The following is a 56,975-nucleotide window of genomic DNA, read 5'->3' as shown; positions in this document are numbered from 1 at the left end:
GGGCGCGAAGCTGCTGATCGTCGCTTCGGTGGACGGTTCCGCGCTGAGCGAGCCTCTGCAGCGGGCCGCGGACGCCAGGATCCCGGTGATCGCGTACGACCGGCTCCTGCGCGGCAGCCCGTACGTCGACTACTACGCGACGTTCGAGAACTTCCGCGTCGGCGTGTACCAGGCCGAGTCGCTGCTGACCGGCCTGGGACTGCGCACCGACGAAGGGCAGTCCGTCTCCGCGAAGGGGCCGTTCAACGTCGAGCTGTTCGCAGGCTCGCCGGACGACAACAACTCGGTGTTCTTCTTCAACGGCGCCATGTCCGTGCTCAAGCCGTACCTCGACGCGGGCGTGCTGGTGGTGCGCAGCGGTCAGAAGGACTTCCAGACGGTCACGACCCAGCGGTGGGACGGTGAGATCGCGGGCAAGCGCATGGAGGAGATCCTCGCCGCGACCTACCGCCGTTCGAAGGTCGACGGCGTGCTCTCGCCCTACGACGGCATGTCCCTCGGCATCCTCACGGCGCTGAAGAACGACGGCTACGGCCCGGTCTTCCCGATCGTGACCGGCCAGGACGCCGAGCTCGGTTCGGTGAAGTCGATCATCGCCGACCAGCAGTACTCGACGATCTACAAGGACACCCGTGAACTGGCGACCGTCACGGCGCTGATGGCGGACGCGGTGCTGAAGGGCCGGACGCCGCCGCAGCTGAACAACCTCAACGACTACAACAACGGCGTCAAGGTCGTGCCGGCGTTCCTGCTGAACCCCGTGAGCGTCAACAAGGCGAACTATCACAGGGTTCTGGTGGAGTCCGGGTACTACACGGAGGACCAGCTCCGTTAGCGAACCTGCTAGGGCGTGTATCGAAAGCGCCGGTCACAGTCACCCGTTGCTTTGAGGCAGGGGTAAACCGCTACTTCAGCGGTGGATGTGGCGGGTACGGTGCCGGCTGTGGTCGGCGATCGCGTGCAGCGGCGGCTTACGGAGACAGATGCGCGGACACGAAGGAGCGAATGGTGCCAGGCGCTGTACTGCGAGGGGTGACTTTGGACTGTGCCGACCCGCAGGTGCTGGCGGGCTTCTACGGTGCACTGACCGGGATGCACGAGCTCTTCAGTACGGACGAGTTCGTCGCTCTGACGGACGACTCCGGCTGTGATCTGGGATTCCAGAGGGTTGACGGATACCGGGCTCCGCAGTGGCCGGGTCAGGACGTGCCACAACAGTTCCACCTGGATTTCCGCGCTGACGACCTCAATGCGATGGAAGAGCTGGCGCTGGAACTCGGCGCGGCCAAACCGGCCCATCAGCCCGGCGACGGACGCTGGCGGGTACTCCTGGATCCGGCTGGCCACCCCTTCTGCCTGACGTCTTCCTGACATCCCCGGCGTTGACAGGTATCCCCCGTCAGACGCCGTAGCGCTCCGGCGTGGTCGGGCGGTTCATCAGCTGCTGGCCGCCTCGGAGAGGGCATGGCGTCGGCTGTGCTGGTCACAGCCACTCGTTTATGGCCGCGACGAGGACGGTCGCCTCGTAGCGGACCGCGAGCTTGTCGTACCTCGTGGCCACAGCCCGGTTGCCTCTTGAGGCGGTTGATGCCGCACTCGACCGCGTGCCGAGCCTTGTAGTCCTGCGGGTCGAACTTCGGCGGCCGTCCGCCGTGGGAGCCGCGTTTCTTGCGGCTGCGGGCCTGGTCGGCCTTGTCCGGGATGGTGCAGCGGATCCCGCGCCGCCGCAGGTGAGCGCGGTTCTTCCGGGAGGCATACGCCTTGTCGGCGCGCACGCGATCCGGCCGGGTGCCCGGCCCAAGACGCGGGACACGGACCTTGTTCAGAATAGGCTCGAACTGCGGCGAATCGCCCCGCTGCCCGGCCGTGATCACGATGGACATGGGCTTCTGGCCCTGTTCGACAGCCAGGTGCAGCTTGGTAGTCAGGCCGCCGCGCGAGCGCCCGAGCCCGTGGTCGTCCGGCTCGACGGTGACGCCGCCGGGCGGCTCCTTCTGCAGCTCCCCTTTTTTCCTCGCCCCGGCGGCGTGCTGGTAGGCCCGGCACACCGTGGAGTCGACGTTGATGTCCCAGGTGATCAGATCCTTCGCGTCAGCCCGGGTCTGGAGCGCGGTGAAGATCTGATGCCAGGTGCCGTTGCGCTGCCACCGGCGGAACAGGTCGTACACCCGGCCCCACGGCCCGTACTCGGCGGGGATGTCCCGCCACGGGATGCCGGTGCGGACCCGGAACCGTATGCCGTCGATCAGCTGCCGCCGGGTCCACGTCGACGGCCGGCCGGGCTTCTTGCCCTTCGGCAACAACGGCTCCAACACTGCCCATTGCGCGTCCGTCAGATCTCCACGTGCCACGAATCAAGATCATCTCAGGTCCAAGATCCACTTTCGACACACGCCCTAGTCGTCGTCGCTCAGCATGAGCTCCATCTGGTCCCGCAGCGCAGTGCCGTCGAGCGCGGCCAGAATGGCGGGACGCCCGGCGGCCCAGTGCTCCGGCGGCAGCGCGTGGGCGAGCAGGTAGGCGCCTGCCCTGCTCGGGTGCGCGGCGAACTGGTCGAGGAGCTCGGTGAAATCGCAGGTCTGGTAGGACCGGCGGAACTGGGTGAAGCACAGCAGCGCCAGCGCCCTGGCGAAGTTCAGAACGGCAGGGCTGAGCTCCGGATCGTGGTGTGACCACAGGTCGAGCGCGGCGGCGAAGACGTCGCACACGCCGCCGCCAGGCAGGGAGAGCTGTGCTGAGACCAGGTCCTCCAGCGCTTTGCTCGACCAGACCGGCTCGTCGGTGTCGATGGCGAACCGCAGGAGCATGAGGGCGGCGATGCGGCGCCGGGTCGCGGGATCCACCGGCGCGGGGGAGCCGTCGGGGGTCGCGTCCTGGTGGCCCAGGAAAGCGGCCACCGGGCGCAGCGCCTGCCGCGTACCGGGATCCAGCTCCTCGTAGGCCGCCCAGCTCTCGGCGCCGACCTTCCTGGTCGCCGCCACGTCGCCGGTGGCGTGGTCGAGGAAGGCCGAGAGGTCAGTCATGGACGAGGATCCTCACAATCGTGTTGGGATCGAGGGTTCCGGAGGTGACGCGCTGGATGATATCGGCGGTGCGGTGATGGCCGCCGGTGAGCGCGAGACCGTCCGCGCCCCGCGTGGCGCTGATCGGGTCCTCCGGCCGCCACCTGACCAGATCGTCGCTGTGCAGCTGGGAGACCGAGGAGACCTGCTCGTCGTAGAGGCCGTGCATGCGCGAGTTGATGTGGGACTCGAGGTCGCCTGCCCGGATGTCCTCGAACCTCGGGTTGAAGGTCTCGATCGACGGCGGGTTGGGATTTCCTGGGCTGCCGAACGGTCTGCCCTTCTTGTCGACGGCGTTGGTGCGGTAGAGGATTTTCTCGCGGGCCTCGTCGTCGAGCTTCTTCAACGCCCCGGTCGCGCAGTCCTCGCTGCCGGCCAGGCCGAGCACGTCGACCCGGTGCAGCGGGTTGAACACGTACGCGAGGTTGTCCGGACCGCCGCCCAGGCCCAGCGGGTCGCTGCTGGCGAACCTGCCGGTGGTCGGGTCGTAGTAGCGGAAGACGCTGTAGTTCAACCCGCTCTCGGGGTCGTGGTACTGCCCGGGGAAGCGCAACGGGGTGTGCGCCGGGCCGGACATCGCCATGCCCCACAACGTGGTGCGGGCGTGCCACACGACGTCGCCCCTGGTGTCGACCAGTTCCGTCGGGGTGCCGGCGAGGTCCGTGACGATCGCGTAGAACCGCCGGTCGAACCACTCCTGCCTGCCGTCGCGCGCGGGTTCGCGTTCGACCTGGCTGATCGGCCGGACGTGGCCCGGTTCCCACTCCCAGGTGGTGCCGTGCGTGCCGCTCGCGTCGGTGACGACCTGCTCGGCGAGGACCACACCGTCCCAGACGAACCGCACCCGCTGGACGACCGTGTGCCCGTCGGCCGCGAGCTGCTCCTTCGCAACGCGCCGGCCGAGCGGGTCGTAGCGGTACCGCCAGCGCACGCCGTCCGGGGTCACCACGGCGGCGAGCCGGTCGGCGCCGTCCCACAGATAACGCCACGTGTCCGGCTTGGCGGACGGCCGCTTCCGTTGGCGCAGAACGAGACGGCCGCGCGCGTCGTGTTCGAAGCGGACGTTGCCCGCGCGTCGCAGCAGAGTGCCGGTGAACTCGCGGGCGCCCGCCGTGTCGGGCTCGTCGTGGGCGGGCCACCCGGCCGCAGCGAGGTTGCCTGCCGCGTCGTAGGCGTACCGCTCGGTCCACCCGGACGCGTGCACCGCGGTGACCCTGCCGACCGGATCGAGCTCGTACCGCCGCGCTCCGGAGATGCGGTCGGTGATCGCGTCCACGATGCCGTCTGGCCGATAGCCGTAGTCGCGGCGTTGTGCGAGCGAACCGCCGCCGGACGTCAGCGTCTGCGACCGGAGTCGTTCGTTGTCGTCCCACTCGTGCGTCAGCCGCACACCGGAGCCGAACCGCCGTTCGACCTCCCGGCCCGCGAGGTCGTGGTCGAACCGCACGGTCTGTCCCGCCGTGCGCATGGCCGCGAGACGATGACCGGCGAACTCCCAGGTGCTGATCGACCCTGACGGCGTGCGCCTCTGCGTGCGCCGGCCCAGCACGTCGTACTCCGACGACACCGTTGCGCCGTCACAGGTTTCCGCGACCACGCGGCCGAGCGGGTCGAGCTCGATGCGCAGTTCGGAGTCACCGTTGTCCGCGGCGACGAGCCGTCCGTTCGCGTCGCGCACGAACCGCGTGACGACATCGTTCGTGCGCTGCGTGACGACGTTGCCGAGCGCGTCCCGTTCGAACCGGGTGCCCGCGCCGTCGCCCTCCAGCCGTGCGACGAGCCGGCCCGCGGCGTCGTGCTCGTAGGTGAGAACGCGGCCGTTGAAGTCGGTCTCGCGGACCAGGCGTCCTGCGGCGTCGTATTCGTAGGTCCACGCCGCCCCGAGCGGGTTGGTCACCGCGACCAGCCGCAGTTCGGTGTCGTAGCGGAACGTCGTGCGGGCGCCGTCCTGCCCGGTCCGGCTCACCGGCCGGGAGAACGCGCCGACCTCGGTGCGCACCGCCAGCCCCGCGGCGTCGACCCGTTCGACGAGGTTGCCCATCGCGTCGTAGGACCACCGCTCGACCGTGCCGTCGGGCAGGGTTCTGGTCAGCGGCTTGCCTTCGACGGTCCAGGTGAAGGAGGTGACCGCGCCGGTGGGGCCGGTGACGGTGGTGAGCCTGCCGAACAGGTCGCGGGCGTACCGGGTCACCGCTCCGGACGGATCGGTCATGGCGACGGGCAGTCCGGCCGCGTTGTAGTCGACCCTGGTGACGTTGCCGAGCGCGTCGGTCGTGGCGATCCGGTTGCCGCGCGCGTCGTACTCGTAGCTGGTGCGCCCGCCCATCGGATCGGTGGTGGCGGCGAGGTGGCCGGCCGCGTCGTACTCGTGGCGCCACACCGCACCCGTCGGCTCGACCACGACGAGCGGGCGGCCGCGGTCGTCGTACTCGCTGCGCGCGACCGTCCCGTCCGGACGGACGAGCTCGACGAGGTTGCCCGCCCGGTCGTGGACGTACCGGGTGGTGCGGCCGAGCGCGTCGGTCCTGGCCAGCAGCCGGTGGTGCAGGTCCCATTCGAACGTGACCGCCTGGCCGAGTGGATTGGTCTCGCTGATGACCTGGAAACGCTCGTTGAGGTGGAAGACGGTGGTGTTGCCGAGTGAGTCGGTCGCGCGCGTGAGACGGTTCACCGAGTCGTAGTCGAAGGTGTAGTTCAGCATGCCGTCGCGGCCCTCGCCGCGCACGCAACGTCCGTCCGCGTCGTAGACATAGCGGTACCACATGCCGTTGCGGTCCTGTTTGCGCGTGATGCGGCCGTCGTCGTCGTACTCGAACAACATCGGCAGGTGCGAGGAGTTGACCACCTCCACCAGACGGCGCCGATCGTCGTAGCGGTAGCGCATCAGCGGAACGGCGTTCGCGCTCGCCGGGTCGCGCAGGGTCAGCGCGGTCACGAGACCGTCGCTGGTTACCACGTCGACGTGGTAACCGCCGGAGTGGCGGATCGCGACCAGCACGCCGGAGTCGTGGTCGAAGTCGATGCGGTTGCCGTGGCGGTCGGTGATCGCGCTGAGCGGACGGCGATCACCTGCGACCGCAGCGAAGTGCAGGGTCCGCTCGCCCTGTTGATCGGTGATCCGGTAGCAGCCGTCCTCGTCGACGGCGAGTGGCCACGGGGCGCCTTCCACCGGCAGGACGGGTGCGCCCGGCGCGGGGTGCGGGTACCGCAGCAGCATGCCGTCCGCGGCGGCGAAGTGCACCGCGTGGTCGTCGACCTCAATGCGCTGGTCCACAGTGGACGCCCAGGTCGGCCCGAACCAGCGGCCGGAACGGTAGGACGACTTGTGGGTTCGGGTGATCACGAGCGCGAGCGCCGCCGCCAGTTCGACGTCGGTCTCCGTCTGGATCATCACGCCGGTCGACACGTCGATCGGGTCGCCGCACTTCGGCGTGCCTTCCTCCGGCTTGGAGTTCGCGCCGGGTTCCTTGTTGTTGCCGCTGATGCTGTCGTCGGCGCCGGATGTCCTGGTGTCGCCGCCGTGCTCGGAGCCGGACGGTTCGGTGTGAGATCCCCCTGCGACGTCGTCCGCTTGGGAGACATGGGTTTCGCCGCCGGTGGTCTCTTTCGGTGGCGGGGCGTGCTCACCGGCCGAGGTGTGCGGTTCGGCGGAGGAGACGTGCGTGCCGCCGCCCTCGCCGTGCGGGACGTGCGGCTCGCCGCCACCGTGCCCGTGCAGCTCGGACATGATCTTCTGAACGCCGCGCCAGATCTCCTCGAGCTTGCTCATGAGCGGCCGCAGCTTCTCGACCGAGTTGATCAGCTTCTTGATCGTGGCGCCGATCTTCTCCGTCCACGCCGCGACCTGCTCCACGACCTGGGCGACCACGACCGGCGTGCCGAGACCGAGGGTGAACACCTCCTCCAGCGCGTCCTGGATGAAGTCGCCGACGGCCTGGGTGACCATGTCGCGGACCAGGCCGCGCACCACGCCGGTGATCACGCCGACCACCTTGACCACGGTGCTGATCGCGTTCGCGCACGTCACCGCGGTGGACAGACCGTTGATCTTGCCGCCGACGTGCTGCCGGTACGCATCCGCGGCCGGACCGGTCCAGTTCGCGGTGTCGCGGGTGGACGCGTCGGTCAGGTTCTTCGCGGCTTCGGCCACCGCTTTGCCGATGTTGGCCCACGTCTGCGAGTAGGCGGCGATCTGGTCGGCGTCGCCGGCGAGCTGGTCGAGCGCGTCCTTGAGCGGCTTGACGTGCTCGATCAACCAGTTGAGGCCGTAGGAGATCAGCGTGCCGACCGGGTTCATCGCCACGGTCAGCAGGTCCATGCCCGCGCCGAGTGCGGAGATGCCGCCCTCGATCCAGCTGCCCGACTCGACGGCGTCGTACACGCCCGCCGCGTCGTCGATCAGGTTGATGCCGGTGTGCCAGGTGGTGGAGTCCTGCTTCTGCGCCAGCAGGGGATTGGTCATGACAATCTCCCGTGGATCTCGGTGAAGCTGCGCGCGGTGGCCTGCTCGACGGACGCGTAGTGCTCCGCGGTGGCCTTCACCTCGTCGGCGATCTTGCCCACGGCCTCCTGCGCGAGCTTCAACGTGATCAGCCCAGGAACGCTGACGGCCATGACGATCGGCACGAACAGCGGGCCGCAGATCATTCCGTAGGCCTGCACGCCCATCGTCACGGACTGGGCGGCGTCGAGCGCCTGGCCCAGCGTCTCGCCCACCCGCTGCACCGAGGCGACGTGGTCGTGCAGTTCGGTGGTCACCACCTCGTACCCGCCGCCGGCCATCGCGGTCACGACTCGCTCAGGACGGACTCGCCGCCGAAGTCGTCGTCATCGCGCGGAGGCGACGGCGGCCTGGCGGGCGGGGCGGGCTCGTCGGACGGCGGTTCGGGGAACTTCGCGCGGTAGTTGCCGACGATCGTCTCGGCGGTGCCGGGGTCGTCGCCGATGGTCGCGGCCATCACCTCGGCGAGCTTCTCCGGCAGCTTCGCCTGGGCGCGGCGCATGGTCAGCAGGACCTCCGCCGCCACCTCGGCGCCGGACAGCTCGCGCACCCGGTCGGTGATCCGCAGGTCGGTCACGTTGCCGCTGGAGTCGATCGACACGGTGACCATGCCGTCCTTCGAGGCCTCGGTCACCGACACGTGACCGGCCTGCGCGCGCATCTCCTGGTACCGCTCGGCTTTCGCCCTCGCCTGGGCGACCCACCGGTCGATCCCCGCGCTCGAGCTGAGGCTCCCGTTCGGTGTCGGACTGCTCAAGGCGAGCCTCCAATGTCGCGCTGCACGTGACAGATGCGACGAAGGCTCTCAGGCGCCAGTTCCCGTTCCGGAGGAAATAGCTTCGGAACATCCGAATGGCCGATTGTCAGACCGCGATAATTCTTCCAAAAACGGCATTTCGCGGCGCCGGCGTCAACGGTCGTGGAGCGGGCTTTTCCGATTGTGCTGGGAAAGCCCGAATTCGGCGGTTCATCCCGGTGACGTCGAGGTGGCCGGCTGCGCGCCGGCGTAGTGCACCAGAATGTGTTCCAACGCCCTCAGCTCGTACCTGCTGGAGGCGCACACCACTGAGGGGCGACGTTGAGCGGCGAGCAGTTCACCAGAAGTCACGTGATCACCCTGATGATCACCTCGTTGATCGGTACCGGGTTCGGCGCCGGGTGGTGGTTCTCCGGCGCCACCGCGGTGTCCGGTGGCACGGCGCTCGTGGTGCTGGGTGCGGTGATCACCGTGTTCCTGTCGGGCTGGGCGCTCCGCTTCGGACGGTCCGGCGGGCAGCTGCCCGCCGGCGGTGGGCGGGAGAGCAGTCCGTTCGGGAAGAATTACGGCATCGCGGTGTTGTTGATGGTCGTCGGGATCTTCGCGGGATCACGCCTGCTGACCGTGCTCGAACTCCCGCAGGCGATTCCGGCCTGGGTGCTGTTCATGGTCGGCTTGCACTTCGTCCCGTTCGTGAAGATCTTCGGCTCGGTCAGATATCTGTCTCTCGCCGCGTTGCTGTGCGGTGCCGGCGTGCTCGCGGTCGTGCTGGGTGCGGCCGGTCTTGAATGGGCGTGGCGGCTGGTGCCCGGATTCGGTGGCGCGGCGGTGTTGTGGGGAACGGTCGTGGCAGGGCTGCTCGACGGGCAGAAGCTCGTCGAACGGCAGTCCGCCTAGGTTTTGTGCGGGAAAAAGGCACGGGCATTGATCGGTTTCCTGCGGTTGATCAATGCCCGTGCGTTCACCGTGAAATGTCAGCACCGACGTCGTGAGCAACGCCGGGCACTTCGTCCAGGTATGCCTGCGCCTGCAGCGTGAACAGCTCGGCGTAGCCGGCCTTGGCCCTCATCAGCTCCTCGTGCGTCCCGTATTCGGCGACCTTCCCGTGCTCCAGCAACAGGATCCGCTCCGCCTGCCGGACGGTGGAGAACCGGTGCGAGATGTACAGCGTCGTCCGGCCCTCCGACAGCTCCCGCAGTCGCGAGAACAGGTCGTGCTCGGCCCGTGCGTCCAGCGCCGACGTCGGCTCGTCGAGCACCAGGATCGGCGCCTCCCGCTGGAACGCCCTGGCCAGCGCGATCTTCTGCCACTCGCCGCCGGACAGGCTGACACCCTGGTCGAACCAGCGGCCGAGCGGGCTGTCGTAACCCTGGGGCAGCCGTTCGATCCGCTCGTCCGCGCCGGCGCGGCGTGCCGAGTCCTCGATGTGCGGCCGGTCCTCGAGCCGCGTCAGGTCGCCGAGGCCGATGTTCTCCGCGGCCGTGCCCTGGTACGTCACGTAGTCCTGGAACATCGCGCTGATCCGCGTGCGCAGCTCGACGGGGTCGTACTCGCGGATGTCGACGCCGTCGAGCAGGATGCGGCCGCCGGTCGGGTCGTAGAGCCGGCAGAGCAGCTTGAACAACGTCGACTTGCCCGCGCCGTTGCGGCCCACCACCGCCACCGTCTGGCCGGGCTGGATCTCGAAGCTGACGTCGTCCAGCGCGGGCTCCTCGGCACCGGGGTAGCTGAAGGTCACCGAGTCGAACTCGATGTGACCCTCCACTGTGGACGGCATCGGGCGCGGTGACGCCGGTGCCGTGATCTCCGGCCTCGTGTCCAGGAACTTGTACAGCGTGTCGAGGTAGAGGTTGTTCTCGTACATCCCCGAAAACGCCGTGAACAGCCCGGACACCGACGTCTGCACGGACGCCGCCGCGGCCGTGTACAGCGCCAGGTCTCCCAGCGTGAGCCGCCCGCCGACGGCTTCGATCGCGATGTACAGCGTGATCGCCGAGCCCGCGAACGTGCTCAGCAGCCCCCAGGACGTCGAGCTGATGTTGCGGTTGACCGTCAGCTTCCGCTGCCGCTCGTAGGAGACGGTGCCGAGCCGGCGGAACCGGTCGACGAAGTACGGGCCGAGCCCGAAGAGCTTCGTCTCCTTGGCGTAGGTGTCCGTCGTGACCAAAGAGGACAGGTAGTCCATCCGGCGCTTGATCGGCGACATCATGAAGGTCAGCCAGAACGCGCGTGAGCCGTACTTCGACTGCGAGATGAACGCCGGGATGGGCGCCACCAGCGCGACCAGTGCCAGCAGCGGGTTGATCGAGACGAGCAGCGCGACCATGCTGCCGAACGTGATCAGCGTCCGCAGCAGCCCCAGCGCGGAGTTCATCATCGACAGCGGTCGCGTCGGCGCTTCCTGCGCGGCCTGGCGCAGCATGTCGTAGGACGTCGAGCCCTCGAAGTACGCGAGGTGCAGATCGCTCGCGTGCCCCATCACCTGGTGGCGGATGGTCAGCGTCATGCGTTCCTGCAGCAGCGACTGCGCGATCGACGTCAGCGCGCTGCTGACCGCGGTCGCGGCGAGCACGCCGAACTGGAGCAACGCGACGTTGACGATGTCACCCGTGGTGCCGGTGTGCTGGATCGCCGCGACGACCGAGTCCAGCAGCAGCTTCGCGATGTACGCGGTCACGGTCGGCAGGAGCCCCGACAGGAGCGTGATCAGCGCCAGGACGATGGTCAGGATCGGGCTGGCCTGCCACGTCAGCTTCGCGACCTTCGGCAGACCGCGGACGGTGCCCGCCACGGACGTCTTCGCGCGCTTGAGCCGGGAGCGCAGATCCTTCGGTTCGTCGTCCGGCTTCGGTTCGGGAATGTCGACCGGTCCGGTGAGCCCGCTCTCCGGCACCGTCGTGGCGCGCCGCCGGCGCCCGCGCCTGCTCAGCATGAACTCCATGCCGCCCCCACCGCCCGGCATCATTCAGCCTCCACGGCGCCGTGGAGGAAGAAGTCGACCACCTGGCGCGTGGTGGGCGCGTCGTCCTGCGCCATCCGGCGGCCGCCGAACAACAAGGTCAGGAACAGGGCGGCGAGCTGCTCGGGCGGCAGCCGGAGCCGGTCCTTCTCCGGTGTGAACAGCTCGACCATCGCCCCTCGGATGGCGGCCATCGACTCGCGGCGCCCGCCCCTGCCGGAGCCGCCCTTGTGGCGCTGTTCGGGATCGCGGTGCTTGACCCGGCCGGACGCGTGCAGCGCGCCCATCAGCGCGCCCATCCGCTCGAGGTGCGCGCCGAGTGCTTCGGCGGCTTCGACGAGCCGGTCTTCCAGGGGCTGGTCAACAGGGATCTCGGCGATCGCGTCCAGCACGTGGTCGGGCCTGAGCGCCTCGGCCGTGCAGGCGTCGAACAGCTCGTCCTTGTCCTTGAACGCGCGGAAGATGGTGCCCTCGCCGATGCCGGCGGCGCGGGCGATCTGGCTGCTGGTGACGTTGGCGCCGTGCTCGATGAGGAGCGGCAGCACGGCGTGCACGATCATCGCCCGCCGGTCTTCCGCGCTCATGCTCGGCGCTCTTCGCCGTATTTCAGATGCTGGTGTCATGCACCCATAGTGCGGAGTGAGTGCTCACTCCGTCAAGTGAGTTCTCATCTGCTCAGGCCCGTCCTCGCGGCGAGCCACGGCAAGGAGTCGTAGAGGCCTGGTCGCCACACGTTCCAGTCGTGCCCTCCCGGCAGGTCCTTCAGCACGACGTCCATGCCGGCGTTGCGGCTGGCTTCGAACACCTCGGTGCCGGCCCGGCGGTAGAGCGCGTCGCCCTGGGCGGTGACGATCACGCCGGCGGTCTGCGGGAACCGCTGGCGGGCGAGGATGTCCATCGGGTTGACCCGCGTGAACGCCGCTTCGTCGCCGCCGAACGCGGCCTTGACCGTGTCGGCGCGAGTTCCCAGCGTGGGCTCGCGCTGCCCGGTCAGGTCGATGAAGTTCCCGAACACGTCCGGTGCGCGCACGGCGAGTTGGATCGCACACGTTCCACCCTGGGAGAAGCCCGCGATCGTCCATGCTTCGCGGCGTTCGTCGACGGTCAGCCGTTGTTTGATCCACGCGGGCACGTCACGGGCCAGATAGGTCTCCGACTGACCCAGGTTCGAGTCGAGGCACAGCGGGTTCGCCATCCGGGCGCCGAGCTGGTCCGCCACCACCACGATCGGCGCGAGTCCGTCGTGCTCCCGTGCGAACGCGTCCAGGCGCTCGGTGAGCCGGCCCGCGTCGAACCAGTCCCGCGGCGAACCCGGCTGTCCCGGGAGCAGCACCACGACCGGCAGCCGCGGGCGAGGCGTCGCCGCGTACGCGGGTGGCAGGTAGATCCAGGCCGGACGTGCTTTGAACGCACCGGGGATGGGCGCCTCCGACACGGTGCCGGTGTCCGGAAGATCCGCGGGCCTCTGCCACACGTCGGCGAGCCTGCCGCCCGCGGGCACCTCGACCAGGCGCGTCGCCGGTTTCGCGGCCTCGTCGAGGTCAACCCTGTTGTTGGTGAACAACTCGAGCACCGCGCGTGAGGTGGGGTAGAAGCCGAAGTACGCGTTCGCCGTCACGAGCGCGCTCGTGGTCACGACCAGCACCAGCACCACGCTCGCGATCCGCCAGTACCACCGTCCGGCACGAAACCGCGCGATAGCCAGGCATACCGCGAGCAGCGCCGCGCCCGCCCAGATCACCAGGATCACGGGAAGCGGCTCCGGGAACGGCTTCCACACGTGTTCGACCAGGAAGTTCAACCCGGCGACGACCGCCGCACACGCCAGCACGACGGCCGGCAGGACTCGGGTCCACCACGTCCGGGTCCGCCGGATCGCCAGCGCGACCAGCGCGACCACACCGCTGACGGTGGCGGCGGCGGGAATGGGCCCGTTGATCAGCGACAGGTCCAGTGGGCTGAGCATGTGTGGTCCGCCTAGTGCTCCTTGCGGCCGTGGATTCCGGCCACCAGGCTCACGCCACCGGCGGCGAGGGCGATCTGGAGGAGCAGTTCGACCCAGTCGACGCCGCGGGTGTCGGCGACACCGAGCTTGGTGGCCACGAATGTACCGGCCAGCGCGGCGACGACGCCGATGAGGATGGTCAGCCAGATCGGGATGCGTTGCCTGCCAGGCACGACCAGCCTGCCCAGTGCGCCGATGACCAGGCCGATGACGAGAGCGCTGACGATTCCGGAGACGGCCACGGCAGATCCTTTGTGCTCGGTGGGGAGGGGGAGGTCATTCGTCGTCGCCGAAGAACTCGTCAGCGACCTCGCCGAGGACCATGCCGCCGACTGCTCCGGCCGCTCCGGCGGCGAGCACGCCGCCCATGCCCGGCCCGCCCATGCCCGGCCCGCCCATGCCCGCCCCGCCCGTGCCCATCCCGCCCATACCTGAACCGCCCATGCCCATTCCGCTCATGCCCAGCCCGCGCTGCTGTTCGTGGTGGCCTTGGAGTTGACCGGGTTGCGCTGCGAAGGCCAGGTTCGCGGAGCCCTGCCCGGCCACCTGCGTGAGCCAGCCGCTGATCGCCGCGGCCCAGTCGGTGCCCTGTGCCTCCTCGTGCGACAGCTGGAGGTGACCGGACGTGCCAGGAGCCGCGTGGGCGCCGGGCCTGAGCACCACGTGGAGCCGGTCGGGCTTGGCCACGAAGGTCAGCCGGACCCGGTGGACCCTGCTCGCGTACTGGGCGGGCGGGAAGAACTCGAGCTCCTGGTGGAAGCCGAGCTCGTGCGGCACCCCTGGCAGACGCCCGGCCTCGATCTCCGTGCCGCAGAACGAGAACCCGAGCTGACCGAACGCGTCCAGCACCCCGTCCTGCGACGGCAGCGGGCCGACCAGCACGGTGTCGAGGTCGCCCTTGTCCGGCGCGCCCGAGATCACCAGCTCGGTCCGCACACCCACGCCGATTCCGGGCAGTGCCGTCCCGCCGACCGCGGTGATCGGTGTCTCGTGCGGCAGGGTCAGCTGGAACGGGATCGAGACCAGCCGGCCCGCGGACACCCGCACGCCCTGCTGCACGACCAGCCGCAAGAGGTCCTGGTCGTTTTCGTCCTCGGCGCGGACGACGAGGGACAGCACGACCTGGCCGACCTCGGTGTCCGAGCTGCCGCCCTGGACGCGCACCTGGCCGGTGATCGCCTGGCCGGGCACGGCGTGCGGTGAGTCCAGCACGGTGTCGACGGACGGGCCGCCGATTCCGAACGCGCTCAGCATCCGCTTGAACATGAAGAGTCTCCTTCTACAAAGGACAGAGGTGGAATCAGTTCTGGCGCAACAGCCGCTGAGCGGGCGCCGTGGCCCGGTGCAGCAGGAACTCGAGCGGGCCGCGCCGGAAGAACCGCGACCACACCAGGGCGAACACGACCACCCCGGCGATGAACCCGAGCAGCACGCCCACCGGTTCTGACTGCTGTGCGCCGAGGCCCATGACCCCGATGGCGATCACGTGCAGCACGTAGGAGGTCAGCGACATCGACCCGACCGCGGTCACCGGACGCCAGAGCCACGGCCGCGCCACCTCGTCGGTGAGAGCGAGCGCGGCGACGAGGATCGTGATGGCCACGCCGATGTTGCCGGCGATCTCGAACGGGGTGCCGCTGTGCGGTGTGGCCGCCAGCAGCGACGAAGGTGAGCCGGTGCTCACCGCGCCCGAGACGAGGTCCTCGGGCCCGACGTCGAGGGTTTTGTACGAGAACCCGTCCTCGATGCCGAACAGGCTCATCGCGAACGCCGATCCGCCGTAGCCGACGACGGTCAGCACCGGTCCGGTGATCGCCAACCGGATCCTGGTCGTGGTGCTCGCGAGGTCCATCCGCCCGAGCGCCATGCCCGCGAACACGAACGGCATCCAGGTGGCGACGGGGTAGCTGCCGGTGAACAGCAGCCGCAGGAAGCCTTCGCCGCCGATCGCCTGGATCGGGTCGTTCGCGGTGATCAGCTGGTCCCAGCCGCTCTCGCCGAGCGCCCAGCGCACGCCGAACGACAGCAACGGCCCGACGACCGCCGTGACGGCGGCGATCGCGATGAGCACCGGTGCCCGCAGTCGGGTGAAGGGCAGCGCCAGCAGGAAGTACACGCCGTAGTAGGCGAGGATCACCTGGACCGAGGTGCCGGTCATGGTCAACGCGGTGCCGAACAGCAGGAGCATCACGCCGCGGATCGCGATCCGGCCCGCCGCCACCCGCCACGCCGAGCCGCTCAGGGGTTCCCGCCGGCCGGACATGATCGCGAGCGACAGGCCCGCCAGGAGCGCGAACAACGCGGACGAACGGCCTTGCACGAACTCCATCAGCACGCCGGTGACGCCGCCGACCGACGGTTCCGGGCCGACGTGCGCGGCGAACATGCCGAAGACGGCGAGCCCGCGCGCCAGGTCGATGCCGGCCAGCCGGGCGGTGCCCAGCGTCGTTGAGCGTTCAAGAACCGTCATGCGATCAGCGTCGCCGAGCGTCCTCGCCGCCGGCATCGGTCGGCGAGCGGTGCGCACCCCGCCATCCGGCTGGTGGTCTCCAGCCGGGTGGGGGCCGAGTAGTCGCCGCATCCCGGATGGAGGTCCCCGGTGGTTGCGCTGAGACTGGGCGCATGGTGCGCGTAGTCGTCGTCGACGACGAGGAGCTGGTGCGTTCGGGCTTGAGTCTGATCCTGGAGGCGTCGGGCGACATCGAGGTGGTGGCGGCGGTGTCCGGCGCGCAGGCGGTGAAGGAGGTCGGTCTGCACCGGCCCGACCTGGTGCTGCTGGACATCCGGATGCCCGACGTCGACGGCTTGACGGTGCTGCGGCAACTGCGCGGCTTCCAGCATCCGCCGGTGGTGGCGATGCTGACGACGTTCGACTCGGACGAGTACATCGCGACGGCACTGCGTTCGGGCGCGGCCGGGTTCATCCTGAAGGACACGGCACCCGATCAGCTCGCCCAGCTCGTCCGGACCCTCGCCGCGGGAGGCGTGGTGCTCTCGCCGAAGGTCATCCGCACGGTGGTGGACGGGTATCTGGGCGCGGGTGCGGGTTCCCCCGCAGCGGCTCAGGTCGACCAGTTGACGGAGCGGGAACGCACGGTGCTCGTGCTCATCGCGCACGGTCTGTCCAACACGGACATCGCGGCACGGGTGCACCTCAGCGTCGGGACGGTGAAGGACCACGTGTCGGCGATCCTGACCAAGCTCCGGGTGGGCAGCCGGGTGCAGGCGGCGCTGGTGGCCCAGCGCGCGGGGCTGCTCGGGGACGGACGAGCGTGACCACGGCGCGAAGGCGTCTTCTGGCCGACCTCGGGTTGGTCGCGGTCGCCGCCGTCGAGCTGGCCTCCAACGAACCCCGGCATCCGCTGCCCATCGCCGTCGCGGTGCTGGCGGTGGCCGCGCTGACCGTGCGGCGCCGCTGGCCCGTGGCCGTCTTCCTGGTCACGTTGCCCGCGCTGGCGTTGGTGGGCGGGGTGCTGCCGACGGTGATCGCGCTCTACGCCGTCGCGCTGGTGAACTCCAACCGGCACCTGCTCATCGGGTGCGGGGTGCTCGCGACCGCCGGGTACCTCGTCGCCGGAGGGGAGGCCGAGCTCACGCGCGTCGACGCCGTGCTGGTCCTCATCTACGCCGTGATGGCCGCGGCCGCGCCGATCTTCCTGGGCTGGTTGATGCGCGCGCTGGCGGATGTCCGGCAGGCGCGGGAGCACGAGCGGGAGCTGGACGCGCGGGCCGTGCTGGCCAAGGAACGCAACCAGCTGGCGCGGGAGATGCACGACGTGGTGTCGCACCAGGTGAGCCTGATCGCCGTGCAGGCGGGCGCGCTCAGCGTCTCGGCGCCCGATCCGGGCGTCAAGGCGGTGGCGGAGAACGTCCGCAAGCTGTCCGTGGACACGCTCGACGAGCTGCGGCACATGGTGAACCTGCTTCGTGCGTCGGGAAGTTCCGCCACCGAGCTGACACCGCAGCCCACACTGTCCGATCTGGACAGACTGGTCGCCGGCAGCGGGATCGAGACGACGCTCGTCGGTACCGCGCCCGAGGGCGTCGACGCCGCGTTCCAGCGCACGGTCTACCGCACCATCCAGGAAGCTCTCACCAACGTCCGCAAACACGCGCCCGGCAGCACGGCCCGGGTCGAGATCGCCCACGAGGACACGGATCTCACGGTGACGGTGACCAACACCGCGCCGACCCGTCCCACGCTGGCCTTGCCGAGCGCGCGGCACGGACTCGTCGGTCTGCACGAGCGAGCCGCACTGCTGGGAGGCACCATCACGACCGCCCCGACGTTCGAGGGCGGGTTCCGGCTCCAGCTCCAGCTGCCTCTCTCGCGCACCAGCTGAGGCGGTCAGTCAGTGGTTCGCTGCTGCGACACCCACGTCGCGACCTGAACTCTGGACCTGAACCCGAGTTTGGTCAGGATGTGCTCGGTGTGGGTCTCCGCGGTGCGCACCGAGATCACCAGCCGGTCCGCGATCTCCTTGCTGGTCAGGCCCTCGGCGATCAGGCCGGCGATCTCCCGTTCACGCCGGGTCAGCACGCTCGGCGACTCGGCCGGCGCCGCGGCCGGCGGTTTCTCGTCCAGGGCGAACGCGATGGCCTCGTCGACGTTCATCGCCTGGCCACGCGCGAACGCCGCCTCGAACCCCTTGGCGCCCAGTCGTTCCCGGCCGGCCCGCTCGGTCTCCTCGTGGTACGGGTACAGGTGCTGGTAGGTGCGCAGTGGGCGGCCCATGATCTCCCAAATCCGGTCCGCCACGCCGAGCAGCGTCGCCGCGAGCGTCACGTGCCCCAGCGCGGACTCGACCCACGACAGGGACTCCACCGACCAGCCGATCCCGGTGAGGTCGCGGATGTCGCGGCGCAGCCGGATGCTCTCGCGGTACAGCTGCGCGGCCCGGTCGTTCTCGGCCTGGGCCATCGCGAACAGACCTATGCTCCAGAGCGCGTACGACCGGTGGAAGCACTCGCCCGCGGGCTCCGTGATCCGCAGCCACTCCTCGTGGCAGGCGGTCGCGCGGGCCACGTCACCGGCGAGTCCCACCGCGCTCGAGTAGCTCAGCATGAGGTCGAGGCGTCGCGGCACGTCGACCTCCGGCGGCAGCAGCGCGATGCCCCGCTCGAAGACCTCGATCGCGGCCGGCAGGTCACCGCTGTACAGGTCGACGCTGCCCTCCACCCAGCAGGCGAAGGCCGCGATGGCGGGGTCGGCCAGGATCTCGTCGTCGGCCCTGGCGTCGGCCAGGCGCCGCAGGCTGACGTCGAACTGCCCGTCCGCGGACGCCAGGCTGCCGTCGGTGAGCAGCGCCTGGGCACGCACGGCGGACGGCGGGCTCGGCCGGTCGAGCGCCCGCGCGAGCCACAGGCGCCCCTCCCTGGCCCACCCGCGGCCCCACCAGTAGAAGTGGAACAGCCCCGCCAGCATCCGGAACGCGGCGTCCAGGCCGCCCGGTTCCCTGATGGAGTGGTCCACGGCCGCCTGGACGTTCGCGTGCTCGCGGTCCAGCCGTGAGAACCAGAACACCTGCCGTGCGCTCACCCAGTCGTCGTTGGCCCGCTCGATCAGATCGACGTAGAAGTCGCGGTGCGCGTGGAGGAGCTCGGCGTGCTCACCGGTGCGCTCGAGCTGTTCCACGCCGAACTCGCGGATGGTCTCGAGCATCCGGTAGCGCATCACGTCGCCGTGCTGGTCCGCGACCAGGATCGACTTGTCCAGCAACGACGTCACGGTGTTCAGCACGTCCTCGGCGGCGCAGTCCGCAGCGGAGCACACCGCCTCCGCGGCGTCGAGCTCGAACCCGCCCGCGAACACCGACAGCCGCGCCCACAGCAGCTTCTCCTGCTCCGAGCACAGGCCGTGGCTCCACTCGATGCACGACCGCAGCGTCTGCTGCCGGGCGGGGAGGTGGCGCAGCCGTGTGGTGAGCAGCCGGGGCTGGTCGGGCAGCCTCGCGAGGATGTCCTTCTCCGACAGCGCTCGCACCCGTGCCGCGGCCAGCTCGATCGCCAGTGGCAGGCCGTCCAGGCGTTGGCAGATCTCGGCGACCGTGTCCCCGTTGGCGGCGTTGACGGTGAAACCGAGCCGCACGGTCGCCGCCCGTTCCGCGAACAGCGCCACCGCCTCGGACCGGCTCAGGTCCTGCTCGGTGACCGGCCGCCCCGGAGCCGGGAGGGTGAGCGGTGGCACGGGCATGACGACCTCGCCGGCGACGCCCAGCGACTCCCTGCTCGTGGCCAGGATCCGCAGCTCCTGACAGTGCCGCAGCAAGGCGCGCGACAGCTCGGCGACCGCGTCGACCAGATGCTCGGAGTTGTCCAGCACGAGGAGCAGCCGCCGCGTCGCCAGGTAGGCGGTCAGCATCTCCAGTGACGTGCCGCCCGTCTCGCGCATGCCGACCGCGAGCGCCACGGCGTTCGCCACGAGTTCCGCGTCGCGCAGCTCGTCCAGCTCGACCAGCACCACCCCGTCCGGGAAGGCCCGGTGCACGGCGCCGCCCACCTCCAGGGCGAGACGTGTCTTGCCGACTCCGCCCGGTCCGGTGAGGGTCACGATGCGTGACGCCGAGAGCAGGCGCCTGGCCTCGTCGACCTCGTGCCGGCGGCCGACGAAACTGCTCAGCTCCAGGGGGAGTCCTGACGACCCCCTCCGGACGACCGTGCTCATACACGCACCGTAGTGCTGTGCAACCCGGCGCGCCAAAGCCGGAAGTCCGCATCAATCTACGTAGTTCTCCCGACGCGTGCGTGCCGTGTGCCCAGCAGACTTTCTCCCACGTGGCCCGGAACACGCAGACCGGTCAGACACCGGTCGCCGGACCACCAGGAGCGCCAGCCATGTGCCAGCACGAGCCACAGTGCCCCGTCGCGGCGGACCCGCGGGCCGTGGGCCGAGATCGCCGTCTCCCACCCCGAGCAGGGCTGGTACCTGCTGTGCAACGGGATCGTGCTGTTCGACGACGGCGGGCTGATGCTGCCCGGCCACAGGGTCGTCGCTCCCGCCGCCTGATCTCGCTCGGGGCAGCCTGTCGACCCGGCTGCCTTCAGCGTGCCCGGTGGTCCCCGATGACGGTGTCACCTCCCCCCTCTGACACCGACGCGCACCGGGCGGGCGGGGTGGACGGTCTGCTCGCCGCAGCGCGCCTCTGCGGTCGGACCGTCCGCCCCGCAGTCCACCCTCACGAGACTCCGGAGAAACACGCCGATGACCATCGACTCGCCACCGCAGCCGTGCCCGCGCTGCCTGCGGCCGACGGTGCTGGTGACCCACCGCCGCGGCCGCGAGTGGCTGCACGTCGGCACCTGGCTCGCCAGGTGCGGCCGTGTCGTGGGGCCGGTCAGTTCTGGGCTCGGGTAGGAGCACCTTCGTAGCGAGTGTGCGGTAGCAGGTGTTCGTGTTTCATCACCACGCTGTGGGCCGCGGCGTACGTTCCCTCACCGATCTGCGCGCCGTACAGCGGAACCGTGCCGTGCGCCAAGGTCGAGTTCGGGCCCACCACGACCTGGCCGATCTTCAGGACGCGGTCTTCGAAGGTGTGCGCCTGGAACATCGCGTTCACGCACGCGCCGTCCTCGAACCGAAGCATGTCCGGGTCGACGACCTGCGCGAAACCGTCGCCGAGCACGACGCGCTTGCCGATCTCCATCCCCATCCGGCGCAGGTAGACCGCCAGCAGCAGGGTGCCCTCGAGGGTGGCGAGCGTGCCACTGGCGATGACGCCCCAGGCGACGTACAGGAAGTCCCACCGGCTGCACCAGCACGACCACAGCGGATGGATGCCGGGCCGGACCTTGCCCAGCAGCAGCCACTTCATCGCCAGCACGATCAGACCGGGCAGCACCGCGACGCCCAGCGTCACCGCGGCGATGCCGACGGTCAGGAACACCGTCGACGGCAGGGTTCGAGCGGCGAGTCCGATGCCCCAGAACCAGGCGGTCGCGACGGCCAGCGGGGCGACGGGCAGGGTGAACCGCAGCCATTCCCAGAACAGCCGGTTGATCCGCCGGATCAGCGAAGGTTCGTGGGTCAGCGCGCGGTCCACCTCCACGACTTCCCGTTGCGGCAGCTCGAACGCCGGGTGCCCGAACCACGAGCTGCCCGGCCGCACGACGCGGTCGTCGGCCACGGTGCTGATGCCGATCAGGATGTCGGCGGGCAGCCGTTGCCCGCCCGCGATGACCGCGTGGTTGCCCAGGAAGGTCCGCTCGCTGATCCGGACCGCTGCAGGCGTGACCGTGTTCTGGTGGATTCTGGGGCCGCCCAGGTAGATGCCGTCGGCGAAGAAAGTGTCGGGTCCGATGTGGACGAGTTCGGGGACGACATCGATGATCGTGCTGATCTCGCAGCCGCGGCCGACGTCCATCCCGGCCCAGCGCAGCCAGGTCGGCCAGTAGAGGCCTCCGGACAGCCACCTGTTGGCGGAGTCGACCAGCCCGGTCTTCAGCCAGATCCGGATGTACGCGGGACTCCAGCGGCTGATGACCTTCTCCGTCACCCGGCCCAGCGCCCGCGCGACGAAAGCCTCCAGGGCGACCGTGAGCATCAGGGTCAGACAGGTCAGTGCCGCGACCACACCGAGGAAAGACAGGTACGACAACGGGTTCGTGAGCACGACGAGCAGCGAGTCGAACGTGAGCCGGTAGTAGAGGACGACGCCGGCCGCCAGTGCGGTGGCGGGCAGGGCCAGCACCCAGGCGAGCAGCGTCCTGGACACCATCATGGCGAGGCCGTGCAGGGTGGGGGAGAACAGGCTTCCCTCCTGCACGGGTACCGGCGGCCGCGGTGCCGGGCCCACGAGCCGGGCAGGCACGCCGTCCCACATCTCACTGTCCGGAATGGACTTTCCGGCCGGCAGTGACGACAGCGCGGCGAGCCACGAGTCACGTCCCATCCGGGAGCCGGGGCCGACGCTCGCTCGGGTGTCGAGGGTGGCGCCGTCACCGATCCTGACCGGTCCGACGATGAGCTGTCCGTGCTCGAACTGGACGAGCCCGACGTGCGCGTCCTGGCCAAGCGTGACGTCGTCGCCGATGTCCAGCAGGTCCCAGCCGCCCTGGGTGAGGTTCACGCCGCGGTGGATGTGCACGCGCTGGCCGATCCTGGCACCGAGCGCGCGCAAAGCCATGCACTGGAACTCCGTCCCGGCGATGCTGCGCCACGGGATGATGCGCACGACGTGCTGCACGATCCACATGCGCACGCGGAGGTCTCCCCACGCCGGAGCGCGCACGGGCTGATAACGGCCGATCAGCATGCGTTTCATCCGCACGGCGATGAAGATGGCGATCGGTGTCCAGGCCAGGCGCAGCGGGGCGAGCACGAACGGCACGATCACCACGAGCGACAACAACCCGATCAGGCCCGCCAGCCACGGCAGGAGCTCGAAGGTCACCAGGTAGGCCACGGGCGCGAGGACGAGCAGCTCCAGCACCAGCCACCACGACTGCTCGGCGGTCACCGAGGCCGCGTCACGCGCGGAGGCCACGGTGGGCTCCGGTGCCGGCTCCTGCTGCGACTTGGTCCCAGGGCTGACCCGCTGCGCCAGCCCGATGACCGTGCGCGCCTCGTAGACGTCCCGGACCGTCACGGCCTCGGTGATCGGGTTGGCCCGCAGCTTCGAGATGAGGATCGCGGCCTGCAGCGAGGTGCCGCCGAGGTCTTCGAAGAAGTCGTCCTGCGTTGACACGCCACCGGTGGCCAGACCGAACACCTCGCAGATCGCGATGGCGATCACCATCTCGACCGGGTTCATGCTGCCGGTGTCACCGCGGGAATGGCGGCGGCGTTCGGGCAGGGTGAGCGACGGCAGGTCCGCGCGCTTCAGCTTGCCGCCCGCGCTGCGGGGCAGGACGTCGATCAGGCCGAACAGCGCGGGCACCATGTAGGACGGGAGCTCCGCCCGCAGCCTGCTCTTGAGCCGTTCCACGTGAGGCGGACGCATCCGGTCCGCCACGACGAGATGGGCGGCGATCGCCTGCGTCGCGCCTTCGCCCTGCACCCGGCACGCCGCCTCCAGCACGCCGTCGCAGCGGGCCAGAACGGTCTCGATCGCCTCCAGCTCGATCCGGTACCCGCGGACCTTGACCTGGGAGTCGATGCGGCCGTGGTAGTACAGCGTCCCGTCGGGCTCGGCGTGCACGAGGTCGCCGGTCCGGTAGATCCGGCCGGCCACCGGGTGCTCGGGGAACTTCTCGGCGGTCAGCTCCGGCAGGTTGAGGTAGCCGAACGCCAGCCCGGGGCCGGACATGCACAGCTCGCCCTGCTGCCCCTGGGCGACGGGCCTGAGCTGGTCGTCGAGCACCCACGCGCGCGCTCCGGGCACCGGACGGCCGATGGCGACCGGTTGTCCCGCAACGATGTCCGCGCGCAGACAGGTGACCGTGCACTCGGTCGGGCCGTAGCCGTTGACCATCCGCCGGCCGCACGACCACAGTTCGGCGACGTCGTCGGGCAACGCCTCACCGCCGACGTACAGCAGCCGCAGATCGGGCAGCGCCGTCTGCGGATCGGAGCAGGCGGCGGCCCGCAACAGGGTCGGCGGCGGGCAGAACACCGTGACCCGCTCGTTCTGCAGCCACGGCACCAGGTCCGGGCCGAGCCGGGCCGTCTCGTCGTCCATCACGACCACGGTCGCGCCGGACGCCAGGGCCATCCACGTCTCCTCGACCGACGAGTCGTAGGCGGCCGACGAGCCCTGGACCACGCGGTCACCGGGACCGAGGCCGAACTCCATGACGTCGGAGCTGATCAGGCTGGCGATGCCGGCGTGCCCGACCATCACGCCCTTGGGCCGGCCCGTGGTGCCGGAGGTGTAGATCAGGTACGCCAGCCCCTCCGGTGCCGCAGGGGGGTCGACGACAGCGACCTTCGCGTGCGGGTCGTCGAGCCTGACCACAGCCCCCTGGAAGTCGGCGCGCGCCGCCCGTTCGGCCCCCTGCGCGTCGGTGACCAGCACCTGGGCACCGGAGTCGGTCAGGATGTGGCGCACCTGGTCGTCGGGGAACGCGGGATCGAGGCACACGTGCGCGGACCCGGACTTCAGCACCGCGAGCTGGGCCGTGTAGAGCAGAACGGACGTGCGGGGCAGCATGATCGAGATGACGCGCCCGCGACCGGCCAGGTGCTCGAAGAACTGCGCCAGGCCGGTGGACATGCGCAGCAGGTCCGCGTACGTGACCCGGCTGCGGTTCGGGCGCCCGGTCGCGGGAGGGATGTCCACGGCGATCGCGTCCGGCCACTGGCGGGCCGCCTGGTCGAAGAAGTCGACGACCGTGACCCCCGGGGACCGGACGGTCGAGGTCATCGCGCACCCGTGGGCGACAGGTGGGCCGCCAGCCACGGCCGCAGCCGCTGACGTTCCTCATCGGACAGGTGCAGGAACCCCTGGACCATGCCCGTGCACCGGACGCTGCCGCATCGGCAGCCGAACGGCTCCGCCATGTCGAATTCGGTGGTGTTGTAGTTGAACGTGATGTCCTGTCCGAATTTGACCGGTTTCAGGCTGATCACCGAACGACCGCGAATGAACACCGTCGGGTCGCAGCTGTGGTTCATGAAGCGCCAGTAGAACCGATCGAGGATCGCTTCGAAGTCGTATTCTCCGGGGACGTCGACGTGCGTGCCGTGGCCGATCTGCACCGTGTACCGCGTCGGGGTGGCTGTCAGCTCGCCGTCGATCGTGAACAGCAGCTCTCCCTTCGCCACCGGGCGATTCGCCACCAGGCGGTACTCGCCGTCGGCGCGGACGACGGCTACTGCGCTCATGACACCGACGTGCTCTTCTACAATCACGTGAACTCCCCGGTTCGCCTATTTCCGACTGCGCTCTGCCGGGGAGTACGAGTCGGAGTGCGAAATGGTTCACCGTCGTTGAAACATTGACAATCCGGTGAGAGATCATCGTCGAATGGACACTTTGTCAGGGTGGTGCGATTGCGTCGTGGGCGGAGAGGGCGGCGTGCAATGACGCCCGGACTCGGGGCGAGTCCAGGTCCGCGTCCAGGAGCTGACCGACTCGCTTGAGCCGGTCGTACAGCGCCTGTCTGGACAGGTTCGTGGCCGCGGCGGCGTCGGTCTTGTTGCCGCCACTGTCCACATAGGCCCGCAAGGTGGCCACGAGGTCGGCGTGGCCGGGGGAGAGCAGCGGGCCCAGCTCCCGTTCGACGTGAGCCTGCACGCGCGGGTCGTCGCGCAGGAGGTACATCAACCCGTGCAGTCCGAGATCGCACAGTTTCACGTACGGCACGCCCCAGCGACCGCGACCTGCGGCCTCCGCCACCTGGTGTGCCTCCGCGAGGGCCTTGCGCACCTCCTGCGCCGACGTCACCGGCTCGCTCGCCGCGATGATCACCGGTGCCCGTTGCCGCACTGCCGTGGCCAGCCGGGCCAGGCAGGAGTGCACGTCGTCGTCCGGCCGGAGAGCCAGCAGGATGCCGAGCGAGACGTCGTCGAGGGCTGCCTGCAGGCCGGTCAGCTCCCGCAGGATGTCGCTGATCCTGCCCGCCAGGTCACGAGGAGACCGGCCGCGGAGGACCACGGCGACCATGACCGACCGATCCAGCGGAACCCCCAGTGCCCGCGCGCGAGAGGCGAACTCCGCGGCGAGAAGGTCACCGGTCAGCAACGACGTCAACAGCGTGTGCTGGGCCCGCAGCCGGACGTCCTCGTCCTTGTGCGCCAGCAGATCCAGAGCGATCACGCCGGCTGCCCGTTCGGCGAGAACCACGAGCGTCGTGGCCGGTTCGGAGCATTTGACGAGCAGCCGCCCCCACTGCACCGTGCCGGTGCCGACACTGGTGACGAGCCATCCCGTCCTGGTGTCGTAGCCGGTCTGTCCACTTGCGACGATCTGCCTGGACAGCGACTCCCAGCCGTTGACGACTTCCGGATCCGCGTCCGCCGGTTCGAACGCGATGACCTGGCGCGCGGTGTTCTCCAGCACCACCGGGCACCGGGCCAGGGCCGCCGCCTGGGACACCACGGCCGCGGCGCCGGCATCTGCCCGCGCGAGCTCGGTGAAACGCTGGTGGATCTCCTCGAGCAGGCGCGACTCGGCGAGCTGCCCGGCGGCCACGAGTGCGAGGGCCGCCTCGGTCACCTCAGCCACCTGAACGTAATGCAACTGCACCAGCGGTAGCCCCAGCCGTTGTGCCGCGTGCACCATCGCGTCCGGAAGCGCGTCGGTGCACTGGTCGAGCTGGACCACGACGCCCGCAACGCCACGCGCGGCCATGCTTTCGAGCCATCGCGCACTGTCCTGCGGCACAGCGGAGTTCAGGACGAGAAGGAGCTCCCCGGACCGCGGTTCGCCCGCCACGTGCACCCACCGCACGGTCCGGCCGAGGTTCTCCACGCCGGCGAGAACTGCGGGCTTGCCCCGGCGCACGCCGTCCAGGTCGAGGATCTGCTGGACGGTGGGTAGCGAGATCAAGCCGGATCTCCCGTGCTGGCCGGGGCAAGAATGATCACCCTGGCCGGTGCGCGCCCCCGCGCGCCATCCGTCGACCGGCTGGGTCGTCCCCGCCACCTGACGGCCGGGTTGAGCCGATGTGCTCGACCGTCGCCTCGATCGGCTCGATTCGGCGGCTCGTTGTTTCTCGAAGATAAGGTGTCCGCCTGGCGAGGTGCAGCGAAAGGCCGGCATGGCACTGACCGACGAGGCGATCACGAAGATCCGGGCGATGATCCGGTCCGGCGAGCTGCCGCCCGGTGCGCGCCTGCCACCCGAACCCCAGCTGGCCGCTCAGATCGGGCTGTCCCGCAGCGGCGTTCGCGAAGCGGTCAAGGTGCTGGAGGCGGCACGCGTGCTCGACGTGCGCCGGGGTGACGGCACGTACGTCACGAGTCTCGGACCACGCCTGCTGCTCGAAGGGCTCGGCCTCGCGGTGGAACTGCTGCGCGACGACACGCTGCTGGAGGTCATGGAGATCCGCCGCCTGCTGGAACCGATGGCCACCGGTCTGGCGGCGGTCCGCATGTCCTCGGACGACCTCGACGCCCTTGCCAAGATCCTCGACGACATGCGGGAAGCCCAGGACGACGCCGAACTGCTGATCCAGTACGACACGGCCTTCCACCGGACCGTCGTCGCCGCGACCGGCAACGAGACGCTCGCCTCCGTACTGGAAGGGTTGTCCACCCGGACCGTCCGGGCACGGGTGTGGCGCGGCCTCATCGAGGGCAACGCCTCGCACATCACGCTCGCCGAGCACGAGGCGATCTACCGCGCACTGCTCGCGCGCGACCAGCTGCTCGCGCAGTCCACCGCCATGGTCCACGTCAACACCTCGGAAGCATGGCTGCGCGCGATTCTCTCGAGCACCTGAGCCTCGATACATCAGATGAATCCTGGTCGATGTCAGTCGATCGGCTCAAAGATCCAGTCGTCGAACGGTGAAGGTCAGCCCGTCGATGCGTGATCACTAACGGCGATAAATCTTGTGGCTGAACGAGATCTGCGCGCAGATTTCGGCTCACGTCCCTGGGCGTCGACGCGGCTCGGCGGTGAAGAGCTGAGCGTTGACCTCCGAGGTTTCCTGGCTTTAACGTCTGATGTCTCGCGTGTTGCGGTTACCGCGCCGATCGAGAGGAACCTCATGACGTCAGCCCCGCACAACCGCCGTACCTTCCTCAGCGCGTTAGGGGCTGCCGGAGCGGCGACCGCTCTCTGCGGCACCTTCGACGTGCTGCGGTCCCACCCGGCCGGTGCCGCGATTCCGGGACCGACCAGTTACTCGCCGACCTGGGCATCGGTGGACCAGCACCCACCGGCGCCGGAGTGGTTCCAGGACGCGAAGTTCGGCATCTACTTCCACTGGGGTGTCTTCAGCGTCCCGGCGTACGACAACGAGTGGTACCCGCGCAACATGCACATCGACGGCTCCGCGGCGAACACCCACCACAAGAGCGTGTTCGGCGAGCCGTCTTCCTGGCCGTACCACAACTTCATCGACGGAGCGCGGGACAGGAACGGCAACTACGTCCAGTTCGCCCCGAAGCTCAAGTCGGCGGGCGGCAACTTCGACCCGAACGAGTGGGCGCAGCTGTTCGCCGACGCCGGCGCGAAGTACGCGGGGCCGGTCGCCGAGCACCACGACGGGTTCTCGATGTGGAACAGCTCCGTCAACGAGTGGAACTCCGCCGCGAGGGGACCTCGGCTGGATCTCGTGCGGTTGCACGCCGACGCGATCCGGGCCAAGGGCATGAAGCTGTTGGTGGCAATGCATCACGCGTACAACTTCACCGGCTTCTACGACCACGTGCCCACGCAGTCCACCGCCACGGTGAAGAAGCTCTACGGACAGCTCGGCCCGGCCGCGGAGAACCAACTCTGGTACGACAAGCTCAAGGAGATCGTCGACGGCTTCCAGCCCGACATCCTGTGGCAGGACTTCAACCTGTCCGCTGTGGACGAAGCGCAGCGGCTGAAGTTCCTGGCGTACTACTACAACAAGGCCGTGGCGTGGGACAAGGAAGTCGTCGCCACCTACAAGGACGGCTTCAACAACAGGGGCGAGGTCTTCGACTTCGAACGCGGCGGCCCCGCCGACATCCAAAACCCGTACTGGCTGACCGACGACAGCATCTCCAGCTCCAGCTGGTGCTACACCGTCGGCATCGGCTACTACTCGCTCGAGGCCATGCTGCACTCGCTGATCGACCGGGTGAGCAAGAACGGCAACATGGTTCTCAACATCGCACCGATGGCCGACGGGACGATCCCGAGCGGACAACGCACGATCCTGCTCGGCATGGGCGACTACCTCAAGCGCTTCGGTGAGTCGATCTACGCCACCCGCGCCTGGGCCGCGTACGGGGAGGGGCCGACCAAGATGGGCGGCGGGTCCTTCACCACGCCCCGCGCCGGGACGAACACCGACATCCGCTTCACCCGCAACAAGGCGGGCACGGTCCTCTACGCCACCGTGCTCGGCTGGCCCGGCAGCACCCTGAACATCACCACGCTGTCGTCCACGCGGATCAACCTCGGCACGCTGACCTCGGTGCAGCTGCTCGGATCCAGCGCCGGCACCTACATCAACCTGCCCGGCCGCACCCAGGACGGCTCCGGCCTGCACATCGCCATGCCGTCGTCCGGCGCGCCGTTCAGCGCGCCCGCGTTCGTGGTGAAACTGACCTTCTCCGGCCAGATCCCCGCACTGGGCGCGGCCCCGCTGCCCACCGGCTGGGCCAGGATCTCCAACGTCACCAGCAACCTCGCCCTCGACGGGGGCGGCAGCGTCCCGGCGGGCTCGATCGTCAAGCAGTGGACCTGGGACGGCAGCCCGAACCTCCAGTGGCAGCTGGTCGACGCGGGTGGCGGCTACCACCGGCTCGTCAACCGCACCAACGGGATGGTGGCCGACAGCAACGGAGCCACCGCCAACGGCGCCGGCGCGGTGCAGAACACCTGGAACGGCGGCGTCAACCAGCAGTGGCGCCTCACCCACGTCGGCAACGGCCGCTACCAGATCATCAACCGCGGCACCGGAACCGCGCTGGACGGCGCCGGCAACGCCACCTCCGGTTCCACGGTGATCCTCTGGACTCCCAACGGCAGCACCAACAACCAGTGGACGATCTCGGCGGTCTGACCGTCGGCGATCAGCGACCGGAACCGTCGGCACGAGCCGGCGGTCCCGGCCGTCGTGAGACATCTCGGGTCCACTGTGGATAGCACTTCCTGTCAGCTTGACATGAAGTAGTCTGTCGGGGTGTCCAAGATTCGACTTCGTCTCACGATGACCGCTGACCTGGTCATTCTCACGATCAGGGGCGGCGTGCTGCACGTGTTGCTGGTCGAGCGCGCCAACGAGCCGTTCCGCGGCAAGCTCGCCCTGCCCGGCGGGTTCGTGCGCGGACGTGAGTCGCTGGACGAAACGGCGGCGCGCGAGCTGGCCGAAGAGACCGGAGTGGATCCTGCGACGCTGCACCTGGAGCAGGTCGGCGTCTACTCGGAGCCGGACCGCGACCCGCGCACGCCTCGGGTGGTCACCTGCGCCTATCTGGCGATCGCGCCGGACCTGCCGGTGCCGGTCGCGGGCGGTGACGCGCGGGCCGCCCGGTGGGTGCCCGTCGACGAGGCCGCCGGACTGGCCTTCGACCACGACGTGATCCTGCGCGACGCGGTGGAGCAGGCGCGGGACAAGCTGCAGAGCACCACGGTCGCGACCGCGTTCTGCGGCACCGAGTTCACCATCGCCGAGCTGCGCGCGGTCTACGAGGCGGTGTGGGGTTTCGCGCTCGACAAGCCGAACTTCCACCGCAAGGTCACCGACGCGGACGGGTTCATCGAGCCGACCGGGGAGAAGCGGTCGACGGGCAACGGCCGCCCGGCCGCGCTCTACCGCGCGGGCGAGGCCGAGCTGTTGCTTCCCCCGATGTCTCGCCCCCGGTAATCCGTTCGGCCGGTTGTTGTCACTTCGACAATAAGTTACTGTTCCTCGGCATGGTCGTGATACTCACCGCGCTGGAGCTGGAGTACACCGCTGTCCGGGAACACCTGACGGACGTGCGCAGGCACGTGCACCCCGCGGGCACGTGGTTCGAAGTCGGGACCATCAACGGCAGGCGGGTGGCGATCGCCCTGATCGGCAAGGGCAACACGATGGCCGCCACCATCACCGAACGCGCGATCGCCGAGTTCGAGCCGGACCTCGTGCTGTTCGTCGGCGTCGCGGGAGCCCTGAAGGCGTCGCTGGGCCTCGGCGACATCGTGGTGGCCACCAAGGTCTACGCCTACCACGGCGGATACGACGGCCCGGACGGCTTCAACGCGCGGCCGCGTGCCTTCGAGGCACCGCACCACATCGAGCAGATCGCGCGGCACGTCGCGATGACGGGGACGTGGCCGCCGGTGCACTTCTACCCGATCGCGGCGGGCGAGATCGTCAAGGACGCCGAGAAGTCCGTGCTCGCGGACATGCTGCGCACGCACTACAACGACGCGGTCGCGATCGAGATGGAGAGCGCCGGTGTCGCGCACGCGGCACACCTGAACAGGGCGCCCACCATGACGATCCGGGCCATCAGCGACCACTCCGACGGACGCAAGCAGATCGCCGACCGCGCCGGCTCGCAGCGGACCGCGGCCCGCAACGCCGCCGGGTTCGCCGCGGCCGTCATCGCCGAGCTGGAGGACACCGGCGACCCTCCGCCCCGCGGGCTGCGGGTCGAGAACGTCTTCACCGGAACAGCACACAATGTCATCCAGGGCGGCGTGGTGAACGGCGACGTTCACTTAGGCAGGGACGCCTGACCCGACCGACCCGAGAGGGAGGCCGTGATGGCCCGGCAGGGGGAGCGCAACGAGTTCAGCGGCAACGCCAAGAACGTGATCCAGGGCGGTGTCGTCCAGGGCGACGCGGTGTTCCACAACCACGAGACGATCTACCAGGTCATCGGCGAGGACACCCCGAAGAACCGCTACCAGGTCGCGCTCAACCACCTCGACGGCGGCTCACCGCGGATCGCCGAGGACATGATCGGTCAGGTGTTGCGCGACGGCCTGGAGTCGACCGAGATCGCGTACTACTACGCGCTTTCCGTGTTCAGCGAACGTTCGGTGAACCAGCTGGGCAGCAAGGAGCTCGACCACTTCGACCTGGCGGTGAAGATCACCCAGCGGCACGAGCGCGACCAGTGGCACGACGCACTGGTCGTGATCGGCGAGCTGGTCAGGTCCGTCGGCGTGCAGGAGCAGGGGGCGAGCGGGTCGAAGGCGGTGTTCGCCTCGCTGCAGACGTTGTCGCTGCCCCGGCGCATCGAGATCACCCGGCACCTCGCCACGTTGCTCAACGGCGCGGTGCAGGACCAGATGGACCGGATCAACGCCGGCCTGGTGACGGAGGGCCGGATCGCCGACGAGCGCAAGAAACGCGCGAAGAAGTTCTTCCAGGCGGATCCGGTCGAGCCCAAGCTGATGCTGCCGTACTTCAACGGCCACCTGCCCGCGAGCGTCTGGGGTGCGGGACTGACCGGCCTGGCGGGGTTCGCGGGTGGCGCCGGGTTGCTCGGTGCCGAGCTCGTCCCCGCCGCGCTGTGGTGGCTCGGCGGCCTGGTGGCGAGCGGTCTGGTCGTCTGGTGGTGCGGCTCCCGAACGGTCGCCACGTCCCGGCTGCGAGCCCGGCTGGCGTTCGAGCTCGGCCAGGAGTCCTGCCGGCCGGACCACCTGACCGACGTCGAACGGTTCAGCAAGCGGTCGTTCCGGGTCGCCGTCGAGCGGCAGATCCGCGACACGTTCCAGGACTGGAAGGTGTGGAAGGACGTGCCGCTCAAGGCGATGGGCCACGAGCGCATCGACGACGAGATGGAGAAGGTGCGGCGGGGTCTGCTCTACCGGCTGGTCCGCACCTACGGGGTGCGGGTGGCCGATCTCGGCGATTCGACGCTCATGGACAAGATCAACGAAGCGCGGGCCAAGGAGGGCGCCGGCCGCAAGCAGCGGCGCGAGATCCAGCCGGCCGCCCTGAACTGGCTGATCCGCTGGCACGCCGAGCAGGTCGCGCGGCAGTGGGGCGAGCAGTCGTTGTACGCCTTCCGGAAGGTGCGCCCGATGGAGGTGGTCAACGACGCGCTCGGCGTGCTCGGTGGCCTGGCCGCGGCGAGCACCGTCGTGGCGCTGGTGCCGGAGCTGTCGTTCTCCGGAATCGCCCTGCTCGCGGGAACCGTCGCACTCGGCTGCCTCGGCGTGGGCAACGCCATCAAGATCACCGGAGACCGGATGGCCGCCCAGGCAGAACGCGCGGACAACGAGCGGCTGGTCGCCGAACAGCGGGTGGTCTACGAGGAGCACGTGGCGTCGCTCGCCGATCGGCCGACCGACGCGGAGATCGCCCGGTGGCTGGACTTCGACAAGTCCTACATCAAGAGCGTCGCGCTGGACCACTGCGGCCTGAGCAACCGGGACATCATCGCCCACGTCCTGCTCACCGAGGGAGCGCCGCAGGCCAAGCGCGCCAGGGTGTTGCACGGCGCCCCGCGCTACTCGGCGTACGTGGTGAAGGTGTTCCTGTTGACCGACAACGGGGTTCGCGAGGTGGAGATCGAGCTCGACTTCGAGAACGGCGCGCTGCGCAACGAGTACCGCAACGCTTTCAGCTACACCTCGCTCGCCTCCGCGCAGGTGCTCGAGGTCGGAATCAGGTTCGCCGGCGAGGAACGGCAGGTGCTGGTGTTCGGCGACGACGGCGTCGAGGTGTCCGAGGCGACGGACAACTACGTGCGCAGCAAGGCGTTCCGGCTCAGCCAGGTCAACGACGACGAGATCACCGTGGTGATGGAGAACTTCGAGGGACTCGTCGACACCGCGGTGGAGGACAAGAAGAAGCTGGCCGAGCTGGCGCTGGAGAACTCGGGCGTGACCAGCGCGCTGCGGATCCTCGAGTCGGTCGCCGCGGAGGGCAAGGACTGGATCGACAAGGAACGCGAACGCCGCGAACGCCGTTGGAACGACTGGGAGAACGAGCGCCGTGAGACGCTCGCTCTCGAAAGCGGTCTGGAATTCGTCGAGGAACCTGAGGATCCGGAGTTCTTGGAGGAAGACGAGTAGGTCAGCTCGGGTCGAGGTGGCGGATCCGGGTGTTGAGGTAGCGCTGCTCGGGCTGGCTCGTGGTGAGCCGGGCGGCCTGGCGGTAGCTGTCGAGGGCACCGGCCAGGTCGCCGGCCATCTCCAGCAGGTGGGCGCGCACGGCGTGGGTGCGGTGGTGCCGACGCATCGCGGGATCGTCGAGCAACGGCTGGACGAGTGCCAAGCCGTCCTGTGGACCGTGCGCCATCCCGACCGCGACCGCTCGGTTGAGCGTCACGACCGGGCCGGGTGCCACGCGGGCGAGCATCGCGTACAGCACGCTGATCTGCTGCCAGTCGGTGCTTTCCCAGGTGGCGGCTTCCGCGTGCACGGCGGCGACCGCGGCCTGGAGCTGGAACCTGCCGACGTGCCCGCGCGGGAGCACCCGCTCCAGGATGCGCACTCCTTCCGCGATCTGCCGCTGATCCCATCGTGAACGGTCCTGTTCGGCCAGCGGCACCAGGTTGCCGCCGTCGGTTCGTGCGGCCGCGCGGGCGTGGGTGAGCAGCATCAGGGCCAAGGCGCCCGCGACCTCGTCGTGGTCGGGGATGGCCGCGTGCAGCTGTCTGGTGAGGCGGATGGCTTCCTCGGCGAGGGTCGAGTCGACCAGCGCGTCACCTGTCGAGCGGGTGTGTCCCTCGGTGAACAGGAGATGGCACACGTCGAGCACCGCAGCGATGCGCGGGGGCAGCTCGGCCTCGGTCGGGAGCTCGAACACCGCACCTGCCGCCCGCAGGGTCGATCGCGCCCTGGTCAGGCGTTGCGTCATCGTGCGTTCCGGTACCAGGTACGCGGCGGCGATCTGGGCCGTGCCCAGCCCGGCGACGGCGTGCAGCGTCAGTGCGACCTGTGAGGACCGGCTCAGACTGGGGTGACAGCACAGGAGCAGCAACCGCAGGGTGTCGTCGCCCTCGTGCGCATGGTCGGCCGGCGGCGCGAGATGGGCGTCGCCGGGCTGGGTGACGGCCACGGCCTCCTCACGTCCCGCCCGAGCGCTGTCGGCGCGGAACCGGTCGATCAGCCGCCGCGAGGCGACCCGGATGAGCCAGCCACGGGGACTGTCGGGCACGCCGTCCCGTTCCCACTGCGCTGCCGCCGCCTCGGCCGCTTCCTGGGCGGCGTCCTCGCAGTCGCCGAGGTCGCCGTACCTGCGCAGCAGGGCGGCGAGGACGTGGGGCGACTCGCGCCGCCAGACGTCCTCGACCACCCGCGACTGCATCAGGCGGGACCGCCGGCCCACATGGCGGGCCGCAGTTCGACGGTCTCGCCCGGACCGGAGAAGCGTGCCGCGATCTCCTCCGCGCGGGCCTGGTCCTCCACGTCGATCATGAAGAACCCGGCCAGGTGCTCCTTGGCTTCCGAATACGGGCCGTCGGTGACCAGCGGCTTCCCGTCCGCCCAGCGGTAGAGCCGCGACGACTCGGGCGCTCCCAGCGCCTCGCCGGTGATCAGCTCACCCTTCTCGTGCAGTTCGCCGAGCATCTTCTCGAACTCGGAGTTCAGCCGGTCCCGCTCGGCCCGCGGCATGTCCTGGTAGTCGGGCAGGTAGTCAGCGGTCGGGTGTCCCCAGGGCTGCGGGTTGGAGTGGATCAGGATCACGTACTTCACCATCGGCTCCTCGATCTCGTGGATGCGCCCGGACGGCCATCCCTCGCTGGAGACGTCGGAGCCGGACGCGTCACGTCTACATGAAGGCTAGGACGTTTTCTGGACCGGCTGCCGAAGGTGCTCCGCGTGGCCTCGGCCTCTACGGTGGCGGCAGCGGTGGGACAGGGAGTTCGTTCATGGTGAGGCTGGACCGGCTGGTCAACGTGCTGGGTGGGTACGGGGTCCGGTTGTGCTGCTGTCCGGTGCCGCGGTCGGCTGAGCTGCGCGGTGTGGTGCTGCGGGACGTCACCGATGATCGCGCCGAGGTGGGCGACGTCTATCTCGCCGTCGCGGCCGGGTCGGTGGCCGAGGCCGTGCGGGCGGCGGTGTCGGCGCGTGCGGTCGTCGTGCTCGTTCGCGGCGGTGAGGAGATCCTGGCGGACGCCGTCGCGGTGGGGGAGGCCGAGGGGGTGGCGGTGATGCTGGCGGACCCGGCCCTGTCGTGGAGCCAGCTGGCGGGGGTCGTCTACGGCCTCGTACTGGAGGGCCGGGAGACCGAGTCGGGGCGCGGTCCCACGGATCTGTTCGCGCTGGCCGACAGTCTCGCCGCCGCCACCGGTGGCGCGGTGACCATCGAGGACCAGTTGTCGCGCGTGCTGGCCTATTCGGGCCCGCAGCAGGAGGCCGACGCGGCACGGCTGGAGACCATCATGGGCCGCCAGGTGCCCGCGTGGGTGCGCGAGTTGTTCGACGCGGCGGGCGTGCGGGCGCATCTGCTGGCGTCCGACGAGCCGCTTTTCGTCCCTGGAGAACCGACGCGCGGCCTGACCGGGCGGATGGTGGTCGCGGTCCGGGTGGGCCGGGAGCTGCTGGGGGCGGTCTGGGTGGCGTGCCCGGACGCGCTGGAAGGCACGCGGCGCACCGCGTTGACCGATGGTGCCCGGATCGTGGCGCTGCACCTGCTGCGGCTGCGGGCCAGCGCCGATCTGGAACGCCAGGTGGAGTCGGAGTGGGTGATCCGGCTGCTGGAGGGCACGGCGGACGCCGCGACGGTGATCAGCCAGCTGGGGTTGCCGCCGGGGCCAGCCAGGGTGGTCGCGGTTCGCGCGCACGTGGGGGAGGAGCGGCACGCGGCCGTGTTGCTGGCGTTCGAACAGGCGACCACCGGGTTCGGCTGGTCACGGCCGGGACGCAGTGCGCTGGCCGGCAACAGCATCTACACGGTCCTGCCGGGGGACGAGGTCGACGCGGCGCGGGACTGGCTCGCGGCTCTCCGAACGGCACTACCCGAGAACGTCACCATGTCGGCGGGGATCAGCGCGGTCGCCGAGCCCGCGGACCTGCCGGCCGCCCGGCAGGAGGCGGACGAATGCCTGGCACTGCACGAGATGCGCGCTGGGGACACGGCCGCACCCGCGTACGACGAGTCGTGGGACGAGATCCTGCTGCAGCGCCTGCGTTCTGCCGCACGGGTCGGCCGCGCGTCCGCTCGCGGGCCCGTGGCCGACCTGCGCAGGCACGACGGCGAACACGGCACCGACTACGTCGCGACGCTGCGGGCGTGGCTCGAGGCGCAGGGCGATCTGGCCGTGGCCGGTGAGCGGCTCGGCGTCCACGGCAACACCGTGCGCAACCGGCTGCGGAAGATGAGCGAGGTGACCAGCCTCGGTCTGGACGACGCCGCCAAGCGGGTCGCGATGATGATCGACCTCGCGGCGACGGTGTCGGAAACCGACAATCGCTGAGCTGTAATTGTAGGAAGCGGACAAGCGGTCGGTGAGGTGCCCGCCGCATCCTGGAATCGGGACAAGCGATGACAGGAGGCAGGGATGGACGGCGTCGAGCGCCTTGACGGCGGTCCGCGCTCAGCGGTGGTGGCCGGTGCGGGCGTGGTGGGCCTGTCCACGGCGTGGTTCCTGCAGGAGCGCGGTGTTGAGGTGACGGTGGTCGACCGGACCGGCGTCGCGGCCGGCGCGTCCTGGGGCAACGCCGGGTGGATCGCACCAGGGCTGGCGATCCCGCTGAACGAACCGGCGGTGCTGCGCTACGGACTGCGGTCCCTGTTCGACCGGGCCGCGCCACTGCACATCCCGCTGACCGCGGACCCGAAGCTCTGGTCGTTCCTGACGCGCTTCGCGGCCCACTGCCGCTGGTCGTCCTGGACGAGGGTGGCGAAGGCGAACATCCCTCTCAACGAGGAGAGCATCGAAGCCTACGACGTGCTCACCGCCAACGGTGTCGAGGCGCCCACCGTCGACGCCCCGATCACCGCGGCCTTCACGTCCGCCAGACAAGCGGAGACACTCCTGCGGGAGCTGGAACGGCTTGCGGCGACGGGACAACCGGTGGCGCACGTGCGACTGTCCACTGCGGACCTGAGGGAACAGGTTCCGCTGGCGTCGTCCGCGCTCACGGCTGGTGTGCGCATTGACGGGCAGCGCTTCGCAGACCCCGGCGGCTTCGTCCAGGCGCTGGGCCGCGCCGTGGTCGCCCGCGGTGCCACGATCCGTCCGTTCGAGGTCGTCGACGTCCGCGCCAACAACGCCGGTGTCACCGTGAAAGCCAAGGACGGCAACGAGATCTCCGCCGACGTGGCGGTCGTCGCCACCGGCGCCTGGCTGCCGGGGCTCGCGGCACGGGCGGGTGTCCGCACCCCGGTTCGGGCCGGGCGCGGGTACTCGTTCACCGTGCCCGTGCGCAAACCGCTGCACGGCCCGATCTACCTGCCGGAAGCGCGCGTTGCCTGCACGCCCTACCAAGGCGGTCTGCGGGTGGCGGGCACGATGGAGTTCCGCGATCCGGACGCGCCGCTGGACCAGGCGCGAGTGGACGCGATCATCGCCTCCGCCCGGCCGCTGCTGGACGGTGTCTGGTGGGAGGACCGCACCGATGTCTGGGTGGGTCCGCGCCCGTTCACTCCGGACGGTCGCGCGCTGATCGGCGCGACCCGCACTCCAGGCGTGTACGTGGCCGGCGGTCACGGCATGTGGGGCCTGGCGCAGGGTCCGGTCACCGGACGGTTGCTGGCGGAGCAGATCACCACCGGCAAGCAGCCCGCCGCGCTGCGCGAGTTCGACCCGCTCAGGTGAGCGCCACGTGGAAGCCGAGCACACCGATCCGCCGTTGACCGACGGAGAGCGGGCCGAACTCGCCTGGCTGCGCAAGGAGAACGACTTCCTCCGCGTGCAGCGCGACATCCTCATGAGCGTGGCCACCGGCTACGCCCACGACTTCGAGGCGATCCTGCGCCGTCACCGCTGACCACCTTCCTGTCCGTGCGGGTCGCCGGGCCGACCGAACCCGGCCTGCACGGACGCCCCCGCCGTCAGGGCGGCACCTCCCCCAGGCCGCCCTGACGGCACCTATTCCTGCCACGGAGGCATCATGACGAGCACGACGCCACGCGTGTGGCTGACACCGCAGGCGCACCACCGGCTCCGCAACGAACTGACGACCTTGCTCGCGCCAACGCGCGGCGATGTGGATTTCGCCTCTCAGCGGGAACGAGAGGCGCGCATCCGTCAGATCAACGACCTCCTCACCAACGCGGTGGTGGGCGAGGACCCTCCGGACGACGGCGTCGCCGAACCCGGCATGGTGCTGACCGTTCGCTTCGACGACACCGGCGAGACCGAGACGTTCCTGCTCGGCGCGCGCGGCGCGGAACACGGCACGATCGAGGTCTACTCGCCGGACTCGCCGCTGGGAGCGGCGGTCAACGGCGCTCGCCGAGGGGAACAGCGCACCTACCGGACACCCAGCGGCGCCATGGTCGCCGTCACTCTGGTGAACGCGGTGCCGTACGGGCAGGTGCGTCGTGCTCAGTGACCGCGAACGCGAGACGTCGTGCGGTCTCCGTTCGCTGCCGTGTCCGGCGCCACCGCCGTCGGCGCCGGGCACGGCGAGCACCGACCTGGTCGAGATCTGGGGCCACGGCTCGTTTCCGGCCAGCGATCCGCCTGCCAACTGGTAGCGGACCGCGCAGACTCGGTGAGTTCGGAGTCACGCTCCGGTTTACTTGAAGCTTGAAGTAAATCAGCTATGATTAGTTCAAGGTTGAACTTTCGAGAGGAGCTTCAGATGCGAATCGCGATCATCGGTGCAGGCAACGTGGGCAGTGGGCTTGCGGCGGCCGTCGCCGCGGCCGGGCACGACGTCACCATCGCCGCCGCTCACGAGGCGAACGCGGTGAAGGCGGCCGAGAGCGTCGCCGGTGCCCAGGCGGTCTCCACCGTCTCGGCGGCCGCGCAGGGTGCCGACGTCGTCGTACTGGCGGTTCCCGCCGCTGCCGCCGCCGATGTGCTGGGCGAGCTCGGTGACGTCGACGCGGTCGTCGTGGACGCGACCAACCCGCTCAACGACACCTTCAGCGACCTGACGACGAGCGGCATCAACCAGGCCGAGCAGTTGGCCGCCGCCAAGCCCGGGCTGAAGCTTGTGAAGGCTTTCAACACCATCTTCGCCTCCCGCCTGGGCAACCCCGGTGAGGGCGATCAGCAGCTGGAGGGCTTCTACGCCGGTGACGACGAGACGGCCAAAGCCACCGTGCAGCAACTGTTGGCATCGCTGGGATTCCGTCCGATCGACGCGGGTGGCCTGCGCATGGCCCGCGCGCTGGAGGAGATGGCGTTCCTGAACATCACCCTCAACGCCCGCGACGGCTGGTCGTGGCAGAGCGGCTGGAAGCTCGCCGAGCCCACCGCCTGAACCCACCGCTTCACCGATCCCGTCCACGAGAAAGGCGCCAGCGCCATGATGTCCCCGGTCCGTCTCAACCACGCCGTGTTGTTCGTCGCCGACCTCGAACGAGCCGAGCGGTTCTACACCGAGGTGTTCGGCATGGAACTCGTCGCTCGAGAGGCCGGGGTCAACGCGGTGTTCCTGAGGCTGCCCCGCTCCGGCAACCACCACGATCTCGGGCTGTTCGCCGGTGATCAGGCTGCTGGACCCGGGCAGCGCCGGGTCGGCCTCTACCACCTCGCCTGGCAGGTGGACACGATCGACGAGCTCGCCGAGTTCCGCCGGCGGCTGACCGAGGCCGGCGCCCGCACGGGTGAGTCCAGCCACGGAGCCACCAAGAGCGTCTACGGCATGGACCCGGACGGCAACCAGTTCGAGATCATGTGGATGCTCCCGCAGAGCGAATGGGGCAGCTACGCCAACGCCGCCGTCGTGGAGTTCCTCGACCTTCCCGCGGAGGTCATGAGGTGGTCTGGCGTGCGCACCGCAGGCCAGATCGTCCAGGAAACCGCCGTATGACCGCGACCAAGCCGATCGTCGTAGGAGTGGACGGATCCCCCTCGGCGATCCACGCGGCACGCTGGGCCGCTGCGGAGGCCGCCCGGCGAGGCACCCGGCTGGTGATCGTGCACGCCTGCGAGCCTGTTCCCGTGCACGCGCCACAGGTGGCCGTGTCGACCGCGGAGTTCGGCGAAGCGGTCCGCGACCAGGGCCGCCGGTGGCTGGCCACGGCGGAGGCTTCGGCCGAAGTCGTGGCGCCGCAGGTCGAGATGAGCACCGAACTGGTGACCGGCGGCGCGGCCGAGCAACTGATCGGACGGTCGGCCGCCGCCGAGCTCGTGGTCCTGGGCTCGCGCGGACTGGGCGGTTTCACCGGTCTCCTCGTGGGGTCGATCGCGGTAGCGGTCAGCACACACGCCCAGTGCCCTGTGGTCGTGGTGCGTGAAGCGCAAGTCGACCGCCCTGAGGACGCGCCGATCGTGGTCGGCGTCGACGGTTCCGCCGCCAGCGACGCGGCGCTGAAGTTCGCGTTCGAGACCGCCGCACTCCGGGGAGCACCCGTGCTCGTCGTGCGCGCCTGGCGCGACGCCCTGGTCGACGCGACACGGCTCACCGTGCTGATCGCCGCGAGCGTCGAAGCGATCGAGGCCGAGGAACGACGGCTGCTGACCGAGCAGGTGGCCACCTGCGCTCAGGCCTTTCCCGACGTGCCGGTGCGGCAGCTGCTCAGCCGCGACGGCCCGGCGCCCGCCCTGATCGGACAGTCCGCGTCGGCACAGCTGGTGGTCGTCGGCACGCGCGGCCGAGGAGGTTTCCGCGGCCTGCTGCTCGGATCCACCAGCCAGTCGCTGATCTACCACGCGGAGTGCCCCGTCGCCGTCATCCCGCCGGCGCACCAGTGACCGAGGAGGCATCAGATGACCGAGTCTTCGACCATCGTTCAGGCCCCGCCGCGTGGCACCTATCGACTGCGGCTCACTCCGGACGAGGTTCGCCGGCTGGGCAAGTACCTGTCGGTCATCGTCGCCAGGGTGCGCGCGGCGACGACCGGCGATGAACGAGATCGCCACCCGATCGAGAAACTCACGATAGATCTGGCCGGCGCTCCCACCGCCCCCGGTTCGCAACTGGTCATGCTCGTCAGGCTGCTGCGCCGCACCCTCGGGAATGGTGTTCACATCGAACTCTCCGGGGTGGGGCCGATGATCCGCACGTCGCTGACCGCGTTCGGCATCCCCCGCGACGTCACCGTCACCGACTTGCGGGGCCGGTCGTGGATCAGCTGAACTTCGGGCCATGCGGAAACTGGTCTACGGCATGAACGTGACCCTGGACGGCTACGTCGCCGCGGCCGGCGACGACATCGGCTGGGGGGGACCGCCGAGCGACGAGCTGTTTCAGTGGTGGCTCGACCAGGAGCTGGCCGCCGGCACGTCGCTGTACGGGCGCAAGCTGTGGGAGATCATGAGCTCCTACTGGCCGACCGGCGACGAGCAGCCCGACGCGACCCCGGCGCAGATCGAGTTCGCACGCAACTGGCGGGACACGCCGAAGGTGGTGTTCTCCTCGACGCTCGGCGAGGTCGGCTGGAACGCCCGCCTGGTCACCGGGGACGCGGTCGCCGAGATCGAGCGGCTGAAGGCCGGGGACGGCGGCCCGATGAAGATCGGGGGTGCGACGCTCGCCGGGGCGGTGATGCGGGCCGGGTTGATCGACGAGTACCTGGTGGTCACCCATCCACACCTGGTCGGCGGCGGCACGCCGTTCTTCGCCGCGCTGGACAGCTGGGTGAGCCTGAACCTGGTGGAGACGCGGACGTTTCCCGGCGGCGTGGTGCTGACCAGGTACGAGACGAGGCGCTGAGCAGCACCTCGCCGCGTGACTCCATTGTGGACGAACGAGGGTTCAGGCAGGGGCGAAGGTGACGGCGGCTCGCGCGCGCAGCTCGACGCGGCGGACCTTGCCGGTGGCGTTGCGCGGCAACGTGTCCACGAAGACCACGTGCTTGGGTACTTTGTAGCGGGCGAGGTTCGCTTCGAGGTGCTCTCGCAGCGCGGTCTCGCCGAGTTCGGCGCGGGTGACGACGTAGGCGACGCCGGCCTCGCCCCAGCGCTCGTCGGGCACACCGACCACCGCGCACGACTCGACCTCGTCCACCTGCGCGATGACGGCCTCGATCTCGGCGGGGTAGACGTTCTCGCCGCCGGAGATGATCAGGTCCTTGACCCGGTCCACGACGTGGGCCCAGCCATCGTCGTCGACCCTGACCACGTCGCCGGTGCGGAACCACTCGCCGGCGACGAAGGCGTCACGGCTCTCCTGCGGACGGTTCCAGTAGCCGCTGAACACGTTCGGGCCGCGGACGAGCAGCTCGGCTGGCTGCGCTCCGAGCGTGACGACGTCGTCCTGGCCGAGTGCGGCGATGTCGGTGAAGAAGTGCGCCACCCCAGCCGAGACGGGGTGGCCCAGCGTGCCGTCGTGGGTGGCCATCGACACGCCGGGGGAGGCCTCGGTCATGCCGTATCCCTGCAACAGCCGGACGCCGCGGTCGAGCCACGCCCGCGCGACGCGTTCCTGCACCGGTGATCCGCCGTAGAGCACGCAGGTCAGCGAGCTGAGGTCGGTCGTGTCCCAGGCCGGGTCCTGGCACATCATCTGCAACATCGTCGGCACCGCGGAGAACCCGGTGATCCGCGCCTGCTCGATCCGGGCGAGGACGACCCCCGGATCGAACCTGGCGACCGGCTCGACACTGCCGCCCTTGAACAACGTCGGCAGCGTGATCTGGCCGAGGCCGACGCAGTGGAACAACGGTGCGATGCACAGCGCCCGATCGGTGCTCAGGACGTCGAAGTGGGCGAGCTGGTTGATCGTGTTCCAGGTCAGGTTGGCGTGCGTGAGCACCGCGGCCTTCGGTTTCCCGGTCGTGCCGGAGGTGTACAGCAGCAGACACGGGTCGTCGAGCAGAACTTCGGCCGTGGGACGTTCACCGGCGAGCTGTACGTCGAAGTCCGCGGTCCGCAACACCGGAGGCAGCGGTCCGGCCGACGCGACGAGCTCGTCGGCGTCGGCGCTGTGCACGAGCAGGGACGCGCCGCTGTCGGCGAGCATGTACCCGATCTCCGTGCCGGACAGCCGGTAGTTCAGCGGCACGAAGATCGCCCCGCACAGCGCGGTCGCGAACAGGGTCTCGAACACGTTGATGTCGTTGACCCCGAGGTAGGCGACCCGGTCACCGCGGCGCACGCCCAGTCCGGCCAGCACCGCCGCCAGCCGGTCGACGCGGTGTGCGAGCTCGGAGTAAGTCAGCGTCCGGCCTGCCTGCACGAGTGCGGTGCGGTCAGGGGAGATGCGCGCGCGCCGGGCCGGCCAGCTGCCGACACCGGGGTTGGCCGGTCCGATCATCGTCGTCTCACCCCAGCCGCAGCACGGGTTTGATCGTCACGCCCGCCAGCGCGTCGTCGACCGCCTGCTGGATCTGCCCGAACTCGTAGTGGGTGATCAGCCGGTCGATCGGCATCCTGCCCGCGGCGACGAGCTCCACGAGCACCGGGATCAGCGCCTGCGTCTCGGCGTCACCCATGGTGAGCCCGGCGACGTTGCGGCCGGACAGCATGAAGTTCACGTTGACCGGCACGTGGGTGCCGAACGCGGGCGCGCCGACGATCACCGCGGTGCCGCGGGGCGCGAGCGAGGAGATCGCGACGCCGAGCACGTCGGCGTTGCCGGTGGTCTCCACGACGCCGTCGACACCGCGGTCCGACGTGAACTTCGCGATCGCCTCGCCGAGGTCGGTCTGGGTGGTGTCGATGGTGTGGGTGGCGCCGAGCTCGGTCGCGAGTGCCAGCCGCGACGGCACGCGGTCGGCCACGATGATCCGGGTGGCCGGGGTGAGCCGGGCCGCCATGACCGACGAGAGGCCGACCGCGCCCGCGCCGGTGACGAGGAGGGTGGCGCCGGGTCGCGGGGCGAGGACGTGCCAGACCGCGCCGGCGCCGGTCATGACCCCGCAGCCGAGCGGGGCGAGCAGGTCGAGCGGTGCGTCGGCGGGGGCCTTCACCACGCTGCGTTCGTCGACGACGGCGTGGTGGGCGAAGCTCGACTGCCCGAAGAAGTGGCCGCCGAGCGGGACGCCGTCGCGGGAGATCGGCGACGTCCCGTCGGCTCGTTCGCCGCCGAGGAGGTTCGACGGCAGCCAGGTGTCGCAGTAGGCGGGGTGGCCGTCGCGGCAGTTCGGGCAGCGGCCGCAGGAGGTGTAGCTCAGCAGCACCTGGTCGCCCGCGGCCACCTTGGTGACCGCGGAGCCGACCTCCTCGACGATTCCGGCGCCCTCGTGGCCGAGCACGCCGGGCAGCGGGAACGGCAGGTGCCCGCCCGCCACGCCGAGGTCGGTGTGGCAGATGCCGGCGGCGACGACCCGCACGCGGACCTCGTCGGGGCGGAGGTCGTCCAGCGTGACCTCGGTGAGCGCGAACCCGGAACCGGCGGACTCGACCACGGCCGCCGTCGTTGTCGTGGACATGGTTTCTCCTGGGAGGTCAGGCGAGGGAGATGACGACGGACTTGGTGCGCGTGTAGGCGGCGAGCGCCTCGGGGCCGTACTCCCGGCCGTACCCGGAGTCCTTGATCCCGCCGAACGGGATCGCGGGGTCGAGCATCGCCCAGTCGTTGACCCAGACGATGCCCGCCTGCAGCCGGGCCGCCACCCGGTGCGCGCGAGCGAGGTTCTCGGTCTGCAACCCTGCCGCGAGGCCGTAGGACGTGCCGTTGGCCAGGGCGACCGCCTCGTCCTCGGTGTCGAACCGCTGCACGGTCAGCACCGGGCCGAAGATCTCCTCCTGCACGACCGCGGAGGTGTCCGGAAGGCCGGCGATCACCGTGGGCTCGAAGAAGAAACCGTCCCGTTCGGCCCGCCGCCCGCCCGTCACGATCCGGCCACCGTCCGCAATCGCCTGGGCGACATAGCCTTCCACTTTGGACAGATGCCGCTCGCCGGCCATCGGGCCGATCACGGTCGCCGGGTCGAAGGGATCGCCGAGCGGGACGTGCGGCACGGCGTCGGCGAGCGCGCCGACGACGGCGTCGTACGACGGTGCCGCGACGAGCAACCTGGGACCGCCCATGCAGAACTGGCCGGTGTTGAACACGAAGGCCTTGATGGCCGCGCCGATCGCCTTCCCGAGGTCGGCGTCGTCGAAGATGATGTGCGCCGCGTTACCGCCCAGCTCCATCGTCATCGGCTTGAGCTGCTCGCCCGCCACGCTCGCCGCGTGCCTGCCGACGGCCGTCGACCCGGTGAAGGCCACCTTGTCCACGCCGGGGTGGCGCAGCAGGTGTTCGCCTGCCTCGGCGCCGTACCCGGTCACCACGTTGACCACGCCCGCGGGCACTCCCGCCTCGGTGAGGATCTCGGCCATCAGCAACGCGCTGAGCGGTGTGTCCTCCGCGGGCTTGTGCACCACCGTGTTGCCGGCCGCGAGCGCTGGTGCGATCTTCGAGCTCGACAGGATCAGCGGGAAGTTGAACGGCGTGATCGCCGCGACCACCCCGACCGGCTCACGGCGGGTGTAGGCGTGGGCGGCCAGGGGGATCTGCCGCGTCGCCCCGTCGATGCCCTGCGCCAGCGCCGCGCAGTACTCGTACTGCTCGGCGGTCGTCTCCACGTCGACCGGACGGCACAACGCGACCGGCTTGCCGACGTCGAGGCTCTCCACCCCGACCAGCTCGTCCGCTCTGGCGCGCACGACGTCCGCGACGCGGTGCAGGATCCGAGCGCGGTGTCTGCCCGGTGTGGCCGCCCACCCGTCGAACGCGGCGCGCGCCGCGTCGACCGCGTCGTTCACGTCCGCCGTCCCGGCCCTGGCGACGGACGTCACGACCGACCCCGTGGACGGGTCGACGACATCAATTCGGCCGCCTTCCGCGGCGTCCTGCCACCGTCCCCCGATGAACAACCTGCCAGGCGTGACGTCGGGGCGGCGCAGCGTTGCGGTCGGCCGGTCGTCGACTGTGGTCATGTGGATTTGCCTTCCTGTGACAGGCTTCGGAGGAACGGGAAGATCGATGGGGAAGGTGGGGCACTTGCGACCGTCGCTGATGTACGAGGTCAAGCAGGTGGAACTCGCGGTGCGCGCACTCATGGACGAGGTGCTGCGGCCGGCCGGTGTGACGACCCTGCAGTACACGGCGCTGACGGTGCTCGCCGGCCGCGACGGCCTCACGTCAGCGGAACTGGCCCGGCACTCGTTCGTGACCGCGCAGACGATGACCGACATGGTCGCCGCGCTCGAGCGACGTGAGCTGATCGTCCGCGAGCAGGACCCCGCGCACGGCAGAAGGTTGCTGATCAGCCTCACGGACAAGGGCAGGGCGTTCCTGGACGAGCACGCCGCCGAGCTCGCGGCGATCGAGGAACGCATGGTGAGCAGGCTCAGCAAGGGCGAGCGCACCGCGCTGCACGACCTGCTCAACCGGTGCCGCGCCGCTCTCGCCGGGTCCTAAGTGGCCACGCATGGTCAGCTCCTCGTCGAGCGTCGGTATCAGGATCACTAATATAAGGATTCCTGATATTGAAAGCATGAGACTGCCTTGTTGAACTGTCAAGTGTTTCTCAGAGGTCGAGCACGAGGCGGGGAGAGCGCGACCGGGACACGCAGATCATCATCACGTCGCCGGCCTCCTGTTCCTCCGCGGTGAGCACGGAGTCGCGATGATCGGGGGTGCCGCCGAGCACGGTCGTCTCGCAGGTGCCGCAGGTGCCTTCCTGACAGGACGACAGCACGGGCACACCCGCTCGTTCGACGACTTCGAGCACGGACTCGCCGGCCGGCACCCGCAGCACCGTGCGCGTCTGTGCCAGCTCGACCTCGAACTCGTGCCGAGGCCCTTGTGCCGCATCGGTTCTCGGTGCGAACCGTTCCACGTGGAGGGTGCCGGCCGGCCACGCCGCACAGTGCTTCTCGACGGCGGTGAGCAGACCTTCCGGGCCGCAGCTGTACACGGCGGTCCCTTCCTCCGGCTCGCCGAGCAGCGCCTCCAGGTCCAGCAGGCCGTACTCGTCCTGAGGGCGGATCTCGACGTGGGCCAGGCGCTCCAGTTCCTCGCGGAACGCCAGGGAGGACCGCGTTCTGCCGCCGTAGACCAGCCGCCAGTCGTGCCCGGCCGCCTCGACCTGGGCGATCATCGGCAGGATCGGGGTGATGCCGATGCCGCCCGCGATGAACAGGTAGCGCTTCGCCTCGACGAGCTCGAAGTGGTTGCGCGGCCCGCGCACCTCGAGCAACTGCCCCTCGGCGAGCACGTCGTGCACGTGCCGCGAGCCGCCTCGCCCGTCGGGTTCGCGCAGGACGGCGACCTTCAGGACCGACGTGTCGGACGGGTCGCCGCACAGCGAGTACTGGCGGACCAGGTCGTCGGCGAGCACCAGGTCCACGTGGGCGCCGGGCGTCCAGGCCGGCAGCGGGTCGCCGTCCGGATGCCGCAACGTCAGCAGCACCACACCGTCGGCGATCGGGACCTTGTTCTCCAGCAACAGTTTCATGGCGTGTGTCCCACCGGATGAGCGAGCAGCCACTCCCACAGTTCGACCGGGTCCTCGAACTCGCGTTCGGCCGAGCAGTGGCACACCGCGCGGAGCCGGTCGGTGCCCAGCACCCAGTGGATGCGGAACACGCGGTCGCCGGTCAGCGCGTTCACGACTTCTCGCACAGCCGGTTGAGCATCCGCCGTGCCGCGAGCCCGCCGGTGTCGATGTTGACCGACAGTTCCTGGTAGCCCTCGGGTTCGCCAGCGACGACCTTCTCCAGCACGTTCAGCGCCACGACGTCCTGCATGACGACGGTGCGGTTGTTCTCGGCGAGGAACGCGGAGACCTCCTCGTCGCCGAGCGCGAAGTCCCTTGCCACGCACCAGAAGTCGTGCGTCGAGGTCTCGGTCTCCGGCGTGATCGCGTACACGACCTCGACGTGGAACGCGTCCGGGTCGGTCCCGTCCGCGTTGGGCACGGACCCGACCGGCGCGATGCGGCTGTGCAGTTTGTACAGGCACGGTGGCGTGTACTCGATGTCCTGCCAGCGCGCGATCCTGCCCTGGAGGCCGGTCGACTTCGAGTAGAACGGCGGACATTCCGCGTCGTCCATGTGCCGTGAGACGTAGACGATGCCCGCGTCCTCGTCGACCTCGGTCGTGATCGGGGTGGAGGCGACCTCCGGCGTGCCGATGTAACCGCCGTGCAGGTACGTCTCGTGCGAGAGGTCCAGCAGGTTGTCGACGAGCAGGGAGTACCTGGCCTGCAACGGTTCCATGCCGTACACCGTCGTGTAGTCCGGTGAGGTGAGCCACGGCGCCCGCGGGATCAGCGACGCGTCGGCGTTGGCCGGCTCGCCGATGAAGACCCACACGAACGAGTCCTGCTCCACGACCGGGTACGGCAGAAGCCTTGCGGTGCGCGGGATGCGGGCCTGGCCGGGGACGGCGACGCACTTGCCGCCGGCGTCGTAGGTGAAGCCGTGGTAACCGCACACCACCTGGTCGTCGACGAGCCGGGAAGGTGGCTGGGACAAGGGGAACCGCCGGTGCACGCACCGGTCCGGCATGGCCGTCACCGCTCCGTCGCGGGTGCGCCAGAACAGGATCGGCTCGCCGCAGACCGTGCGGGTGAACAGGTCGTGCTCGATCTCGGACCCGTAGGCTGCGACGTACCACTGGTCGCGCGGGAACCCGGTCATCGATGCTCCTTCTCCGTGGTGGGGAGCCACAGAGTGACGCGGGCCACGACGCGGGCCATAGCGTGCTTTCCGGAAAATGGAAGCCCTGATGGCGTCCTTACGCCGAGTGGGCGCGGGAGATCGCCTGGGCGCTGGTGCGCACCAGCCTCGCCAGCGCGTGCGGCGCGGTGCTGCCGTGCCGCACGACCAGTGACACGGCGGCGACGACCTCGCCGTGCCGGTCGTGGATCGGCGCGCCGACCGAGAGGGCGTCCATCGTGACCTGGCGGTCGCTGATCGAGAAACCGTTCGACCTGACGGCGGCGAGCATCCGCCGCAGCGGGCCGGGATCGGTGACGGTCTTGGCGGTGTACCGGTCGATCGGGCCGCCCAGCACCTCCTCCTGCACCTCGGCGGGAGCGTGCGCGAGCAGGACCAGGCCGACCCCGGTGGCGGTGAGCGCGAACCGGCCGCCGACGCGGGTGAGCACGGGCACCGCGCCGGATCCCGCGATCCGCTCGACGAAGACGACCTCCGCGCCCTCCCTGACGGCGAGCTGCACGTTCTCCCCGGTGACCCGGGAGAGGTCCTCCATGAACGGCAAGGCGGTCTCGCGCAGGCCGGGACCACGCGGCGCAAGTGAGCCGATCTCCCACAGACGCAGGCCGACCCGGTACAGCCCGTCGTCGCCTCGCTCGACGGCGCCGAACGCGCAAAGCTCCTGCATGAGCCGGTGCGCGGTCGACAACGGCATCTTCGCGCGCCGGGCGAGCCCGCTCAGCGTCAGTTCGCGGTGCTCGGCGTCGAACGCGTCGAGGAGCTGGAGAGCACGGCCTATCACCGGCCCGGTCGGGCCGGCGGGTCTGCCTCGTCTCGGCATGCTCACCCCGCCATCTTGCACCTTTTCGGCCGAACGAACCGTGGTCAGGTGGAATTGCGTGCCGTCAGTTGGCTACCAGGCGCCAGCGGTTGTCCGCGCTGCCGTTGTCGGAGTCCTGCACGGCCTGCGCTCCCTGCGCGGTGGAGCCGTTGAGGATGCCGAGCAGCTTGCCGCTGTGGACGTTGCGGATCTTGTGGGTGCCGTCGCCGTTGGGGACGAGGGTCCACCTGTGGTCGGCGGTGCCGTTGTCGGCCCACTGCAGCACGCGGGCGTTGTCGGCGGTGGACATGTTCTCCACGCCGAGCACCTTGCCGCTGTTGACGTTGCGCAGCCGCACGTCCGTCCCGTCGGTGATCAGCTGCCAGTTGTGGTCGGCCGTCCCCGTGTCACCCCACTGCAGTGCCAGTCCGCCGTCGGCCGTCGACATGTTCTGGATGCCCAGCACCAGGCCGGTGCCGGCGTTGACCAGCCGATAGCTCGTCGTGCCGCCGCCGCCGGTGTTCCAGTAGACGGTGTAGTTGAAGCCGTGCGCGTCGTGGAACGGCCCGAGGTTGACCTGTGTTCCGTTCGCCTTCGCGGTGAACGCCAGTGACGACGTGCTGGTGCGGGTGACGGAGTTGACGTCCAGCGAGGGCGGCGCGGTCAGGGTGGTGTTGCCGTAGTTGCCCGCGAGTACGGCCGGGCCGTAGGTGAGCGCGACGACGTTGCTGTTGTCGTTGGCGGGTTGGACGGTCACGCGCATCGGCAGTCGCAGCGTCACCTCGTCGCCTGGGGTCCACGAACGCGTGAGGGAGGCATAGGTGCCGGGCGTGGTGGTGATGTTCTGCGTGACGCCGTTGACGCTGATGGTCGCGCCGGTGGTCCAGGCGGGGATGCGCAACCGCATCGTCCAGGATCCGGCCGCGTTGCCGGTGACGGTCAGGGTGGTGGTGTCGCTCGCCGGGTAGGTCGTGGTCTGGGTGACGGTGATGCCGCGCGACGACCACGTCAGCACCGAGGGTGCGTAGAGGTTGACGGTGAGGGTGGTGCCGTTGAAGAAGTAGATGGAGTCGGCGAGTTTGGTGTTGGTCTCGAGCGCGGTGCCCTGGCAGCACCAGAAGGTGCCGTAGTCGGTGCTCCAGTTGCCGCCGCCCCACGCCGGGCCGGTGTTGCCGCGCCGGTGGCCGGGGTTGAGGCCGGTGAAGTAGCAGATGTGGCCGTGGGGATCGGCGGTGTTCTGCTGGCCGATGAGGTGGTTGAGCAGCGCGCGTTCGTAGTAGTCGAAGTAGGTGGCCCGGTTCGGGTCGGTGAGCCACAGTTCTCGGGTGAGCTTGAGCATGTTGTAGGTGTTGCACGCCTCGCACGTGTCGGTGTTGAGGTAGGCGGCGATGGCGTTGGGCGCGCGGAAGTGCTCGGCCTGGCTGTTGCCGCCGATGACGTAGGTGTGCGCGCCGACGGTGATGTTCCAGGCATTGCTGGCGATGTCGCGGTAGCGGGTGGTGCCGGTGGCCTTGTACTCGCGGGCCGCGCCGATCCACTTCGGCACCTGGGTGTTCGCGTGCAGACCGCTGAGCCGGTCCTGGTTGGCGGCCAGCGGGTCGAACACCGCGGCGTGGTCGAACCGCTGGGCGGCCGTCAGCCAGCGCGACTCGCCCGTCTGCTGGTACAGGTCGGCCAGCACCGCGTTCATACCGCCGAACTCGGTGCCGAGGATGTTCTGCATCTGGCTGTAGGACAGCCGTGCCGTGCGCCAGTCCACCCACCCGGCCATGCGCAGCAACACGTCCCGTGCCTGGGTGTTGCCGATGTAGCGCCACGCGTCCAGCAGCCCGGCGAGGGTCTTGTGCAGGGAGTAGTACGACACGGACTTGGGCGAACCGGCCTCCATCGCGTCGAAGTCCGACTCCGGGAATCCGGACAGGTATCCGGTGTTGAACCCGGCCGCCGAGTTGTTCGCCTGGCACTTGGCCAGTTCGGCGACCATGTAGTTGGCCCTGTCGCGGCACGTCGTGTCACCCAGGACCGCCCACGCCTGTGCCCACGCCGTGAGGAAGTGCCCCTGGCTGTGCGTGCGGAACGGGAAGTTCGGGGCTTCCCACCCGCCCAGCGCCGCGGCACCGCCGGTGGACAGGCGGTGGTTGGCGCGGAAGTTGTAGAGCAGCCGGTCGACGTCGACGAACCGCAGGTAGGACAGCGTCCGGTTCTGGTTGTCCAGCCACCGGCCCGGCGTCAACCGGACCTCGGACAGGTCGAAGGGGGAGGCCGACACGCCCGCGTCGCCGCGGACAGGTGGCACCGTGGCCGCCTGTGCCGAACCGGTGACCAGCGACGGCGCGGTCGTCGCGATGGCGGCAACACCTGCGGCTTGCAAGAGCCTGCGTCGACTCAACGATGAGGACATGGCGATGCTCCCGGTTGCTCGGCGACGTTGCCCGCACTGTCTGGGCGCGTCTCCGCGGAGACGCGGTGTGGCACGGAATCTAGCCACGAGCGGAATGCGCGGTCAACGGCAGATGTGAGCGCTCACCTTCACGCAGTAGCGTCGAATGACGTTCGACTCTCCTTTGCGCAGAGGCATTAGCGCATGTGGTGATCCAGTGTGAGGCTAGCTGGCTGTTAGCGTTAACAGCTCCGCCTGCTGACGCCAGGCCTCGTTTCGGTATTCTCGGGCCGCCTGACGGAAGGACACGGGTGGACGACTCGTCGAAGGTCGGTAGGCATGCTCGCGCGGTGCTGGCCGCCGCGAAGGCGTTCCGCGCCGAGGCAGCAGGGGTGCGCGCGGAACCGGATCGGTTGCTCGCGCTCGCCGCCGCCCAGTACCAGGCCGTGCGGGACTCGCAGGTGGCCGACCAGCTTCGCGCCATGCCGGTGGACAAGCTCCGGGACACGAAGGCGAACCTGCGCCTGAGCAAGCTGAAGGCCGCCGGGTTCCGGACTGTCGCCGATGTCGCCGAGGCACGCCCGGACCAGCTGGATGGCGTGCCTGGAGTCGGCAGGCAGTCCGCCGAGCAGATCGTGCGGGTCGCCCGCGCCGTCGTTGACGGTGTTGCGCGCGACACGACTGTCCGGCTGAACCCCGACCGCGCTGACCGCGCCCAGACCGAGCTGTTGCAGCTGATGTCCAAGCTGCGCAGGGCGAACCAGCTCGTCGGCCCGCTGCGGGAGCCGCTCGCGGACGTGCTGGGCAGGGTCGACGCCGACGTGCGCGCCGCCGCCCGTGCCTGGAGCCGGCTGCGGATGTTCTTCTCGTCGCGCAAGAAGCGACAGGCCGCCCTCGACTCGCTCGGCCGGCTCGAGGCGCTGCTGGCCAGTCGCGACGTGGCGGCGTTGCGGGCGGTGGACAAGCAGCTGCGCGTGCCGGACCTGGATCACCGTTCGCTGTGGCGCGACTACGAGCTCGACGCGGCCGCCTACAACACGCTCCTCGCCGACCTCGGTGGCGCGGAGGCGATGCCGGATCGCAGTGCCGCCAAGGGTTTCGTCCCGGCCGACATCGAGCACGAGGTCGACGCGACCACGCTGGACACCAGCCTGCTGAAGGTGTCGCTGCGCGGCTACCAGGTGTTCGGAGCCAAGTTCGCGCTGGCCCGCAAACGCGTCATCATCGGTGACGAGATGGGCCTGGGCAAGACGATCGAGGCCATCGCGGTGATGGCCAGCCTCGCCGCCGGTGGTCGGCGCGGGTTCCTGGTGATCTGCCCGGCGAGCGTCGTCGTCAACTGGGTCAACGAGATCGCGAGGCACAGCGACCTCGAGCCGCACCGGATGCACGGCGCGGGCCGCGACGGCGCGGTCGGCAAGTGGCTGGCACAGGGCGGTGTCGGCGTCACGACGTTCGGCACGTTGCCGAAACTGGTGCTGCCGAAGAGGTTCCGCCCGGCGCTGGTCGTCGTCGACGAGGCGCACTACGTGAAGAACCCGGACACGCAGCGCTCCCAGGCGGTCAACACGATCGTGCAGCGCGCGGAGCGGGCGGTGCTCCTCACCGGCACGCCGATGGAGAACCGCGTCGAGGAGTTCCGCAACCTGGTCGCCTATCTCCAGCCGAGCGTCGCGGCCCGCACGGGCGCCACCGACGCCGTGGTGGGAGCGAAGGCGTTCCGCCGTGTCGTCGCACCGGTGTACCTGCGGCGCAACCAGGAGGACGTGCTGGGGGAGCTGCCGGAACTTCTGGAGATGGAGGACTGGGTCGAGTTCGGCAAGCAGGACCGGGGCGCGTACCTCGACGCGGTGCGCGCGGGGAACCTGATGGCGATGCGCCGCGCCGCCTTCGCGCCGGGCACGCCCCGAGGCTCGGCGAAGCTGGAGCGGCTGCTGGAGATCATCGAGGAGTCGAGGGACAACGGCTGGAAGGTCGTGGTGTTCTCGTACTTCCACGACGTCCTGGACGCGGTCGCGCAACACGTCGAGGTCTTCGGTCCCCTGACCGGCGCGACGTCGGCGCAGGGTCGTCAGCAAATGGTGGACGCGTTCACGGCGTGCGACGACCACGCGGTGCTGGTCGCCCAGATCGAGGCGGGCGGCGTGGGCCTCAACATCCAGGCCGCGTCCGTGGTGATCATCGCCGAGCCGCAGTGGAAGCCCAGCACGGAGGACCAGGCGATCGCGCGGTGTCACCGGATGGGCCAGGTCCGCAAGGTCCACGTGCACCGGTTGCTGGTCAAGGACAGCGTGGACGCGCGGGTGCAGGAGATCCGCGACCACAAGACTCTGCTGTTCGACCACTACGCGCGTGAAAGCGACACGAAGCACTCGCACGCGAGCGCGCTGGATTCGGCGATGTCGGTGGAGCAGCGAGTGGTGCAGGCCGAACAGCAGCGCCTCGGTCTCTGAGTCACAAGCTCCCGAAGAACCCCAGCAGCGCGGCGTTCACCTCGTCGGGACGTTCCAGCTGAACCCAGTGACCCGCACCGGCGACGTCGACGACACCTCGCAGGTCTGCCGCTGCCTTGGCCATGGCGGTGCTGTCGGTGAACGCGCGGGTGAGATCGTTTTCGCCGCAGAGGTAGTACGCCGGGGGAGTGATCCGCGCGTCGTGCCAGGGTGCGAGCAACTCCCAGTTGCGGTCGATGTTGCGGTACCAGTTCAGGCCGCCGGTGAAGCCTGAGCGTTCGAACGACTCGACGGCGACGTCGATGTCCTCGTCCTCCAGCCAGTCGGGCATCTGCTCGGGAGTGGTGAATCGGTCGAGGAAGCCCTCACCGTCCTGGACGACGGGCGCCTGCGCGGAGCCACCGAGCAGGGTCCGGAACGTGGCCCGGATGTCCGCGCCGAACTCGGCTTCGGCGACGCCCGGTCGCTGGAAGTAGATCTGGTAGAAGCCCTCGCCGAAATGCGCGCGCAGCAGGCTCAGCGGTGGCGCCGGCGCGCGCGGTGCGGGCGGCACGCTGATCCCGGCGACGCCCCGAACCAGGTCCGGGCGCAGCAGGGCGGTGTGCCAGGCGACCGGCGCGCCCCAGTCGTGCCCGACCACGATCGCCGGCTCCTCGCCCAGCGCTTCGATCAGCCCCACGACGTCACCGACCAGGTGCAGCATCGTGTACTGCTCCACACCGGCAGGTCGATCCGTACGGCCGAAACCGCGTTGATCCGGCGCCACGACGCGATATCCCGCGTCGGCCAGCGGCCCGATCTGGTGCCTCCACGAGTGTGATGTCTCGGGCCAGCCGTGCAGCAACAGCACGAGCGGGCCCTCGCCCTGCTCCGCGACGACCATGTTGATGCCGTTGACGGCGACGGTCCGGTGGACGACCACGACTACTTTTCCTCTTCTGCGGTGGAAGGTGAATCGACGAGCTGGAGAATCCAGGCGCTCCAGGCCGTGTCGGCGCGGCGGCCGGACAGGTCGAGCGCGGTGGAGACCGTCTGGATCAGACCTGTGGCGAAGAACGTGCGCACCTGCGAGGAATCCGCGCCGGTCAGCCTGGCGATCGTCTTCATGAGACCCAGATGACGACGCCGTACCGCTTCTCGCACGTCCTCGTCGGCCGCCGCCGCGAAGCCCTGCAACATCACCAGACCGATGGTGCGTTCCCGTCGCAGGAGTTTCCGGTAGGCGTCGCCCAGCGCGATCAACGTCGGTTCCGCGCGCTCGAACGCGCCCTCGATCCGGTCGAAGGCGAGATCGACGACTTCGAGGAACAACTTCTTCTTGGTGCCGAACATCTGCACGACGCGCGGGTGCGAGATGCCGGCCCGCTCGGCGATGGCGTCCAGGCGCCCACCCGCCAGTCCGTTGCTGGCGAACTCGACCCCGGCCGCTTCGAGGATGCCCGCCCGGCGCGCCGCGGCGGGCAGGCGAACAGGAGGGCCGGCGTTCACCCGGCGACCGTCTGACCGCGGACCTGGCGCTCGACGAACTTGTTGTCGTACAGGCACCGGTAGGCGTGGATCAGGCCGTCCTCGCCCAGTTCCAGCCGGTCGTCACCGTGGAACTCGACGCGCCGGTCGGTTCCGGCGACAGTGCCGGTGAAACGCCAGGCCACGACGATCGCGCGCCGAGTCGTCTCGGCGTAGAAACCCACGCGTTCGAACGAGTAGTCCGGAAAAGTGCGGGCCATCTGCGCCACGAAGTCGCGGATGGAGTCCGGGCCGTGCGCCGTCGCACCCAGCGCGGGTTCGTCGTAGACGAGATCCTCCGCGCACATGGCCGCCACCGCGCCGGCGTCGTGCTCGTTCCAGGCCTTCGCCCATCGGCCGCAGAACTCCTCGACCGCGGCGATGTCACTCGCTGCC

53 protein-coding genes (2 of these 53 cut by a window edge) are annotated in these 56,975 nt (G+C 69.7%); 24 read left to right on the top strand and 29 right to left on the bottom strand.

From position 1 onward, the window contains the following. Positions 1 to 835 carry the 3' portion of a multiple monosaccharide ABC transporter substrate-binding protein gene (gene chvE, locus ABZ345_RS06465; RefSeq protein ID WP_359843610.1) on the top strand. Its footprint begins 248 nt before the window's first position, so 835 of the gene's 1,083 nt are visible here — the last part of the coding sequence; the start codon falls outside the window, past its left edge; its stop codon occupies positions 833 to 835. 197 nt (positions 836 to 1,032) lie between these two features. After that, on the top strand, positions 1,033 to 1,371 hold the full coding sequence (locus tag ABZ345_RS06460; protein ID WP_359843856.1) for a VOC family protein: 339 nt from the start codon (positions 1,033 to 1,035) through the stop codon (positions 1,369 to 1,371). Positions 1,372 to 1,483: 112 nt separating this feature from the next. On the opposite strand, the gene ABZ345_RS06455 is transcribed toward ABZ345_RS06460, so the two are convergent. From ABZ345_RS06455 to ABZ345_RS06430, 6 genes are all read right to left on the bottom strand, one after another. Beyond that, positions 1,484 to 2,351, bottom strand: a protein-coding gene (locus ABZ345_RS06455) for an IS5 family transposase (RefSeq protein ID WP_359843608.1) whose coding sequence is annotated in 2 segments (ribosomal slippage) — positions 1,484 to 1,573 and positions 1,575 to 2,351 — 867 coding nt in all. Because the reading frame shifts where the segments join, the coding sequence is not laid out codon by codon here. A 45-nt stretch (positions 2,352 to 2,396) separates the two neighbouring features. Further along, on the bottom strand, positions 2,397 to 3,023 hold the full coding sequence (locus ABZ345_RS06450) for a hypothetical protein (RefSeq protein ID WP_359843606.1): 627 nt from the start codon (positions 3,021 to 3,023) through the stop codon (positions 2,397 to 2,399). Beyond that, complete coding sequence (locus ABZ345_RS06445; RefSeq protein ID WP_359843604.1) at positions 3,016 to 7,524, bottom strand: DUF6531 domain-containing protein; 4,509 nt, start codon at positions 7,522 to 7,524, stop codon at positions 3,016 to 3,018. The genes ABZ345_RS06450 and ABZ345_RS06445 overlap by 8 nt, the downstream gene beginning before the upstream one ends. Then, a complete protein-coding gene (locus ABZ345_RS06440; RefSeq protein WP_359843854.1) occupies positions 7,521 to 7,844 on the bottom strand; it encodes a hypothetical protein in 324 nt (107 codons plus the stop codon). The genes ABZ345_RS06445 and ABZ345_RS06440 overlap by 4 nt, the downstream gene beginning before the upstream one ends. A 5-nt stretch (positions 7,845 to 7,849) precedes the next feature. Then, positions 7,850 to 8,320 carry a YbaB/EbfC family nucleoid-associated protein gene (locus ABZ345_RS06435; protein WP_359843602.1) on the bottom strand — a complete coding sequence of 157 codons (471 nt, stop codon included), beginning with the start codon at positions 8,318 to 8,320 and terminating at the stop codon, positions 7,850 to 7,852. A 210-nt stretch (positions 8,321 to 8,530) separates the two neighbouring features. Next, positions 8,531 to 8,671, bottom strand: a complete 141-nt coding sequence (locus ABZ345_RS06430) for a hypothetical protein (RefSeq protein ID WP_359843600.1) — start codon at positions 8,669 to 8,671, stop codon at positions 8,531 to 8,533. Between ABZ345_RS06430 and ABZ345_RS06425 the strand changes: the two genes are divergently transcribed. After that, the gene (locus ABZ345_RS06425) at positions 8,672 to 9,217 is read left to right on the top strand and encodes a hypothetical protein (RefSeq protein ID WP_359843598.1); all 546 of its coding nucleotides are present in this window, start codon (positions 8,672 to 8,674) and stop codon (positions 9,215 to 9,217) included. Positions 9,218 to 9,281: 64 nt separating this feature from the next. Here ABZ345_RS06425 and ABZ345_RS06420 read toward each other — a convergent pair whose 3' ends face one another. The 6 genes from ABZ345_RS06420 to ABZ345_RS06395 all read right to left on the bottom strand — a co-directional run bounded on the left by ABZ345_RS06420 (position 9,282) and on the right by ABZ345_RS06395 (position 15,754). Continuing rightward, a complete protein-coding gene (locus ABZ345_RS06420) occupies positions 9,282 to 11,261 on the bottom strand; it encodes an ABC transporter ATP-binding protein (protein ID WP_359843596.1) in 1,980 nt (659 codons plus the stop codon). A 20-nt stretch (positions 11,262 to 11,281) separates the two neighbouring features. Continuing rightward, on the bottom strand, positions 11,282 to 11,863 hold the full coding sequence (locus ABZ345_RS06415; RefSeq protein WP_359843594.1) for a helix-turn-helix domain-containing protein: 582 nt from the start codon (positions 11,861 to 11,863) through the stop codon (positions 11,282 to 11,284). A gap of 83 nt (positions 11,864 to 11,946) precedes the next feature. Next, positions 11,947 to 13,245 carry an alpha/beta hydrolase-fold protein gene (locus tag ABZ345_RS06410; RefSeq protein ID WP_359843592.1) on the bottom strand — a complete coding sequence of 433 codons (1,299 nt, stop codon included), beginning with the start codon at positions 13,243 to 13,245 and terminating at the stop codon, positions 11,947 to 11,949. An 11-nt stretch (positions 13,246 to 13,256) separates the two neighbouring features. Next, complete coding sequence (locus ABZ345_RS06405; RefSeq protein WP_359843590.1) at positions 13,257 to 13,526, bottom strand: GlsB/YeaQ/YmgE family stress response membrane protein; 270 nt, start codon at positions 13,524 to 13,526, stop codon at positions 13,257 to 13,259. A 34-nt stretch (positions 13,527 to 13,560) separates the two neighbouring features. Next, positions 13,561 to 14,550, bottom strand: a complete 990-nt coding sequence (locus ABZ345_RS06400; protein WP_359843588.1) for a sporulation protein — start codon at positions 14,548 to 14,550, stop codon at positions 13,561 to 13,563. A 34-nt stretch (positions 14,551 to 14,584) separates the two neighbouring features. Then, the gene (locus ABZ345_RS06395; protein ID WP_359843586.1) at positions 14,585 to 15,754 is read right to left on the bottom strand and encodes a DUF418 domain-containing protein; all 1,170 of its coding nucleotides are present in this window, start codon (positions 15,752 to 15,754) and stop codon (positions 14,585 to 14,587) included. Positions 15,755 to 15,906: 152 nt separating this feature from the next. On the opposite strand from ABZ345_RS06395, the gene ABZ345_RS06390 reads away from it, so the two are divergent. Both ABZ345_RS06390 and ABZ345_RS06385 read left to right on the top strand, forming a co-directional pair. After that, the gene (locus ABZ345_RS06390) at positions 15,907 to 16,560 is read left to right on the top strand and encodes a response regulator transcription factor (protein WP_359843584.1); all 654 of its coding nucleotides are present in this window, start codon (positions 15,907 to 15,909) and stop codon (positions 16,558 to 16,560) included. Further along, positions 16,557 to 17,627: a histidine kinase gene (locus ABZ345_RS06385; protein WP_359843582.1), complete on the top strand. Its 1,071-nt coding sequence runs from the start codon at positions 16,557 to 16,559 to the stop codon at positions 17,625 to 17,627. The genes ABZ345_RS06390 and ABZ345_RS06385 overlap by 4 nt, the downstream gene beginning before the upstream one ends. A 5-nt stretch (positions 17,628 to 17,632) precedes the next feature. Here ABZ345_RS06385 and ABZ345_RS06380 read toward each other — a convergent pair whose 3' ends face one another. Then, positions 17,633 to 19,948, bottom strand: coding sequence for a LuxR C-terminal-related transcriptional regulator (locus ABZ345_RS06380; protein WP_359843580.1), 2,316 nt, complete (start codon positions 19,946 to 19,948; stop codon positions 17,633 to 17,635). Between the two features lie 87 nt (positions 19,949 to 20,035). On the opposite strand from ABZ345_RS06380, the gene ABZ345_RS06375 reads away from it, so the two are divergent. Further along, positions 20,036 to 20,290 carry a DUF5999 family protein gene (locus ABZ345_RS06375; RefSeq protein WP_359843578.1) on the top strand — a complete coding sequence of 85 codons (255 nt, stop codon included), beginning with the start codon at positions 20,036 to 20,038 and terminating at the stop codon, positions 20,288 to 20,290. A gap of 195 nt (positions 20,291 to 20,485) precedes the next feature. Further along, positions 20,486 to 20,638 carry a hypothetical protein gene (locus tag ABZ345_RS06370; RefSeq protein ID WP_359843577.1) on the top strand — a complete coding sequence of 51 codons (153 nt, stop codon included), beginning with the start codon at positions 20,486 to 20,488 and terminating at the stop codon, positions 20,636 to 20,638. Here ABZ345_RS06370 and ABZ345_RS06365 read toward each other — a convergent pair. The 3 genes from ABZ345_RS06365 to ABZ345_RS06355 all read right to left on the bottom strand — a co-directional run bounded on the left by ABZ345_RS06365 (position 20,619) and on the right by ABZ345_RS06355 (position 26,711). Next, positions 20,619 to 24,584 (bottom strand): amino acid adenylation domain-containing protein, encoded by a 3,966-nt coding sequence (locus ABZ345_RS06365; protein ID WP_359843575.1) that lies wholly within the window; start codon positions 24,582 to 24,584, stop codon positions 20,619 to 20,621. The two genes, ABZ345_RS06370 and ABZ345_RS06365, sit on opposite strands and share 20 nt — an antisense overlap. Then, the gene (locus ABZ345_RS06360) at positions 24,581 to 25,072 is read right to left on the bottom strand and encodes an SET domain-containing protein-lysine N-methyltransferase (protein ID WP_359843573.1); all 492 of its coding nucleotides are present in this window, start codon (positions 25,070 to 25,072) and stop codon (positions 24,581 to 24,583) included. Before ABZ345_RS06360 ends, ABZ345_RS06365 begins: the two co-directional genes overlap by 4 nt. Before the next feature lie 127 nt (positions 25,073 to 25,199). Further along, positions 25,200 to 26,711 carry a PucR family transcriptional regulator ligand-binding domain-containing protein gene (locus ABZ345_RS06355; protein ID WP_359843571.1) on the bottom strand — a complete coding sequence of 504 codons (1,512 nt, stop codon included), beginning with the start codon at positions 26,709 to 26,711 and terminating at the stop codon, positions 25,200 to 25,202. Positions 26,712 to 26,904: 193 nt separating this feature from the next. Here ABZ345_RS06355 and ABZ345_RS06350 point away from each other — a divergent pair, with 193 nt between their 5' ends. From ABZ345_RS06350 to ABZ345_RS06330, 5 genes are all read left to right on the top strand, one after another. Continuing rightward, entirely contained in the window at positions 26,905 to 27,606 is a 702-nt protein-coding gene (locus tag ABZ345_RS06350) for a FadR/GntR family transcriptional regulator (protein ID WP_359843569.1), read from the top strand. Between the two features lie 270 nt (positions 27,607 to 27,876). Next, positions 27,877 to 29,874, top strand: a complete 1,998-nt coding sequence (locus tag ABZ345_RS06345) for an alpha-L-fucosidase (RefSeq protein WP_359843567.1) — start codon at positions 27,877 to 27,879, stop codon at positions 29,872 to 29,874. A gap of 147 nt (positions 29,875 to 30,021) precedes the next feature. After that, entirely contained in the window at positions 30,022 to 30,678 is a 657-nt protein-coding gene (locus ABZ345_RS06340) for an NUDIX domain-containing protein (protein ID WP_359843852.1), read from the top strand. A gap of 50 nt (positions 30,679 to 30,728) precedes the next feature. Then, positions 30,729 to 31,538: a 5'-methylthioadenosine/S-adenosylhomocysteine nucleosidase gene (locus tag ABZ345_RS06335; protein ID WP_359843566.1), complete on the top strand. Its 810-nt coding sequence runs from the start codon at positions 30,729 to 30,731 to the stop codon at positions 31,536 to 31,538. Positions 31,539 to 31,565: 27 nt separating this feature from the next. After that, complete coding sequence (locus tag ABZ345_RS06330; RefSeq protein WP_359843564.1) at positions 31,566 to 33,830, top strand: hypothetical protein; 2,265 nt, start codon at positions 31,566 to 31,568, stop codon at positions 33,828 to 33,830. Position 33,831: 1 nt separating this feature from the next. Here the strand turns inward: ABZ345_RS06330 and ABZ345_RS06325 are convergent, their stop codons facing one another. Together ABZ345_RS06325 and ABZ345_RS06320 are read right to left on the bottom strand one after the other, a co-directional pair. After that, on the bottom strand, positions 33,832 to 35,067 hold the full coding sequence (locus ABZ345_RS06325) for a DUF6596 domain-containing protein (RefSeq protein ID WP_359843562.1): 1,236 nt from the start codon (positions 35,065 to 35,067) through the stop codon (positions 33,832 to 33,834). Further along, positions 35,067 to 35,456: a YciI family protein gene (locus ABZ345_RS06320; protein WP_359843560.1), complete on the bottom strand. Its 390-nt coding sequence runs from the start codon at positions 35,454 to 35,456 to the stop codon at positions 35,067 to 35,069. Before ABZ345_RS06320 ends, ABZ345_RS06325 begins: the two co-directional genes overlap by 1 nt. A 176-nt stretch (positions 35,457 to 35,632) precedes the next feature. On the opposite strand from ABZ345_RS06320, the gene ABZ345_RS06315 reads away from it, so the two are divergent. From ABZ345_RS06315 to ABZ345_RS06270, 10 genes are all read left to right on the top strand, one after another. Further along, positions 35,633 to 37,180, top strand: coding sequence for a helix-turn-helix domain-containing protein (locus ABZ345_RS06315; RefSeq protein ID WP_359843558.1), 1,548 nt, complete (start codon positions 35,633 to 35,635; stop codon positions 37,178 to 37,180). 84 nt (positions 37,181 to 37,264) lie between these two features. Next, complete coding sequence (locus ABZ345_RS06310; protein ID WP_359843556.1) at positions 37,265 to 38,524, top strand: FAD-binding oxidoreductase; 1,260 nt, start codon at positions 37,265 to 37,267, stop codon at positions 38,522 to 38,524. Positions 38,525 to 38,531: 7 nt separating this feature from the next. Then, a complete protein-coding gene (locus ABZ345_RS06305) occupies positions 38,532 to 38,696 on the top strand; it encodes a hypothetical protein (protein ID WP_359843554.1) in 165 nt (54 codons plus the stop codon). A gap of 123 nt (positions 38,697 to 38,819) precedes the next feature. Continuing rightward, on the top strand, positions 38,820 to 39,263 hold the full coding sequence (locus tag ABZ345_RS06300) for a GreA/GreB family elongation factor (RefSeq protein ID WP_359843553.1): 444 nt from the start codon (positions 38,820 to 38,822) through the stop codon (positions 39,261 to 39,263). Further along, a complete protein-coding gene (locus ABZ345_RS06295) occupies positions 39,253 to 39,408 on the top strand; it encodes a hypothetical protein (protein WP_359843551.1) in 156 nt (51 codons plus the stop codon). The genes ABZ345_RS06300 and ABZ345_RS06295 overlap by 11 nt, the downstream gene beginning before the upstream one ends. 107 nt (positions 39,409 to 39,515) lie before the next feature. Continuing rightward, entirely contained in the window at positions 39,516 to 40,142 is a 627-nt protein-coding gene (locus ABZ345_RS06290; protein WP_359843549.1) for an NAD(P)-binding domain-containing protein, read from the top strand. A 45-nt stretch (positions 40,143 to 40,187) separates the two neighbouring features. Further along, positions 40,188 to 40,694, top strand: coding sequence for a VOC family protein (locus tag ABZ345_RS06285; protein WP_359843547.1), 507 nt, complete (start codon positions 40,188 to 40,190; stop codon positions 40,692 to 40,694). Continuing rightward, entirely contained in the window at positions 40,691 to 41,578 is an 888-nt protein-coding gene (locus tag ABZ345_RS06280) for a universal stress protein (protein ID WP_359843545.1), read from the top strand. Before ABZ345_RS06285 ends, ABZ345_RS06280 begins: the two co-directional genes overlap by 4 nt. Before the next feature lie 15 nt (positions 41,579 to 41,593). Beyond that, positions 41,594 to 41,962 carry a hypothetical protein gene (locus ABZ345_RS06275; protein ID WP_359843543.1) on the top strand — a complete coding sequence of 123 codons (369 nt, stop codon included), beginning with the start codon at positions 41,594 to 41,596 and terminating at the stop codon, positions 41,960 to 41,962. 10 nt (positions 41,963 to 41,972) lie between these two features. After that, positions 41,973 to 42,539, top strand: a complete 567-nt coding sequence (locus ABZ345_RS06270) for a dihydrofolate reductase family protein (RefSeq protein ID WP_359843541.1) — start codon at positions 41,973 to 41,975, stop codon at positions 42,537 to 42,539. Between the two features lie 42 nt (positions 42,540 to 42,581). Here ABZ345_RS06270 and ABZ345_RS06265 read toward each other — a convergent pair whose 3' ends face one another. The 3 genes from ABZ345_RS06265 to ABZ345_RS06255 are packed head-to-tail and all read right to left on the bottom strand — an operon-like array spanning position 42,582 to position 46,693. Beyond that, a complete protein-coding gene (locus ABZ345_RS06265) occupies positions 42,582 to 44,081 on the bottom strand; it encodes a long-chain fatty acid--CoA ligase (protein ID WP_359843539.1) in 1,500 nt (499 codons plus the stop codon). 7 nt (positions 44,082 to 44,088) lie between these two features. Next, on the bottom strand, positions 44,089 to 45,198 hold the full coding sequence (locus ABZ345_RS06260; RefSeq protein ID WP_359843537.1) for an NAD(P)-dependent alcohol dehydrogenase: 1,110 nt from the start codon (positions 45,196 to 45,198) through the stop codon (positions 44,089 to 44,091). A 16-nt stretch (positions 45,199 to 45,214) separates the two neighbouring features. After that, complete coding sequence (locus tag ABZ345_RS06255; protein WP_359843535.1) at positions 45,215 to 46,693, bottom strand: aldehyde dehydrogenase family protein; 1,479 nt, start codon at positions 46,691 to 46,693, stop codon at positions 45,215 to 45,217. Between the two features lie 64 nt (positions 46,694 to 46,757). On the opposite strand from ABZ345_RS06255, the gene ABZ345_RS06250 reads away from it, so the two are divergent. Continuing rightward, positions 46,758 to 47,177, top strand: a complete 420-nt coding sequence (locus ABZ345_RS06250) for a MarR family transcriptional regulator (RefSeq protein ID WP_359843533.1) — start codon at positions 46,758 to 46,760, stop codon at positions 47,175 to 47,177. 109 nt (positions 47,178 to 47,286) lie between these two features. Here ABZ345_RS06250 and ABZ345_RS06245 read toward each other — a convergent pair whose 3' ends face one another. From ABZ345_RS06245 to ABZ345_RS06225, 5 genes are all read right to left on the bottom strand, one after another. Next, the gene (locus ABZ345_RS06245) at positions 47,287 to 48,216 is read right to left on the bottom strand and encodes a PDR/VanB family oxidoreductase (RefSeq protein ID WP_359843531.1); all 930 of its coding nucleotides are present in this window, start codon (positions 48,214 to 48,216) and stop codon (positions 47,287 to 47,289) included. After that, a complete protein-coding gene (locus ABZ345_RS06240) occupies positions 48,213 to 48,371 on the bottom strand; it encodes a hypothetical protein (RefSeq protein WP_359843529.1) in 159 nt (52 codons plus the stop codon). Before ABZ345_RS06240 ends, ABZ345_RS06245 begins: the two co-directional genes overlap by 4 nt. Beyond that, a complete protein-coding gene (locus tag ABZ345_RS06235; protein ID WP_359843527.1) occupies positions 48,368 to 49,402 on the bottom strand; it encodes an aromatic ring-hydroxylating dioxygenase subunit alpha in 1,035 nt (344 codons plus the stop codon). Before ABZ345_RS06235 ends, ABZ345_RS06240 begins: the two co-directional genes overlap by 4 nt. A 97-nt stretch (positions 49,403 to 49,499) precedes the next feature. Continuing rightward, positions 49,500 to 50,261, bottom strand: coding sequence for an IclR family transcriptional regulator (locus ABZ345_RS06230; RefSeq protein WP_359843850.1), 762 nt, complete (start codon positions 50,259 to 50,261; stop codon positions 49,500 to 49,502). Positions 50,262 to 50,325: 64 nt separating this feature from the next. Next, positions 50,326 to 52,641, bottom strand: a complete 2,316-nt coding sequence (locus ABZ345_RS06225) for a beta-L-arabinofuranosidase domain-containing protein (RefSeq protein WP_359843525.1) — start codon at positions 52,639 to 52,641, stop codon at positions 50,326 to 50,328. Between the two features lie 290 nt (positions 52,642 to 52,931). Here ABZ345_RS06225 and ABZ345_RS06220 point away from each other — a divergent pair, with 290 nt between their 5' ends. Next, positions 52,932 to 55,073, top strand: coding sequence for an SNF2-related protein (locus ABZ345_RS06220; protein WP_359843523.1), 2,142 nt, complete (start codon positions 52,932 to 52,934; stop codon positions 55,071 to 55,073). A 1-nt stretch (position 55,074) separates the two neighbouring features. On the opposite strand, the gene ABZ345_RS06215 is transcribed toward ABZ345_RS06220, so the two are convergent. The 3 genes in view from ABZ345_RS06215 to ABZ345_RS06205 are tightly spaced (at most 2 nt apart) and all read right to left on the bottom strand, a layout consistent with a single transcriptional unit that may run on beyond the window. Continuing rightward, positions 55,075 to 55,995 (bottom strand): alpha/beta hydrolase, encoded by a 921-nt coding sequence (locus ABZ345_RS06215; RefSeq protein ID WP_359843521.1) that lies wholly within the window; start codon positions 55,993 to 55,995, stop codon positions 55,075 to 55,077. A gap of 2 nt (positions 55,996 to 55,997) precedes the next feature. After that, entirely contained in the window at positions 55,998 to 56,561 is a 564-nt protein-coding gene (locus ABZ345_RS06210) for a TetR family transcriptional regulator (protein ID WP_359843519.1), read from the bottom strand. Continuing rightward, positions 56,558 to 56,975: the 3' portion of a nuclear transport factor 2 family protein gene (locus ABZ345_RS06205; RefSeq protein WP_359843517.1), read on the bottom strand. Its footprint extends 23 nt past the window's final position; only the last 418 of its 441 coding nucleotides appear in the window; the start codon falls outside the window, past its right edge — the gene reads right to left on this strand; it ends in the stop codon at positions 56,558 to 56,560. Before ABZ345_RS06205 ends, ABZ345_RS06210 begins: the two co-directional genes overlap by 4 nt.

It is taken from the genome of Lentzea sp. NPDC005914, from assembly GCF_040629405.1.
Taxonomy (GTDB): domain Bacteria; phylum Actinomycetota; class Actinomycetes; order Mycobacteriales; family Pseudonocardiaceae; genus Lentzea.
Note: the sequence above shows the minus strand (reverse complement) of the source record. Positions and strands in the feature narration are given on the sequence as shown.

Coding starts and splice junctions, on each gene's coding strand:
- ABZ345_RS06270 (WP_359843541.1), top strand. CDS start 41,973: ATGCGGAAACTGGTCTACGGCATGAACGTGACCCTGGACGGCTACGTC.
- ABZ345_RS06445 (WP_359843604.1), bottom strand. CDS start 7,524: ATGACCAATCCCCTGCTGGCGCAGAAGCAGGACTCCACCACCTGGCAC.
- ABZ345_RS06345 (WP_359843567.1), top strand. CDS start 27,877: ATGACGTCAGCCCCGCACAACCGCCGTACCTTCCTCAGCGCGTTAGGG.
- ABZ345_RS06225 (WP_359843525.1), bottom strand. CDS start 52,641: ATGTCCTCATCGTTGAGTCGACGCAGGCTCTTGCAAGCCGCAGGTGTT.
- ABZ345_RS06260 (WP_359843537.1), bottom strand. CDS start 45,198: ATGTCCACGACAACGACGGCGGCCGTGGTCGAGTCCGCCGGTTCCGGG.
- ABZ345_RS06230 (WP_359843850.1), bottom strand. CDS start 50,261: ATGCCGAGACGAGGCAGACCCGCCGGCCCGACCGGGCCGGTGATAGGC.
- ABZ345_RS06280 (WP_359843545.1), top strand. CDS start 40,691: ATGACCGCGACCAAGCCGATCGTCGTAGGAGTGGACGGATCCCCCTCG.
- ABZ345_RS06255 (WP_359843535.1), bottom strand. CDS start 46,693: ATGACCACAGTCGACGACCGGCCGACCGCAACGCTGCGCCGCCCCGAC.
- ABZ345_RS06370 (WP_359843577.1), top strand. CDS start 20,486: ATGACCATCGACTCGCCACCGCAGCCGTGCCCGCGCTGCCTGCGGCCG.
- ABZ345_RS06265 (WP_359843539.1), bottom strand. CDS start 44,081: ATGATCGGACCGGCCAACCCCGGTGTCGGCAGCTGGCCGGCCCGGCGC.
- ABZ345_RS06390 (WP_359843584.1), top strand. CDS start 15,907: ATGGTGCGCGTAGTCGTCGTCGACGACGAGGAGCTGGTGCGTTCGGGC.
- ABZ345_RS06395 (WP_359843586.1), bottom strand. CDS start 15,754: ATGACGGTTCTTGAACGCTCAACGACGCTGGGCACCGCCCGGCTGGCC.
- ABZ345_RS06290 (WP_359843549.1), top strand. CDS start 39,516: ATGCGAATCGCGATCATCGGTGCAGGCAACGTGGGCAGTGGGCTTGCG.
- ABZ345_RS06275 (WP_359843543.1), top strand. CDS start 41,594: ATGACCGAGTCTTCGACCATCGTTCAGGCCCCGCCGCGTGGCACCTAT.
- ABZ345_RS06335 (WP_359843566.1), top strand. CDS start 30,729: ATGGTCGTGATACTCACCGCGCTGGAGCTGGAGTACACCGCTGTCCGG.
- ABZ345_RS06420 (WP_359843596.1), bottom strand. CDS start 11,261: ATGGAGTTCATGCTGAGCAGGCGCGGGCGCCGGCGGCGCGCCACGACG.
- ABZ345_RS06325 (WP_359843562.1), bottom strand. CDS start 35,067: ATGCAGTCGCGGGTGGTCGAGGACGTCTGGCGGCGCGAGTCGCCCCAC.
- ABZ345_RS06340 (WP_359843852.1), top strand. CDS start 30,022: ATGACCGCTGACCTGGTCATTCTCACGATCAGGGGCGGCGTGCTGCAC.
- ABZ345_RS06315 (WP_359843558.1), top strand. CDS start 35,633: ATGGTGAGGCTGGACCGGCTGGTCAACGTGCTGGGTGGGTACGGGGTC.
- ABZ345_RS06415 (WP_359843594.1), bottom strand. CDS start 11,863: ATGAGCGCGGAAGACCGGCGGGCGATGATCGTGCACGCCGTGCTGCCG.
- ABZ345_RS06365 (WP_359843575.1), bottom strand. CDS start 24,584: ATGACCTCGACCGTCCGGTCCCCGGGGGTCACGGTCGTCGACTTCTTC.
- ABZ345_RS06450 (WP_359843606.1), bottom strand. CDS start 3,023: ATGACTGACCTCTCGGCCTTCCTCGACCACGCCACCGGCGACGTGGCG.
- ABZ345_RS06330 (WP_359843564.1), top strand. CDS start 31,566: ATGGCCCGGCAGGGGGAGCGCAACGAGTTCAGCGGCAACGCCAAGAAC.
- ABZ345_RS06380 (WP_359843580.1), bottom strand. CDS start 19,948: ATGAGCACGGTCGTCCGGAGGGGGTCGTCAGGACTCCCCCTGGAGCTG.
- ABZ345_RS06440 (WP_359843854.1), bottom strand. CDS start 7,844: ATGGCCGGCGGCGGGTACGAGGTGGTGACCACCGAACTGCACGACCAC.
- ABZ345_RS06400 (WP_359843588.1), bottom strand. CDS start 14,550: ATGTTCAAGCGGATGCTGAGCGCGTTCGGAATCGGCGGCCCGTCCGTC.
- ABZ345_RS06235 (WP_359843527.1), bottom strand. CDS start 49,402: ATGACCGGGTTCCCGCGCGACCAGTGGTACGTCGCAGCCTACGGGTCC.
- ABZ345_RS06245 (WP_359843531.1), bottom strand. CDS start 48,216: ATGAAACTGTTGCTGGAGAACAAGGTCCCGATCGCCGACGGTGTGGTG.
- ABZ345_RS06410 (WP_359843592.1), bottom strand. CDS start 13,245: ATGCTCAGCCCACTGGACCTGTCGCTGATCAACGGGCCCATTCCCGCC.
- ABZ345_RS06310 (WP_359843556.1), top strand. CDS start 37,265: ATGGACGGCGTCGAGCGCCTTGACGGCGGTCCGCGCTCAGCGGTGGTG.
- ABZ345_RS06285 (WP_359843547.1), top strand. CDS start 40,188: ATGATGTCCCCGGTCCGTCTCAACCACGCCGTGTTGTTCGTCGCCGAC.
- ABZ345_RS06300 (WP_359843553.1), top strand. CDS start 38,820: ATGACGAGCACGACGCCACGCGTGTGGCTGACACCGCAGGCGCACCAC.